Here is a 57,671-nt window from a genome sequence, read left to right as displayed (position 1 = left end):
GAGTTTATGAGCGGAATCCAAATTTTATGATTACTTTTCCAGGTTTATGAGCGAATTCGTTCATTGCTATTCATCACGTCACCTCACATGATTAGCAAATGTAAAAAAAGCAGCCGCGGCTGCTCTTTTTACGTGGTTTCCTTTAAAATTTCATCTACAGTTGCATTCACTTCGTCGCGCTTCATCTTCTCTTCGCCTTTTTCAAGCGCAGACAATGTCTTTTTCGCAAGCGCTAAAGGAATCTTGCAGAAAAGCACGATGTTTTTCGTCTGGATTTGCTTCATGTATTCATCCGCCATCGCTAGATTTTGTCTGGCATAGTCAAACAAATCTTCACGCGTCCAGCCTTCGGGTAGGAAGCGGACCCCTCGCTCAGCATCTTCATCCTGGTTGCGCAACATATTGACCGCTTGCAAGCCTCGACCATATCCGATGGCAAACTCGCGATCTGTGATGGTCCCATCATATTGCTCCCAGATATCTGAAAGCATAACACCGACAAGTCCCGCCACATAGTACGTATATTCGTCCAAGTCTTCTTTTGTTTCGATTTGAAAATCTTTTTCTACCCATTTCGCCATACCATCCGCCATGATTGCCGTGACGTTACGGACATTTTCATATAGATCAGGCGGGCATACTGCGAGCCAATCCGCTAAACGAAGTGTCACTTCAGGCAACTGTCCTTCTACAGGCGATAAGAGATCAGCATAATCCGCTTCATTGAATCCATTGCGAAGAAGTTCTGCGGTAGCACGAAGTAAGGCTGACTTTTTTTGTGGATCGAGTTGTTCATGATCTTCAATTTCATCGATTGCACGCAAACATAGATATGCAGAACCGACTGTTTTACGAAGAGTTGGGTTCAATAATTTAATAGGTATGTAGAACGTACGGCTCGTCGCTTTAAGAACGCGCATCGCATCTTTTTGTAAGGCGGCTTCATTCATGTCTAAATCCTTCTTTCCATAAAACGATGTTGTTGACTCTAGTGTATACATCATACCGCTTACGCACGGTCTTTTCCATTGAAAGCCACTTGAGTGTTTGATGGATATTCAGTCGTTCATCGTTTCCTTACATCGTATTAGTTCAATTCAGTCAAATCCCGCTACCCGTTATTACACGATTGAAATACCGAATGTACAATAAATTCCTCTAAGTCGAAACAAATATAGTGAACTCCAAGCGTTGCTGGTAGCATAGCTGATTCATATTATTTAGGGACAGGTTTCATGTTGTGAGTTTTGGGAGAGTCATCACACGCTAGAGCGTTCCAAATTACGTGGAAGTGTGTCTGAAGTCAACAAGTAAATGATTGTTTGAGGAGCGGATTGCTGCTAAAAGCATCCACTCCTCTTGTTTTAGTTAGTTATCTGAATTATCATTATAATAAGTGTTTATAGTGGAGGAGGATGTTGATGACTAGTCAATTTAATGTTGAAAGACTTATTGATCATGTACAGTCTGTGCGAAGAAATACGTTAGGGGATTTGCTGCTTAGAACAAGTGAGCGATTTCCCAAAAAGCATGCGCTCGTATTTAACAACCAACGCCTTACGTATGAAGAGCTGGATGCCCTAGTGAATCGCACTGCAAATGGACTATTGTCGAATGGGATAAAGAAAGGCGACTTCGTCACGGTCATGTCTAGAAATAGCTTGGATTTCGTTGTTCTTAACTTTGCTTTAGCCCGCATCGGATCGGTCATGGTGCCGATCAATTACATGCTGACCGAAGACGAGATTAGCTACATAATCGAACACGCCCAGATTCATGCAGTATTTGCTTCTATGGAATTCACTGCAATTATGGACAAATCGCTGAATCATCACAAAGTGGCGCAAAAAGTATTCATCGGGCAATTAGATGATTATGCACCAGATCAATGGGTTTCCATCCATAGCATTCGCAAGGAACATTCCTCCTCGCTACCGGATATTGAAGTAGAAGATGACGATGTTGTGCACGTGTTATATACGAGTGGTACTGAATCACGCCCTAAAGGTGTAATGCTCAGTCACAAAAGCCTGATTAGTGAATACGTCAGCTGCATAATCGACGGAAAAATGAGTGCTGATGATGTCGTCATCCATGCGCTTCCTCTATACCATAGCGCGCAGTTGCACGTCTTCCTTGGACCAAGTGTTTACCTAGGTTCGACCGGAATCATTCTGGAAGTTCCAACACCTGAGGCGATTTTAAGAACAATTGAAGAAGAGCGAGCGACGTTACTGTTTTGTCCTCCAACGGTGTGGATAGCTCTTCTCCGCCATGCGGATTTCGATAAAAGGGATTTATCTACTTTGAAAAAATGTTATTATGGCGCTGCTATTATGCCAATGGAAATCCTGAAAGAACTAAAAGAACGATTACCAGGTGCTTCTCTGTGGAATTTTTACGGTCAAACGGAAGTCGCCCCTCTTGCCACGGCACTTCAGCCCGAGGACCAACTTAGAAAACTCGGATCGGCAGGGTTGCCAAGTCTGAATGTGCAAACTAGAATTGTGAACGATCAGGATGAGGAAGTCCCACGGGGGGAACTAGGGGAGATTGTTCATAGAACCCCACATGCTATGAAAGGATACCTGCACGATGCAGAAAAAACAGCCGAAGCTTTCCGTGGAGGATGGTTTCATAGCGGCGACTTAGGAGTCATGGATGAAGAAGGTTACTTAACTATTGTAGATCGAAAAAAAGATATGATCAATACGGGCGGGGTGAACGTTTCCAGCAGGGAAGTTGAGGAAGTCATCTATCAAATGGAGGGCGTGTCGGAAGTGGCGGTCATTAGTATTCCCGATCCATATTGGATTGAAGCCGTGACTGCAATAATTATACCGAAACCAGGAATGGTACTGGAAGAAAAAGAGGTCATCGAGTTTTGTAAGAAGCGGTTATCATCATTTAAAACACCAAAGTTCGTAGAGTTTACAAATGAGCTCCCTAAAAATCCTAGTGGTAAAGTTTTGAAACGGACATTGCGAGCGGAATATTCGGACAGAAGCAGTACATGAATGCCTGTTAGTCAGGCGTTGTGATCAGTTTCAAAGTATAAATGAGCATGCAGGCTGCATCCGGGGTTAAATTGACTTTGACAGTGGGGACAGTTGGATTGACAGGTTAAGTACTGCGCGATGGTCAGTTCGTGTCCACAACTTCCGCAAAGGATGGCTCTTTGATCAAAGCGATCCTTTGGCCAACGCTTTGGCTGCTCGCATCCAAATTGTGCATGACATTCGAAACAAGGGAAATACTGATTACAGCAATAGAATTTGATGGCGATCCGGTCCATTTCTTTATGATAATGTGCACATCTTGTTTCACGATCGACTTGGCTTCCAAAAACATTTTGCCCATGAATGTTCATTTAACTTTCAACTCCTTTTTGTTTATTGTAAGCTAAAAGATGAATATAGACAAAAAGCGTGAATTTAAGCAGGTTCACATCATTATGATGCATACTACAGCACCTTTTGTGGTATACACAAGTAGGAAGGAGGGATTGCTGAATGACATTTGTCCATATTGGCGTGTTTTTACTCGCTGTATCGTTCGCGATATTTGCAATTTATTTATGTATTGTGCTTACACGAATTTCCGGATTGTTGACAACTGTCGGAAGTACGGCGAACCGTATGGCAGACAAAGCTGACGTCTCCATCAAAGAATTGGAACTGACAATTGTTGAGGCGAGAACTTCGGCGACTGACGTACAACTGAAATTAGATGCTTTGAACAGCGTAGCAGAAACTGCTAAAAACCTAGGGGATACGATGTACACTGCAACAGATAGTGTTCATGGAATGGTGAAAACCTATGCCAAACAACCGGATTTACCGGGAACTAAGCCTTTTGTGGGGCTAATACAGTTGGCGGAGTTTGCTTCAAGCCTCTTCTCTACATGGAAGAAAGCTGAAAACATAACGAAATGATGGAGGGATGAAGATGAGTTTAACCGGAATTGGAGTACTCTTAATAGGGGTCGCCTTTCTCATTCTAGCGATATACATAGCGCGGGTGTTGAATGGTGTTGCTGGTACACTCGGCGGAGTGAACAAGACGCTTGAACAATTACCAGACCAACTAGATGGGATAATGGGAGAAACGGGACAGCTGATACGTCATTCCAATGATACCCTGTCTGATGTGAATGAGAAATTGGGGAACTTGACTCCGATGTTTGAAGTTGTCGGAGATGTCGGAAACACGACACGCAATTTAACGGCTTCACTTCATAACGTAACAGACGCTGGAAAACGTAAAGTGGACGGTTTGGACGAAAGCACTCGTAACAAATCGATAGGTGGCCTGTATGGAACAGCAGCTCTCGGTTATTTCGCAGTACGTAAGAGCATCGCTATGAAAAAGTCATCAAGCTACCTACGACCAGGGACCTTACTCGGTGAAGGGGAGAAACGCGCAGTGGACATTCAGCGGATGAAAGCTGAAGCAGCTGTTGCTGCAAAATCCGGTAAGTATGTGAAGAATGATTTATAAGCGTAATAGAAAAAACGCTGGCAGCTGCCAGCGTTTTTGTTTGGAGAAATCGTTCTTTATTGTAAACTGAGTTTAAAACTTATGCGTCAAGAAAGAACCGCTTCAACTTACTTTGATAAGTACTGAGGATAGAAGGAAAGCGTCAGATGAAAGGAGATATTGACATGAAAAAGCCGGTGCTTGTTTGCACCGGCCTGTTACTTACTTTTTCAGGAGTTTTGTTTCTGTCTTCAATTCTTTCTGGTTTTGTTGAAGGTAGAAGAGGAACGAAAGGAAGCCATATAAGCCCTGATACCGCTCACGTCGTGTTAAATTTGCTGCATTTGCGGTATTTTCTTTTAGTGTATTCGTTTTAGTCAAAGCGCTTTGTGTAAGGGAGCGGGCAGCTTCACCAGTATCTCCGACTATCTTGAAAAGAGGAGTGATTTCATGTACTTGCTGATTCACGTTCCCAATCGTCTCATTACTCGTATTCAATACGAGTTGTGCTTGTCCAGTTACGTCATCCACTACATTTGGTAACTTTTCAGTTGTCTGTTTCAAGTTCTCCATTACGTCTCCGAGATTTTTGAGAGGTTTGATCAGAATCACGACTAAAACTGCAAAGGCGATTCCGATGACCAATACACCAATACCCATCCAATCCATCTACATCACCTCTAAGTTAGTTTTTCTGTTTCGGTTCCGGTAATCTTTTCTGAGGAGAGGGGAGTAAATCCTGTCTCTCTCTCTTTTGTTTGTTCGGTTTTGAGGAGTAAGAAGCATTCGTCTGTTTTGCTTTTTCCCGTTTTGTCCGAAAGTAGATGCTAGCGGCAATTCCTGTTATGGTATTCGCTTTTTGCATCAAGTCCTTATACTTCGGATCAGGATTACTGATCTGTTCAGACAGTGATTGAAACGACTTGTTCATATGTACCGTTGAATCGTCCAATTTTTCAGCTGTCTTCGAAACACTGTTCAATGATTGCATTTTACGCTCTACATCTTCTGTAATACGGTTCGTATTTGCGAGTAGCTCGTTTGCTTGATCGGTAATCCCGTTTAACTTGCCCTGCATGTTTGTTAATGTTTCGGACACTTCATTCATCGTCGCTTTAGCACTCTTTAATGTGATAATCACGAATACTGCGATGAGAAGAAGTGATAGTGCGGCAATCGCTGCACTGACATACAAAAGAATCTCCATTCCACAACCACTCCATTCTGACTGACGTCTGCTACTTAACCCACATACCTAGTTGTACCACTATTTCATTGTGCATAAACACTTCATAAGATGCAAGTTCAACTATAGTAGAAACCCATCGCGATGAACATCATCAAAAAAATCGGGATTCCTGCCTGGAAGAATACTTTCGGACTCATGGAAAACACTTCGGAAGGGGAACGCATGGAATCCAAGTCTTCTTTTGTATGCTTCAAAGACAATACCTTTCTCATACTACTATTAAAAAAATCAAATGATCCTGTGCGGAAGATGTAGATAATTCCTCCTACAAAGAGCAGGAGGCCACCAACATAGAAAGAAGTATTAATATACGACAACAATGATATTCCTGCATTTAAAAGAAAAGATAGAATGAAAATGATAAATTGACCAAATAAAAACAACAGCGCGATTTTTTTCAAATTTCTAACCTCTTTTTCTAGATCTTAGTGATATTCACTATGTATAATACAATACTATTACAAGTTTAACAAAGAAAAACCGTTAAGAAACCGCTTACCGGCGCAATTCATTGACAATTCACACTCGTCAATTGGTTATGTCTAGTAAAATTTCTTTTCAAAAACACTTTGACTTAAGAGAATTTAATTGTATAATGAAATAGTGTTAATTCTTCAGACAATTATAAAAAGGGGGGCTATATCTTGAAGAACACGAAATGGTTGTTACTAATGGCGATGACATTAGTACTAAGTATCTTCCTTGCTGCATGTGGCGGTACAGAAGAGAAAAAGGAAGATGCTTCAAAAGAAGATAGTAAAGATGGAAATGCAACTGAAACACCTAAAAAAGAAGACGGTGAGCCAGATGCTGAGCAGATCTTGAACTTAGCTGAATCTGCTGCTATCCCTTCTGTTGACTCTGCAATCGTTGAAGATGCAGTAGGATTCAACGTATTGAACAACGTGAACGAAGGTCTATATCGTCTAGATCAAGAAAACAAAGCGATTCCAGCAATGGCGGCTGAAGAAGCTGAAGAAAGTGAAGATGGACTAACTTACACGTTCAAACTTCGCGACGCAAAGTGGTCTGATGGATCACCAGTAACTGCTGACGATTTCGTATTTGCTTGGCAGCGTGCAATCGATCCTGCAACTGGATCACCTTACGGACCATTCATGATGTCTGGTACTGTGAAAAACGCTACAGCGATCAGTGAAGGTAAAATGGATAAAAAAGAACTTGGAATCGTAGCGAAAGACGAAAAGACTTTGGAAGTGACGCTTGAGCGTCCAGTTCCATATTTCCTTTCATTGATGTCATTCGGAACGTTCTACCCGCAAAAAGAAGCATTCGTTACTGAAAAGGGCGATGCATATGCTACAAACTCGGATAACCTTCTATATAACGGACCATTCACACTTACTGATTGGGACGGCACTGGCGGAAGCTGGGTTTACAAGAAGAATGAAGAGTATTGGGACGCTGAGAATGTAAAACTTACACAAATCAATGTAAACGTAGTACAGGATTCAGCTACTGCAGTAAAACTTTATCAAGACGGTAAGCTAGACCGTGCTGGAGTATCAGGCGATTTGGCAATGCAATACTCTACAGATCCTGAAGCTGTCGTACAACCGGAAACTTCTGTATTCTACATGAAGTTTAACCAGAAGAAACTTAAAGAAGAAGAAACACCACTTGCAAACGTAAACATCCGTAAAGCAATCGCTAAATCATTCCAAAAAGAAGACCTTGCAGATGTTGTACTTGCTAACGGTTCACTTCCTGCAAACTTCCTAGTACCTAAAGACTTCGCATTTGACGAAAGCCAAAAAGATTTCCGCGATATTAGTGGAGATCACTTGACTTATAACGTTGAAGAAGCAAAAGAATTCTGGGAAAAAGGTTTGAAAGAGCTTGGAGTGGATTCACTTGAACTTGAAATCCTAGGTGGAGATACTGATCTTTCGAAAAAAATGGACGAGTACTTCAAATCACAGCTTGAAACGAATCTTGAAGGCTTGACTATCAAATTGAAAGAAGTTCCATTTGCAGTTCGTCTTGAATTGGATGAGAAGCAAGATTACGATATTCAAATCTCTGGTTGGGGCCCTGACTTCCAAGACCCGATTTCATTCCTTGACTTGTTTGTAACAGACGGAACGAACAACTTGATGTCTTACTCAAACCCTGAGTATGACAAATTGATTGCTGATTCTAAAGCGGAACTTGCATTGAAGCCAGCAGAACGTTATGAAGCATTTGCAAAAGCTGAGAAAATTCTTTTAGAAGATGATGCAGCAATTGCTCCAATTTATCAGCGTGGATTGATTTTCCTTGAAAAACCTCACTTCAAAGGCCTTGTAAGTCACCCATTCGGTGCTGACTATAGCTATAAGTGGGCTTACATTTCAGGTAAAGAGTAAGCGTTAGGCAGCTGAATAGTGGGAGTATATGGTGTTAATTCACCATATACTCTCTTTTTAATAATAGGAAGTATTGCGAATGTTTTGTAAGTGCTTTCATTTTGAAAACAAACCATATGACCGGTTTCACATAGAGGGGTACATAGATCAGGAGGTGCACCATGGTTAAATATATTGGAAAACGAATAATTTATATGTTCATCACAATGTTTCTCATTGCGACTGCTACATTTTTCTTGATGCAAACGTTACCGGGTTCACCCATTGCGTCTTACAGTAAATTGAATGATACGCAAAAAGCTGTTGTTGAGAAAAAATATGGAATCGATAAACCAAAGCCTGTTCAATATGCAATCTACATGAAGAACTTGGCAAAAGGTGACTTAGGAACATCATTTGCGTTCAAAGGAAAAAGCGTTAATGACCTTCTTGCTTCCAGGATGAAACCTTCCTTTATTCTCGGAGTCCAAGCAATGATCTTTGGAACGATAGTTGGGATATTACTAGGAATGATTGCGGCACTGAAACAAAATACTTTCTGGGATTATGGAAGCACCTTTTTTGCGATATTAGGAATTTCGATTCCTTCGTTTGTGTTTGCGACTCTTCTTCAGTATTACGTTGCTTCGCAGTGGCACCTTCTTCCGGTCGGACTTTGGAATGACGGTTGGAAATCCAGTATCCTTCCTTCTCTCGCGTTGGCGATGGGTCCTTTAGCATTATCTGCACGTTTTATCCGTACAGAAATGATTGAAGTTATGGGGTCTGATTACATTACGCTTGCGAAAGCAAAAGGGGCAACTGGTTTTGAAATAGCATTTAAGCATGCGTTCAGAAATGCTTTGATTCCTTTAATTACCGTTTTAGGTCCGGTAGCTGCCGGTTTAGTAACAGGTTCACTTGTAGTTGAGCAAATATTTGCGATTCCTGGAATCGGTGAGCAATTTGTTTCCTCAATTATGGTGAATGACTTTGCAACAATTATGGGTACTACATTATTCTTCTCCGCATTCCTAATTGTTGTCATCTTTATAGTGGATATATTATATGGTGTCATTGATCCTCGTATCCGCGTGGCTGGAGGGAAAGCATAATGAAAAAAGATATAGAACAACTGCCACAAGAACAATTCGAGCGGATTCATATCGATAGCTCAAAAGCCGAGCGAATTGAAAAGCCAAGTTTAAGTTTCTGGCAAGATGCTTGGTTGCGCCTTCGTAAAAACAAAGCTGCTATTGTTAGTATGGTTGTGCTTGTTTTGTTAGTAATTATGGCACTAGTCGGACCTCATTTAAACGGTCATGATGGAACTACTCAAAACTTAAGACATGCAAATCTTCCTCCTAAAATGCCTGGTATTGAAAAACTTGGAATTATGGACGGGGTTGGGAACCTGAGTGGTAAAAAAATAGATTTGTATGCTATGAAAAAAGTAGATGAGTACTATTGGTTCGGTACAGACGGTTTAGGTCGTGACTTATTTACACGTCTTTGGGAAGGAACTCAAATCTCACTGCTCATTGCATTCGTTGCTGCCATGATTGACTTGGTTATCGGTGTAATTTACGGAGGGATTTCTGGTTACTTCGGCGGTCGTACAGATGATATCATGCAACGAATTGTTGAGATTCTGATTGGTATTCCAACATTGATTGTTGTTATTCTTATGCTTATGATCATGGAACCGGGTCTCATGGCCATCATCATCGCTATTTCCATTACCGGGTGGATTGGTATGTCACGTATTGTTCGTGCTCAAATACTAAAATTTAAAAACCAGGAATTCGTATTAGCAGCTAGAACGTTAGGCTCGAATGATTCTAAGATAATTTCAAAGCATTTGTTACCTAATGTTCTGGGGATTATTGTAATTAATACGATGTTTACGATTCCAAATGCAATTTTCTTTGAAGCTTTCCTCAGCTTTATCGGGCTAGGTTTACAACCTCCTAATGCTTCACTAGGTACTCTCATCAATGATGGGTTCAAAGTTATGGAATTCCAACCTTATGTATTATTGTTCCCAGCCCTTGTCATTAGTATTTTAATGATTGCATTCAACTTAATCGGTGATGGATTACGTGATGCACTCGATCCGAAAATGAAAGACTGATAGGAGGAAAGCGAAATGAGTAAAATATTACAAGTTAAAGATTTAGAGCTTTCCTTCCATACGTTTGCTGGTGAAGTGAAAGCGATTCGCGGTGTGAATTTCGACTTGAACAAAGGAGAAACACTTGCGATTGTTGGAGAGTCGGGATCTGGTAAGTCAGTTACGACAAAATCCATTATGCGACTGCTACCTGAATCGAGTTCTGAATTCAAAAATGGAGAAATTCTTTTTGACGGCAAAGACTTGACGAAAATACCGGAACGGGAAATGCAGAAAATCCGAGGAAAAGAAATTTCGATGATCTTCCAGGATCCCATGACTTCTTTGAATCCGACGATGACCATTGGTAAACAAATAATGGAACCGATTTTGAAGCACCAAAAAGTCAGCAAAGAGAAAGCACGTAAAGTCGCGATTGAATTGTTGAATATGGTAGGAATCCCGAATGCGGAAAATCGGTACAAAATGTATCCTCACCAGTTTTCAGGGGGGCAGCGGCAACGTATCGTCATTGCGATTGCGCTTGCATGTAATCCGCAAATCCTGATTGCCGATGAGCCGACAACTGCATTGGACGTTACGATTCAAGCTCAAATTCTGGAACTGATGAAAGATATCCAAAAGAAAATTGATACGTCCATTATCTTTATCACCCATGATCTTGGGGTGGTAGCAAACGTAGCAGACCGCGTAGCTGTCATGTACGGCGGAATGATCGTTGAAATCGGGACGGTCGATGAAATCTTCTATAATCCGCAACATCCTTATACATGGGGGCTATTGAGTTCCATGCCTTCGATGGATCTGAATGAAGAGAAGTTGTATGCAATTCCAGGAACACCACCTGATCTGTTGAACCCACCAAAGGGGGATGCATTTGCTCTTCGCAGTGAGTATGCTCTGAAAATCGACATGGAAAAGCCACCGCCATTTTTCCAAGTGAGCGACACGCACTATGCTGCAACTTGGTTATTGCATCCGCAAGCTCCTCAAGTGGAGCCGCCAGCAGGAATCATAGAGCGTATGCGTACTTTTCCAGGCAGCAGATACTATGAAGCGACAGGAGGGCGTGCGTAATGTCTGATGTGCTACTCGAAGTCAAAAATCTTAAACAATATTTTAATGTAGGCAAGCCATCCGAAGTGCGTGCGATTGACGATATCAGTTTCGCCATTAACCGTGGGGAAACGTTCGGTCTGGTCGGAGAATCAGGGTGCGGGAAGTCTACGACGGGCCGCACGATCATCCGGCTTTACGATGCAACTGATGGGGAAGTTCTCTTTAATGGAGTAAATGTACAAGATAAGAAAACCAAAGCTGCGAATAAGGATTTCAACCGGAAGATGCAAATGATCTTCCAAGATCCATATGCTTCTCTGAATCCTCGGATGAAGGTTATGGATATTATTGCAGAAGGTATCGATGTCCATGGACTTGCGAAATCTAAAAAAGAGCGTAGAGACATGGTGATCAATTTACTTGAAACAGTTGGATTGAATCGCGAACACGCAGAACGCTATCCACACGAATTCTCTGGTGGCCAACGTCAGCGGATAGGGATTGCACGTGCACTCGCGGTCGATCCTGAATTCATCATCGCAGATGAGCCGATCTCTGCATTGGATGTATCGATTCAAGCACAGGTCGTCAATCTGTTAAGAGATTTGCAGGAAGAGCGCGGTTTGACGTATTTGTTCATCGCACACGATTTATCGATGGTGAAATACATTTCTGACCGTATTGGCGTCATGTACTTCGGGAAACTCGTTGAAATGGCTCCTGCAGATGAGTTGTATCGTAATCCAATGCATGCGTACACGAAGTCATTGCTTTCTGCAATCCCACTTCCAGATCCAATTTACGAGCGTTCACGGGTCCGTACTCCATACAATCCAAAGGACCACAACTATGGTGCTGGTGACCATGTGGAGTTCCGAGAGATTGCTCCTGAACACTTTGTTCTTTGTTCCGATAAGGAATTTGCAGAGATGAAAAAGAATTACGTTCCAAAAGAATCCTAATCAAAAAGCCGGACACTCCGAGAAATTTCTCGGAGTGTCCGGCTTTTTACCTTTATGAGCGTGTTCCTAATTAATAAATCTTCATATAGCGTTCGAGTTCCCAAGGATGCACGGTGATGCGGTAGCTATCCCATTCACGCTGTTTGGCTTCTTTGTAATTTGCATAAATATGACTGCCTAGCGCTTCCTGGATGATCGTGTCCTCACCAAGCGCCAATAGGGCATGGTCAAGATCCGTGGGGAGGGTGATAATCCCCTCTTTTTCCAGTTCTGCTGCGTTCATCTCATAGATATTGCGATCACATGGTTTACCGGGATCTAGGTCGCGGCGAATACCGTCAAGACCGGACTTAAGAATTGCAGCCAGTGCTAAATAAGGATTGGCGACAGAATCGACAGAGCGAACTTCGATTCGTGTACTCAAGCCGCGAGATGCCGGGATCCGGATAAGTGGGCTGCGGTTTTGTGCGGACCATGCAATGTAGCAAGGTGCTTCATATCCAGGTAAGAGACGTTTATAGGAATTGACCGTTGGGTTCGTAATGGCTGTAAAGCCTTCAACGTGCTCCAATACCCCAGCCATGAACTGATAAGCGGTCTTACTTAACTTCCGTTCTCCGTTTTCATCGAAGAAAGCGTTGACCCCATCTTTGAACAAAGAAATGTTGCAGTGCATTCCAGAACCATTGACTCCGAAAATCGGTTTTGGCATGAATGTGGCATGCAGTCCGTGTTTCCGTGCAATTGTTTTCACAACCAGTTTGAATGTTTGGATGTTGTCACAAGCTGTTAATGCATCTGCATATTTAAAATCGATTTCGTGCTGACCAGGAGCTGCCTCGTGATGAGAAGCCTCCACTTCAAATCCGAGCGCTTCCAATTCAAGGACTATATCCCGTCTGCAATTTTCACCCAGGTCGAGAGGAGCAAAGTCGAAATAATCTCCATGGTCGTTCAGTTCCATTGTCGGTTCGCCGTTACTGTCTAATTTAAATAAGAAGAATTCAGGTTCAGGTCCTAGGTTGAAGTCAGTGAACCCCATCTCTTCCATCTCAGCGAGAATTCGCTTTAAGTTCCCTCTAGGATCTCCTGGGAACGGTTCTCCGTTCGCTAAAGATACATCACAAATGAGGCGAGCTACTTTTCCTGTTCCAGATGGCCATGGGAAGACCATCCATGTATTTAAATCGGGTATTAAGTACATATCGGATTCTTCAATTCTAACAAAACCTTCGATTGATGAACCATCAAACATCATTTTATTGTCGAGTGCTTTGTCAAGCTGGCTGATGGGAATTTCAACGTTCTTAATCATTCCGAGAATATCTGTGAATTGTAGACGAACAAAATTCACATTATCTTCTACCACATATTTTCGAATGTCTTCTTTTGTTGTATTCTTCATCAGGCCACTTCCTTTTTAAAAGTTTGTCATTATCAAAGTTGCATAATAATTTTTTATAATACGCAACATTGCATCCATTTACAAGAATTTTTTTCAAGTTAATTGAAATTTTTCACTGGACGGCGATGTGTGGAGTTTGTCTTTTTAACTAGTGGGGAACTAAATGATAGGTTGAATAACTGTAATTAGAATTGAAAGGGAGGGGATTGCCATGAATCGTATTTTTTCCATCGTAGTTTTCATAGGAGTTCCTGTTGTCGGACTAGGGGCTTTTTTAAATTGGTCAGATCTGGTCATGTTTGGATTGAGTTGTATAACGATTATAGGACTATCTGGATTCATTGGCCGAGCTACGGAAAGTCTTGCAATAGTAAGCGGACCGCGTATTGGCGGATTATTGAATGCGACATTCGGGAATGCGGTTGAACTCATCATTTCCATTTTTACATTGAAAGCTGGTCTTATCGGGATTGTGTTAGCTTCGCTTACGGGATCTGTTCTTGGGAACTTGCTGCTCGTATTGGGGCTATCATTTTTTGCAGGAGGTTTGAAATACAAAAAGCAGAACTTCAGCCTTCATGATTCCCGTTATAACTCCGGTTTACTGATTTTTGCGGTCGTTGTGGCATTCGTTATTCCTGAAGTATTTTCGATGACGATGAACCCTTCCACAACATTCCAACTAAGTATCGGAGTTTCTGTCATCTTGATCGCTATCTATTTGGCAGGTCTTTTTTTCAAATTGGTGACTCATCGAGGTGTATTTGCTTCCGGGGATGAAGCGGTTGAGGAGGAAGAGATTCCAGAGTGGACCAAAGGGAAGTCCATTATGGTATTAATGGTGAGTACAGTAGCTGTTGCATTTGTTTCAGAACGGCTAGTTCATACGTTTGAGACGCTTGGCGAGCAGTTCGGATGGACGGAATTATTCATAGGGGTCATTATAGTGGCCATCGTCGGAAATGCTGCTGAACACGTGTCAGCGATTACAATGGCTATGAAAAACCGAATGAATGTATCGGTTGAAATCGCGGTTGGTTCAACACTGCAAGTCGCAATGTTTGTTGCACCTGCACTTGTGCTCATATCCATTTTCATGCCAGAACAAATGCCGCTCGTGTTCACGATTCCGGAACTGGTCTCCATGGTGACTGCTGCGCTCCTTGTCATCAGTTTATCCAATGATGGGGAATCGAATTGGTTTGAAGGGCTCATCCTATTCGCAGCTTACATCATCATGGGGATTGGATTCTTCTTATTGTAATCGGATAGGTGTCGAAGCTAAAAAAGGAACCCGCACATTAACGCTAAGCGAGTGTGCAAGTTCCTTTTTTTATATGCTTACACAAGAGTGACCTTTTCAATACATTCTTCGATACTGTTCAATTTCCCATGGGTGGACGGTGATCCGATAACTATCCCACTCTTTTTGCTTCACTTCTCTGAAGTTTGTATAGATATGGTTTCCTAACGCTTCTTGCATTACAGGATCATTGTCAAGAGCAATCAACGCATGATCTAGGTCTGTTGGCAACGTTTCGATTCCTAATTCTTCGAGTTCATGTGCTTTCATTTCATAAATATTGCAATCACAAGGTTCTCCTGGATCGAGTCCCAGTTCAATGCCGCTTAATCCGGCTTTTAAAATTGCAGATAATGCCAAGTAAGGATTTGCTACTGAATCGACAGATCGAACTTCGATCCGTGTGCTTAATCCTCTGGAAGCAGGAATTCGGATTGCCGGGCTTCTATTTTGTGCAGACCAGGCAATGTAGCAAGGCGCTTCGAAACCTGGGACCAGTCTTTTGTATGAATTGACTGTCGGATTGGTGATCGATGTAAAGCCTTTAATGTGCTTCAGGACACCCGCCATGAACTGATAGGCAGTCTCACTGAGTTTTCGTTCACTGTGTTCATCGTAAAAGGCATTTTCCCCGTTTTTGAATAGAGAGATATTGCAATGCATCCCCGAACCGTTGACACCGTAAATCGGCTTCGGCATGAAGGTGGCATGAAAACCGTGTTCCCTGGCAATTGTCTTCACTACAAGTTTAAACGTCTGGATATTATCACAAGCTCTTAAGGCATCCGCATATTTGAAATCGATTTCGTGTTGACCGGGTGCTGACTCATGGTGGGAAGCCTCGACTTCGAATCCTAGCTCCTCCAGTTGCAAAACGATATCCCGTCGGCAATTTTCGCCTAAGTCAAGGGGAGCGAAATCGAAATAGTCACCTTGGTCATTCAAGTGCATGGTCGGTTCACCATGGCGATCTAGCTTGAACAAGAAGAATTCAGGTTCAGGTCCTAAATTGAAGTCAGTGAAACCCATGTCTTCCATCTCTTTAAGTATGCGTTTCAAATTTCCACGTGGGTCGCCAGGGAAAGGAGTCCCATCTGCTTGTGCAACATCGCATATGAGACGAGCGACTTTACCAGTCCCGGACGGCCAAGGAAATACCATCCATGTATCCAGATCAGGCACCAAATACATATCCGATTCTTCAATTCTAGTGAACCCTTCGATAGAGGATCCGTCGAACATCATTTTGTTGTCGAGAGCTTTCTCGAGCTGGGTGACGGGGATTTCTACGCTCTTGATCATTCCGAGAATGTCAGTGATTTGGAGTCGGATGAAATTGACATTTTCGTCTTTAGCATATTTCCGAATATCATCTTTTGTCATTTTACTCATCAGGACACGTCCTTTTTGAATATTTTTTATAGTCGAATTTGAATGTTAACTTATAATTATACAGAGTGCGATAAATGTTTTCAAGGAATCCACTTCAATTTTCGACACTTTCTGCTAGTTTGTCATTTGTTCTTTTGTATATTTTCGTGATGACGCGGGAATGGAGTGCAGACCTGCAGCAATGGGTTTTAAAGAAAAAAAAAGAAGACCCCTTTACTTGAGGTCTTCCCAGTTAGCTTGTATGAATTCATCGCGCCCGGATTGTGCCCGATCTGCTTCATAGGCTTCTTTCTCTTTTTTATAGAAGTCTTGGTGATAATCTTCTGCTGCGTAGAATGTTTCAGCTGGGCGGATCACCGTGACGATCGGTTTGGCAAATCTGCCGCTCGCAGCCAGTTCTTGCTTGGAGTGCTCTGCAGCTAGACGTTGCTGTTCGGATGTATAAAAGATTGCGGTAGTATAAGAATGTCCTCGATCCTGGAACTGACCACCGGCATCAGTCGGATCAATTTGTGGCCAATAAAGAGCCAATAAGTCTTCATAAGGATATACCGCTGGGTCGAATGTAATTTCAACTACTTCTAAATGCCCTGAATTGCCTTCTTTCACTTGCTCGTATGTCGGATTTTCTACAGTTCCACCCATATAACCGGAGACGACACTATGGATTCCATCCCATTCCGTAAACGGCTTGACCATACACCAAAAGCAGCCGCCAGCAAAAATAGCTTTTTCAAGTTGTTCCATCATGTCTACCTTCTTTCTATTGTTACCTTTATTATATCTTAGTCGTTCTCACTTTTAGTGTCCAGTGTTCGAGCATGGTATAATAGAGTTTCACTATGCAACCATCGACTCAAGAGAACGTCCTGTTTTGAGACTTCACTATTGGGGGAATACAATAATGTCAGAACACTATGAAGGTCCGGTGCCGAAACGGCGGAGACGACGCAGATTGCGAAAAGGCAGAGTACTCGTCACTATTATCTTAGTCGGTTTTGTCGGAACAGGACTTTTTTCATCATATCAATATATGGCGGGCAAACGCATCGCTTCTAAAAATGCAATAGAGCCGGGTAGCTTTGAAGGTGATCTACTCGATCCTTCGACTTCGAATGTTGAAAACTATTTGTTGCTTGGTGTGGATGATGACGGAAGCGGGAAATCCCGTACAGATACGATGATGGTCCTATCTTGGGATAAACAAGAAAAAGCGATGAAACTTGTGTCCTTTATGCGTGATATTTATGCGGATATTCCCGGATACAAATCCTATAAGCTTAACACTGCTTACTATTTAGGCGGGGTCCAAAGTGCAAAGGATACGATTACAGGTATGTTTAACATACCTATCCACCATTACGCCATCGTCGATTTTGATAATTTTGAAACGATCGCAGATACCGCTTTTCCTGATGGTGTGGAAATGAACGTCAAAAAAGAGATGTCTGAAAAAATCGGTGTGACACTGATGCCAGGCATCCAACAGCTGAATGGTAAGGAATTGCTTGGCTATGCTCGTTTCCGGGCAGATGCTGAAGGTGATTTTGGACGGGTTCACCGCCAGCAAGAAGTTTTGGCTGCTGTTAAGCAGCAAGCGAAGACGCCGGGGATGCTCGTTCGTGCGCCTAAAATTGCAGGTGTGATTTCTCAGACTGTGAAAACGGATTTGACAGCGAAAGAAGAACTTTCCCGTCTGACGAACTTGCTAGTGAAGGGCGGAGCGGATATTGAAACGCTTACTATTCCGGTAAAAGGCTCCTATTCATTTGCCGATTATTCTCACGCTGGATCGGTTATTGAAGTGAACTTGGAACAGAACCGAGAGGCTATCCAAACATTCTTAGCCAACTGATTAGGGATTCAATCGATGAAGGAGTGGTGGTTTTGGCTGATAAAAGGGAAGTGCAAGAGGACGAGACGCAAGAAAACACATATGGAATTCCTCCTAAAAACCGTATTATTCGGTTCTTAGGGGGAAAGACCACACTCTTCATACTAATTGTATTATTACTTGTCGGTTTGAATGTCATGGTCTTCGACAAAGTCTCGTTCATTTTTTATCCGATTCGAGTCCTATTTTCAACTGTCGTGTTACCAATCATCTTAGCTACGATTTTGTACTACTTACTGCGACCTCTTCTACACCTGTTGGAAAAAGTGAAAATCCCTAGAATATGGGGGATTGTCATTATTTTTCTGTCAGCCATTGGTCTGATTACATTACTGGTGTTTCTAGTCTTACCTTTTTTGAAAGCACAGTTTTGGAAGCTTGTAGAAGAATTCCCGACATATTTCAATCAACTCATTCTTACTCTTGACTCATTTTTCAACAATTCTATATTTGCGCCTTACTACAGTCAGTTGGATATTAACGCTTCAGAGCTGCTGGATTCAGGTCTCGAAAATATCGGACAGATGATTGCTGATGCCCTTGGCGGCATTGCCTCCGGTCTGACAACATTCATCTCGACGTTGACAGGAATCATACTTTCCATCGTTACCGTTCCTTTCATCTTGTTTTACCTATTGAAGGACGGAGAGAATCTGCCAAAGTACGTGAAGAAGCTATTACCGCCAAGGATGCGTGAAGACGCACAGTCGATCTTGGGGGATGCGGACCATCAAATCAGTGCATATATCCAAGGTCAGATTCTCGTTGCCATGTGTATCGGGGTGATGGTCACTGTCGGTTTCTTGATCATCGATATGAAATATGCGCTATTACTCGGTGTACTTGCTATGTTTACGAGTGTCGTCCCGTATCTTGGGCCTGTCATTGCCATCACTCCGGCAATCATCATTGCGATTGTGACTTCTCCTTTCATGCTTGTGAAGCTGGCGATTGTGTGGACTGTAGTTCAGTTGGTGGAAGGGAAGTTCATTTCACCTCAAATCATGGGAAAAACGCTTCATATTCATCCGATCACTATAATTTTTGTCTTGTTGACAGCCGGTTCGTTATTTGGCGTGGCAGGCGTGATTTTGGGGATTCCTGGTTATGCACTACTCAAAGTATTCACCACGCATTTGTTCCAGTTACTGAAAGTGCGGTATAACAAATATGAAGTCGATATCCGCATGCATTATGAGCGACCGAGTTATGAGGATAAAGAATAGATGTGGAAACAGTCTTGCTGAAAATGCAGGGCTGTTTTTTTAATGTATATTGGACCATAATAATATTATGTAAAGTTGAAATGTAAAAAACACTCTTTTCAAATAGAAGAGAGTGTTCTATGGCGTGTCGTATAAAATTTGCCCCATTCTGGAAAAGTCATATCCTTTTATGGTGGCAAGCTCTTTCTTGAAAGTCTCCGATTGCAAGATGTTCAGTACTGTCTCGCGTAAAGTGGTGTTATCTTCTTTCTTGAGCATTACCAAGTCATATTGTTCTACAGTCATAGGGATGTAGTCAACGTTCACCAGGTTAGCGATCTTTTCAATGCCGACTCCTATATCCGCTTCGCCTGCAGCAACTTTACTAGCTACAGCCAAGTGCGTCATTTCTATATGCTCATATCCGGAAATCGTCTTTGGCAAAACTCCTTCGAGTCGTAATCGTTCATCCAGTAACACTCGGATTCCAGATCCTAGTTCCCGATTGACGATTTGAATATCGTTGCGATTTAAATCACGCCAACTTGTAATGTTTTTAGGATTTCCTGACTGGACGTAAAAACCGGCTGAACGGGAGAGTAAGTTCACAACCGTATAGTCACGGCCGATTAAAATCCTTCGAATGTATGGAATGTTATAGGATCCTGTATCTCCATCAAATAGGTGAGTACTGACGATATCCGCTTCTCCTTGAACGAGTGCGAACAAATTGTTCAAACTGCCAGTGTGGGAACGAAGTGTTCGATAGTTACTAGAGGCAGCGGTGATTGCGTTTGCCAATAAGTCCAGCGTAACATCCTGCCCGCTGATGATTACGTGTTGCAAGGATCGAGGTTGCGGGAGAGGGGAGATGGCGGAATCTTTCAATACGGGTGGCATGACAGGTTCCGGATCAGTTGCTGCTGGTTCTGCCGATTTCGTACTAGCGCGATCGGACCCACCTTTCATACGATCCTTATATGCTTCAAAATCGGAAGCGTCAATCCGCATTTGTCTTCCGACCCGGTAAGCAATGATTTCTCCTTTTTTTATAAGGTCGTATACGGTCAGCTTGGAGACTTGAAGCAAGTCAGCGAGATCTTCAGTTGTATATGAAACTTTGTCCTGTGAATTCATACAACAAACCTCCATTTCATTCTTCTATCTTCCTCTATTTTTAGAATTATTGCAATAGACATAATAAATTATAACAGATAATAATTAGAATTATTTAATTATATATAGATGGATACAGTTGTATTATGATATAAATAGTTATAAGTATTACTAAATAGATATAACTGGTTATAAATTAATGTAATCAGATAGGGGGAGAGGGAAGTGAGGAAAAAGTTAGTGAGGGGTATGGTTCCTCTCTTGATGATTTTACTAATCGGCTGTACGCCAGCGAAGGAAGATTCTTCATCTGAAAAAGTGGAATTACACATTTCTGCAGCAGCCAGTTTAACAGATGCATTGGATGACTTTAAGAAAGCTTATGAAAAAGAGCATGAAAACGTGGAGTTGACATTCATGTATGGCGGCTCTGGAAAGCTCGCCGCTTCAATTGAAAATGGAGCACCTGCTGATGTGTTTTTATCTGCAAGCAAAAAAGATATGGATTCTCTTGAAGAAAAGAATTTTCTACATGTATCGACGAGAGAAAACTTCGCGAAGAATAGGTTAGTCATGATTGCTAGTGAAGATTCTAAGTCGACTATTACAAGTTTTGAAGAGATAGACCCTGCAACCATCGATCATGTCGTCATAGGTGAACCAGAAACTGTCCCTGTGGGACGCTATACAAAAGAAGTTTTCAATCATCTCAAACTCTGGGAGCCGATGCAGGACAAGTTTGTGTTGACGTCAGATGTGCGGCAAGTACTCACACAAGTTGAACTCGGAAATGCGGATTACGGAGTTGTCTATTCGAGTGATGCGTTTGTTTCTGATAAAGTGAAAGTGATCGCAGAATCAGATCCGAGGTGGCATGAGGAGATTGTCTATCCTGGGGCCGTTTTAAAAGACTCCAAGCACGCAGAAGAAGCCTATCAGTTTTTCAACACATTAATAGGGGAACAAGGCCAAGAAATCCTTGCAAAGTACGGTTTTAAGTGAGAAAAGGAGGCGGAAGTTGTGGATTTAAGCCCTCTATTGCTTTCAGTCAAAGTGGCGGTCATATCCACCACGATTGTGTTTGTACTCGGTGTGCTCTTTGCTCATTTGTTCGCTAAACGGCAATTTTTCGGGAAAACGATTATTGAGTCCTTATTTCTATTACCACTTGTCTTACCGCCGACTGTTGTCGGCTTCGGTCTGCTGATTCTTTTCGGTAAGAAAGGTTGGATCGGCAGCTGGCTTCTTGAGACATTCGATATTCAGATCGTTTTCACTTGGACGGCTGCGGTCATAGCCTCTGTCGTTGTCAGTTTTCCGCTCATGTACCAAAGCGCAGCTGCAGCATTTGATAGGTTGGACAATAGGTTAGAGGATGCAGCGCGGACGATGGGGGCTTCTGAGTGGCGGGTCTTCAGAACGATCACGTTTCCGCTTGCATGGCCTGGATTGTTGGCGGGACTCGTCCTTTCCTTTGCACGGGGACTTGGGGAGTTCGGTGCAACCCTTATGCTGGCTGGGTATATACCGGGGAAGACAGACACGATTCCAATGGCGATCTACTTTGCAGTGGAAGCGGGGAAAATGGAGAAAGCGACATTTTGGGTTGTCATTATTACTGCGCTCGGATTCAGCACAATTTTATGGCTAAACTGGTGGAGTAAACGCAATTTGAGACGGTTTACATCTGAAAAACGATAGGCAGGTGATTCGATGTTAGAAGTATTGATTCAAAAACGGCTCGATCACTTTGAGCTGGATGTCAGTTTCCAAGCACATAACGAAATCATCGTTCTTGCTGGGGCTTCAGGAGCTGGGAAAACATCTATTTTACAAGCGATTGCTGGACTTGCAGTACCCGACAGCGGAACAATCACGTTGAATGGAAAGATTTTTTTTGATGGTAAAAAGAACTTATTACCCGCTCGATTTCGAAATATCGGATACTTATTTCAAGATTATGCGCTGTTTCCACATATGACCGTCGAACGCAATATCCATTATGGTATTCATAAGCAGGCAACTGAGACGACTGGTTCTATTATTGAACAACTACTGAAAGTGCTTGGCATCAGCCATTTGCTGGATAAGTATCCTCATCAGATTTCCGGTGGTGAAAAACAGCGGGTTGCACTTGCACGAGCGCTTGCCACTCAACCGGATTTGCTGTTGTTGGATGAACCCTTATCAGCTTTGGACGAAGAAACCAGATTAGAATGTCAAGAGGAGTTACTCCGACTGCATGAGTTGTGGAAAATTCCATTCATCATTGTGACGCACAGCCGTTCAGAAGCTGAAAAATTAGGCGACCGGGTGCTCCATTTGAAAAAGGGCTTGCTTGTCAATGAGACTCGTGGAACAATGAAGGAAACCCTTGGGAACTAAGCGCCGGGGTTTCGGAGGCGATTCCTATGAATGAAATTGCAATTGTTCCACTGGCATCGGAAGAAGAACTGATTGAAGCTTTTCCAATTATAAATCAGCTCCGCACCCATTTAGATCAGGAAGAGTATCTGGAACTGGTGTATGAGTCCGGAGCAAAAGAACGATATCAGATGCTCGGATTACGGGATAATGGCGAGTTAAAAGCTGTAATTGGCTTTAAACCGATGATCACTCTCTATTACGGGCGTTCGCTTTGGGTATGTGACTTAGTGACAGACAAATCAGCTCGATCTAAAGGGTATGGCGATAAGCTGCTGACACATGTTGAGCAATGGGGTAAGAAACACAATTATGAATCGATTGCGCTCTCTTCAGGGTTGCAACGCACCAGTGCACACCATTTTTATGAAGAGAAAATGGACTACAGCAAAGTGAGCCTTGTCTTTAAGAAGGAGTTCTAACTAATTTCAACAAAAGTGCCGATTTTACGGGTATGCGAACAAAGATGCGAACAGCCGGCGGAGCCTTTAAATCTGCCGGTTTTACTAATGATGAAGGAGTTGTTGTACGTATGTGGGTCAATGAAAATGGAATGCTGAGACAAACGTCAGATGAAACGCGTGTGAAGTTCAGAACGTCGATTAGCCAAGAAATCCTGAATCAGTTGAAACAGCTAGCAGATCAGCACGGAACGTTTGTAAATTATTTACTTGAAGATGGACTGAAGGTCGTTATGCAGCAAGAAACGATACTATTCAATAAAGAGACGCGTCCTAAGGATCGGATTCAATATAAGACGACATACGATAAGCAGTTGCTGGAGAGTGTAAGGGCGCTAGCGAGTGACCATAAGTTGTACATGAATGACGTGATTGAGTATGGTGTGCAGTTTATTGATGTTGAACGGGCAAAAGCAGGGCAACATAGATATCGGATTGAATAATTATTGCTTTCCTTTAACGCCCCCGTCATAATATATATTATAGGAAGTTACGTATCAATTAAAAGTATACTTAGGATAGTGAGATAAAACAGCGAATTTCATTTGTTACGGCGTAATTCATAAAACGCGACTTTTTTGCTAAAGTCGCGTTTACATGTAGTTTCTATATTTTTTTGCTCACTTAGACGCTTTTAACTGGAATGATTGCTTCTGCAGCTACTGGCTCTTCCAATTGAATTTTACGCTGTTTCATTTGTAAGAAGAATATTGTCGTCAAACTGATGCTGATTACGCCAAATACGATAACCATTACATGCAACCCGACAATATCCAGGAACGCCCCAGTTGCTAACAATACCACTTGGAAAACGACCCGCTCCAGCATGTTCCTGAATGAGAAAAATCGTCCGTGGTACGCTTTTGGCATTTGTTTCTGAAAAATCACCATTGCAGTTGGGAAAAAACATCCTAAACTGAATCCTAGCACTGTAAATGCTGCTAAGGTAAATACTTGACTTTGTGCAAAGAATAATAAGAATTCAGCAACGGCCACCATACTTGCAAAGAAAAATAATATAACCGTCGTTCGCCATTTCAACGCAATTTTCTTCACTGCGAATGACCCGATCATGAACGCGATACCTTCAAATGTATAAATGAGTCCTTTAATTGACGCTGAATCTTGAATTTCACTTATATTAATGACGATTAAGTTAAATGAACCTAAAAATAGTAACGGAATCAATGTCATCACAAGAGTCATACCGACTGCAGGATATGCTTTCAGTACAGGAAAGACTTCCATGAAGCCGCCCTTAGCGCCTTCGGTTTTAACAATAGCCTCTTTCCCCTCCCCTTCATCGATCCGCAGCATGAATGTGAAGATGAGTAATAAGCCGTAAGCAACGATTGAAATCCAATAAAGTGATGATAACGACCAGTAGACTAATATGACTCCTGCTAAAGCAGTCCCTGAAACACGTGCAATGGTCGCTACGTTCATGTGCATTCCATTCATCGTTAACAGGTCATCATCCTTCACGACAAGCGGAATCGCTGCTTGTAATGCCGGGAAGTAAAATGTTGCTGCAAGTTGGATGCTGACAACAAATGCAATCATCCACCATACAGAACCCGTTGCAATCGCGATCAGCATGAAGACGACACTGATGAGGCGTCCAGCACCTGCTAGAACCAATATACGCTTCTTAGCTTGCTGATCAATGATCTTACCGGCTAATGGCCCTACCAGAATACCAGCCAATAGCCCGACTGAAAGAATCATTGCTTTTACAAAGTCTGAAGGGATTTTTTCTTGCATAAACTCCAAATTTCCAATGATTCCGGTCCATAGTCCGATTCCAGCGATCAATTCACCAGAAAGAATGATCCAAACATTGCGATTTTTCCACATACACCCTCCCACTTTCTCTATTATATAATAATTCGCTTTCCGAACTATTATACGATAGAAACACAAAAAGCACACGAGAATTTTCTGATTCCCGTGTGCTTTTCATATGATACCTGTTATTTTATTTGGATGTCGGTTTATCTGTTTTAGCGGTTGGTTCGAAATACAAACGACTCGCTGCCCCATTTTTCGCTTCATCCGAGACTGCGCTTCCGTTGGATTGACGATCTGACAATCGTAGGCTGCCTGGTTCGATTTCGGTCTTAACATCTTTTACTGTTGTGAGAATGAGTTTTTCAGTGGATCCCGTGATCTTAGCACCGATCACTCGATAAGGATTCTTCTTCAGCTCTTTTAAAATCATGGATCCTCGTTGAGCTCTTGAACCGACTTCAATCTCTTTCAACGCTGTACGTTTCACAGTCCCACGCTGAGTTGCAACAACTATCGATGCTGAACTGTCTATGATGACTTCCATGGAAACGACATGGTCTTCCGGCTTTAAGTTGATGCCTTTGACGCCCCCCGTTCGAACGCCAGTCGTTCCGACATCGCTGAGTGGGAACCGTAAAATGTATGCTTGATGTGTCACGAGAACGGTGTCTTCACTGCCTTTGACGAGGCGGGCATCTAGTAATCTATCCCCTTTTTTAACATTCATCCCTTTGTACGCACGACCATAGCGCTGAACGTGGAAATCGGCTAGCTTGGATAGTTTCACAAACCCGTTTGCTGTCGTTGTTAAGATGGAGTGAATGTCATCGAATTTCTCCAAACCGATTGCCGCCACAATTGACTCACTCGGCTCTAGCGACACAATACTTGAAATGTGCTGTCCGAGATCCCGCCATTTTATGTCCGGCAACTCATGGATAGGCTGGTAAATGTAATTCCCGAGTGACGTGAACAGCAGTAAATGATGCTGTGTGTTCATCGTTTGCTCGAGTATCGGGTAGTCGGAATCTTTCATAGCCATCCCTGCCCCGTTCGTGGCACCGTATGAACGCAAACTTGTGCGCTTGACGTAGCCCTCTTTTGTGACCGATACGACAACTTCCTCGCTTGGAATCAGAATATCAAGATCGACTTTCAATTCCTCGATTTTCTCTTCGATTACGGAGTTTCGCGGTTCTGCGAATTGTTTACGTACTGCGTGTAACTCTTTTTGTATCACACGTGTCAACTTTGCTGGACTCGTTAGGATGGCGTTGAGTTCTTCAATCAGTTTACGTAAGGCTTCTTCCTCTTGTTTCAGCTCCGTGATATCCGTATTCGTCAGACGATACAATTGCAATGAAACAATCGCTTCCGCTTGGATTTCGGAAAATTCAAACCGATTGATCAAGTTGTTCTTCGCATCACGCTTATCGTTGGAACTGCGGATTGTCTGAATGACTTCATCCAAAATGGACAGAGCTTTCATCAGACCTTCTACGATATGTAGACGATCTTGCGCTTTTCTCACATCGAATTGTGAACGTCGAGTGACTACCTCTTTCTGATGCTCAATATAAGCATCCAACAACATAGGGAGCGACATCAGTTTAGGACGTCTATCCGAAATCGCGACCATGTTGAAGTTATAGGCAACTTGCAAGTCCGTATTTTTCAATAGATAACGTAAAATCGGCTCACCATCGATATCTTTTTTCAGCTCGATAACAATTCGGAGACCTGTACGGTCCGATTCGTCCCGCACTTCGGCGATGCCGTCCAACTTACGATCGACGCGCAGCTCGTCCATCTTTTTCACAAGGTTGGCCTTGTTCACGTCATAGGGGATTTCACTGATGACAATTTGAGATTTGCCGGCTTTCAACTGCTCGATTTCCGTCTTGGAACGGACAATGACGCGGCCTTTTCCTGTTTCGTATGCCGCTTTAATGCCATCTGTACCTTGGATGATTCCCCCAGTTGGGAAATCAGGACCCTTAATAACGGTCATCAGTTCATCCACCGTAGCTTCGGGATGATCCATCCGCATGAGTACCGCATCAATCGCTTCATGGAGTGCATGAGGTGGGATGTCCGTTGCGTACCCAGCAGAAATTCCTGTCGATCCATTGACGAGCAAATTCGGGAAGCGAGCCGGTAAAACGGTCGGTTCGGGTTCTGTATCGTCAAAGTTCGGGATGAAGTCTACGGTCTCTTTGTTGAGGTCCCGGAGCATTTCCCCTGCGATCGAAGAAAGACGCGCTTCTGTATAACGCATTGCAGCGGCGGAATCCCCGTCAACCGAACCGTTATTTCCGTGCATTTCCACCATCAAGTGACGCAGTTTCCATTCCTGACTCATCCGGACCATCGCTTCATACACGGAAGAATCTCCGTGTGGATGATAGTTACCGATTACGTTACCAACCGTTTTTGCGGATTTACGGAACGCTTTTTCATGTGTATTGCCTTCGTTATACATCGCGTACAAGATGCGTCGTTGTACCGGCTTTAAGCCGTCCCGTGCATCGGGTAATGCGCGATCTTGAATAATATATTTACTGTATCGGCCAAAACGATCGCCGATGACTTCCTCTAACGGGAGGTCCTGAAAGCGTTCTGTTGCGGTCATTCCACTTCCTCCTCAACATGCAGGAATTCGTTTTCCAAGATGGTGCTTCCTTCTTCTAGACTGAAGTCGACATTGCTCTCGATCCATCGACGGCGCGGTTCGACTTTGTCGCCCATTAACGTCGTGACTCTTCGCTCGGATTGTGCTCCATCTTCAATCGTGACTCGGATGAGCGTACGTGTTTCAGGGTTCATGGTTGTATCCCATAACTGTCCCGCATTCATCTCTCCTAGGCCTTTGTAGCGCTGGAGCATATAGCCTTTGCCGATTTTGTTCGTCGCCGCACCTAGTTCTCGCTCAGTCCACGCATATTCCACTTTTTCTTTTTTACCGATCCCTTTTGACACTTTATAAAGAGGAGGCAGTGCTATGAAGATTTTCCCTGCTTCAATAAGCGGTTTCATGTAGCGGTAAAAGAATGTCAATAAGAGTACTTGAATGTGCGCCCCGTCTGTATCGGCATCGGTCATGATGATGACTTTATCGTATGCTGCATCTTCAATCGTAAAGTCAGCCCCGACGCCCGCACCGATTGCATGGATGATCGTATTGATCTCTTCGTTCTTCATGATATCTTCGAGTTTCGCTTTTTCTGTATTGATGACTTTACCGCGCAGTGGCAAAATCGCTTGGAATGTCCGATCGCGTCCTTGCTTTGCAGATCCGCCAGCGGAATCACCCTCGACGAGGTACAGTTCATTCTTTTTTGCATTTCTAGATTGGGCAGGCGTCAGCTTACCGGAAAGGAGTGTGTCGCCTTTCTTCCGCTTCTTACCTGAACGCGCGTCTTCCCGCGCTTTACGAGCAGCCTCGCGCGCCTGGTGTGCACGAACTGCCTTGCGGATCAGGTTTGCACTCAATTCCGCGTTTTCTTCCAAGAAATACAGCAAATGCTGTGAAATGACAGCATCGGTTACTGTTCGTGCTTCACTTGTGCCCAGCTTCCCTTTGGTTTGACCTTCAAACTGCAAAATCCCTTCAGGAATCCGCACAGAAACGATAGCTGCGATTCCTTCCCGGATATCAGAGCCATCTAAATTTTTGTCTTTTTCTTTCAACAAACCTGTCTTCCTCGCATATTCATTGAATATACGCGTCATGGCTGTTTTTGCACCGGTTTCGTGCGTCCCGCCATCTTTTGTACGGACGTTATTGACAAACGAAAGTATCGTCTCTGAATAGCCATCGTTGAATTGGAATGCAAACTCCACTTCAATGCCGTCTGTCTCACCTTCTAGATAAGCGACTTCGTGAAGGGTGTCTTTTTCTTCATTCAAATAAGCGACAAACGCTTTAATGCCTGTCTCGTAATGAAATGTCTCAGTCTTTTCCGTACTCTCTTCTGTCAGGACGATTTTGAGCCCTTTTAACAGGAATGCGGATTCTCGCAACCGCTCTGCAAGAATGTCATATTGATATTTAGTAGTAGAAAAAATCGCAGGATCGGGTTTGAAGTGAATGGTAGTACCTGTTTCTTTCGTTTTCCCGATGACTTCAAGACCTGTCGCGGGTTTCCCGCCATGTTCGAAGCGTTGTTTGAAAATCTGACCATCCCGATGAATAATCACATCCAGCCATTCAGAAAGCGCATTCACGACAGAAGCACCGACTCCGTGAAGTCCGCCACTTGTTTTATAGCCGCCTTGGCCGAACTTCCCGCCAGCGTGTAAGACAGTCAAAATGATTTCCGTAGTTGGTCTCCCGGTTTTATGGGTTCCTGTTGGCATTCCTCGACCGTAATCACGTACGCTGATGCTGTTATCTGAGTGGATCGTGACATTTATTTCAGATCCGAAGCCGCTTAATGCTTCATCCACGGCGTTATCTACAATTTCAAATACCAGGTGATGCAATCCTCTTCCATCTGTCGAACCGATATACATCCCCGGTCGTTTGCGTACTGCTTCCAAGCCTTCGAGCACTTGGATTGAATCATCATTATACACATTCAATTCTTTTTGTTTCGTCAAGGTGAAACCTCCATCAAACAAATGTTCTTATTTATCTAATGATACGCCGCCATATTTCCCATGTCAACAAGACACGTCGGCGCTTTGCTTAAATAATTGTATAGAAGAAAGCCTTTTATTGCAATGACTGGCCTTAAAGGATTTATCCACAATTGTCGTTCGGTACTCGTTCTGCTAAAATGAAAGAGATACATAATTTTTCGCGAAGGGGCTTGTTATGGAAATCATTTTATTACTGGTACTCGCATATTTAATAGGCTCTCTCCCATCTGCGCTTTGGATCGGAAAACTGTTTTATAAAACGGATATCCGTGAACACGGCAGCGGAAACATGGGGGCGACCAATACATTCCGCGTTCTCGGCAAAAAAGCGGGAATCGCTGTTACGGTGTTCGATATTCTAAAGGGGACAGCAGCTGTACTTTTAGCGTTCTCACCTTATTTTGCAAATACTCCTATACATCCTTTAGTCGTTGGTGTTGTTGCGGTGATCGGTCATATGTTTCCTGTTTTCGCGAAGTTCAAAGGTGGAAAAGCTGTTGCGACTTCAGGTGGTGTGTTGCTCGGTTACAGCTGGCCGATCTTTGTCCTAGTCGTCCTTACCTTTTTACTTGCTTTGAAGATCACGAAGATGGTGTCACTCACATCGATGGTCGTCGCGGTGATGGGCGCAATCTATGGAATTATTTATTATTTCATTACAGGAGATATCTATTTGGAGCTGGTGATTGTTTTGATGGGCGCGTTCATCTTCTACCGCCACCGTGCGAATATTGCACGGATCAAAGCAGGAACCGAGCCAAAAGTGAAGTGGTTGTAATATAATCAAAGGCATCATAGGAAGGCGGGTTTTCAATGGTGACTATACGCATTTCAGACGAAGCAACTCAGTGGTTTGTTGAAGAAATGGACGTCGAATCTGGGGATTCCATACGATTTTTCGCAAGATATGGCGGCAGCAGCCCGCTGCATGAAGGATTTTCATTAGGCGTGATTCGTGAACAACCGGATGAAGTGGGAGTCGAAACCGTTTTGGATGGGGTTCGTTACTACATCGAAACTCGTGATCTCTGGTACTTTGATGGGCATGATTTGCAAGTCGGTGTGAATGCCGACCTGGGAGAACTGCAGTACGATTATGTGAAGTCGGAGTAAGTGGTAAAGGATGGCTCACTGCTCTCCTTAACTAGACAGACAATTCTTCTTTTGGTATAATAGGCTTGAAAAATGGATAGTGTAAAAAGACCAAGAAGATGTGATGATCCTCTTGGCCTTGTAATAGAATAGCGTTCGCTTCAAAGGCGAATCGCATAGTGCGAAGTAAACCGCTCCATTGCTTGGAGGCTCATGGGCGGTTTACTTTTTTCTTGAAAAAGTATATGACAAAGCAAGAATGGTCACGATCAAACTTCCAAAGCCGATCATGAGACTCAGTGCTTCATATGGTGTCATACGCATCACCTCCTCCCGTCCTGATTAAAGTTTCTTTCAGGAAATTGGGATTGCAGGTCTGCGAACCGCCTATGAGCTCGTGCTATTCTAGTACATGCTTAATTATAACATATTTTAATAGCCCGTACATATGTTCCGGAAGGCTTATAAAGGGCATATTTCACTTAAGAAACACCTCGATTAAGATTGCGAGGTGTTTTTTTGTGGGTAAGAAGTTGATTTGTGTTTGGGTTCGCTCGCGAGGTTATGATCATATTTCGTTATTTATGAGCGGAATGCTGGGGGTTATGATCACATTTTGAGATTTATGAGCGGAGTTCTGGGGTTATGATCACATTTTGAGATTTATGAGCGGAATGCTGAGTTTATGATCACATTCCAGGATATATGAGCGAAATTACAAATTTATGATCACTTTCACATATTTACGAGCGATTTCTGCGCTTCCCATGCCCATCTCTCCATATAAAAGGCTTCCTGAGCATTCCAGGAAGCCTTTTTCTTCAATCAATCGACTCTTTTTGCGATTTCGGCATACTTCGCATCCCATACAGGATCTATTTTACGCAGTGAAATCGGTCGGAATGTGTCTTTTCGTACAACTACGTGTTCGGAAGTCGCGGTTGCCGCCACTGTACCATCTGCATGCAAGATTTCATAGCCATACGTCGTGCGCAACTTTCCGTGGGATTCGATCCATGTCCGCACAGTGGCGGTCTCACCATAGCGCATGGAAGCCTTGTACTTGATGGATAGGTCGGTGACTGGAGATAGATAGCCTTCTGCTTCGAGCCCGGCATACGTGAATCCAAGATCCTCGATGAGCTTCGTTCGTCCGATTTCCATCCAGACCAAATAATTCGCGTGATAGACGACGCCCATCTGATCGGTCTCTGCATATCGAATTTCAATTTCCTTTGCACTGACAAACATACATTTCACCTCTTCTACATAGCCAAGTATACAAAAGTCCATCAAAAAAATCAGCCGCAACGATTAAAAACCCCCTTGCTGAACTGAATCAGCAAGGGGGTGGCATCGCTTATGATTAAGCTTTCATCTTGTCGCGAAGTACCATTTGAAGAATGCCGCCGTGACGGTAGTAGTCGATTTCGACTTCTGAATCGAAACGCGCAAGCGCATCGAATTCCGTTACAGTGCCATCTGCAGCAGTAGCAGTCACTTTCAAGATGTCGCGTGGCTTAACGCCTTCTGCGATGTTGACGCTGATTGCTTCTTCTCCTGTTAAACCAAGAGATGCTGCACTTTGTCCGTTCACGAATTGAAGTGGAAGAACACCCATCATCACTAGGTTTGAACGGTGGATACGCTCGTAGCTTTCGGCGATAACTGTCTTAATGCCGAGAAGAGAAGTCCCTTTCGCAGCCCAGTCACGTGAAGAGCCCATTCCGTAGTCTTTACCAGCAATGACAGCAAGTCCTGTACCATCTTGTTGGTACTTCATGCAAGCGTCATAGATTGGCATGATCTCTTTGTTTGGCCAGTAAGTTGTGTAGCCGCCTTCTGTCCCTTTTGCGATTTGGTTACGGATGCGGATATTCGCAAACGTACCGCGCATCATGACTTCATGGTTACCACGACGAGAACCATATGAGTTGAAGTAACGTGGCTCAACGCCGTTTTCACGCAAGTAGAGACCTGCTGGTGTATCTTTACCGATGGCACCTGCTGGTGAAATGTGGTCCGTCGTAATCGAGTCGCCGAATTTACCGACAACGCGCAAGTCTTTCAATGCACTGATATCTTCAGGCTCTTTTGAAAGACCTTCGAAGAATGGCGGGTTTTGGATATATGTCGACTTGTCATCGAAATCATACAATGCTTCATCTGTTGTTTCAATCGCATTCCATGCTTCGTTTTCAGTGAACACGCGTGCATACTCTTTACGGAAGAGTTCAGGAGTGACCGTTTTCTCGATCATTGCCTTCACTTCTTCTGTCGATGGCCAGATGTCTTTGAAGAATACATCTTTGCCGTCTTTGGATTTACCGATCGGTTCTTTCTTGAAGTCGATATCCACTGTACCTGCAAGTGCATAAGCAACAACTAGTGGCGGTGATGCCAAGTAGTTCGCTTTCACATAAGGGTGGATACGTCCTTCAAAGTTCCGGTTACCCGAGAGGACTGATGAGACAAGTAAGTCGTTTTGAGCGATTGTTTTCTCGATTTCCGGAAGCAATGGACCGGAGTTACCGATACATGTCGTACATCCATATCCAACTGTGTTGAAACCGATTTGGTCAAGGTACTTATCGAGTCCGGATTCTTGTAAGTAACCTGTTACGACTTTTGAACCTGGTGCGAGTGAAGTTTTCACATATGCAGGCGGTGTTAATCCGAGCTCAACCGCTTTTTTAGCGACAAGTCCAGCACCGAGCATAACGTATGGGTTCGATGTATTGGTACATGAAGTGATCGCTGCAATCGCTAGATCGCCTGTTTTCATCTCCATTGTCGTACCGTTTGCGAACTCGATTGTACCGCTCTTCTTCATTTCTTTCGGCGTAAGTCCGAACCCTTGGTTGCCTTCAGGTGCAACAACCGCGTCGTTGAATTCACGCTTCATGTCTGAAAGTGGAATCATATCTTGCGGACGTTTCGGTCCAGCAAGGTTCGCTTCTACTTGAGTCAAATCGATTTCGATACATTCAGTGTAGATTGGATCTTCTTTGTCCGTTGAGAAGAACATGTCGTTTTCTTGTAAGTACTTTTTCACGACTTCGATATGTTCCGCATCGCGGCCAGTTAGTTTCATGTAGTTAAGCGACTCTTCATCTACTGGGAAGAAACCACATGTTGCGCCATACTCTGGAGCCATGTTCGCGATTGTTGCCCGGTCAGCAAGTGGCAATTGTGGAACGCCTGGTCCGAAGAATTCAACGAATTTACCAACTACACCATGTGCACGCAATGTTTGCGTCACTTTTAGTGCAAGGTCTGTTGCAGTAGTTCCGTTTGGAAGCTCACCTGTCAACTTCACACCGATAACTTGTGGAATTGGGAAGTAAGAAGGCTGTCCTAGCATTCCTGCTTCAGCTTCAATTCCGCCAACGCCCCATCCGAGTACACCGATTCCGTTGATCATCGTTGTATGGGAGTCAGTTCCGACTAACGTATCCGGATACGTTTCGAATGTTCCATCTTCGTTTTCAATCGCATGGACAACGCTTGCCAAGTACTCAAGGTTCACTTGGTGAACGATACCAGTTGCTGGCGGAACAGCACGATAGTTGTCGTATGCTTTTTGTGCCCAGCTTAAGAACTGGTAACGCTCAGCATTCCGTTCAAATTCGAGTTCCATGTTTTTCTGTAACGCGTCTGATGTTCCGTAGCTGTCAACTTGAACCGAGTGGTCAATTACGAGGTCTACAGGAATCTCCGGATTGATCTTATCCGGATCTCCACCCATTTCCGCCATTGCAGAACGAAGAGATGCCAAATCGACAACAACTGGAACACCAGTGAAGTCTTGCAGGATTACGCGGGATGGCTTGAATGGTACTTCAGCGTCCGCATCAGCGTCCTTGCCCCATTTTGCCAGGTTGTTTACATGATTGTCTTGGATGACATATCCGTCGTGTTGGCGCAGGACAGATTCTAACAGTACTTTGATCGAGTAAGGTAGTCTTGAGACTTTTGCAATACCCGCTTCTTCAATCGCTCCAATGCGGTAATAGTTATACGTCTTACCGTTCAGATCAAACGAGGAGCGGCTGTTGTGAAAATTGCTCTTTGTCATTGCTGAATTCCTCCTTTACGTACTGAAAAGGCTCTATAAATAAGCGTCTTTTCTCTACTCCATCATATAACAGCAAAGTCTATAAGTAAATTACATTAAATTTATAGTAATCCATAAGGAAACACGATGGATAGTTCGGGAGATGAATAGATGCATATCTTTTGCCGGTCTGTGCATAATGGAATCAGAATAAGGAGAGGGAGTGCTGAAGGTGAAGAAAGCGTTATTGGTTATTGACTACACGGAAGATTTTGTTGCAGAAGACGGAGCGTTGACGTGCGGAGCACCTGGAATTGCGCTGGAAGGATATATCGAGCAGCTGACCAAGGAGTTTGTCACCCGAGGGGAATCGGTTGTATTCGCAGTGGACGTGCATGACGAAAACGATCCCTATCATCCGGAATCACGTCTATTCCCCCCTCATAATTTACGTGGAACTGCTGGAAGAGAGCCATTCGGAACGTTAAAACAATTTTATGAAGATAATCGTAGTTCGATTCATTGGATGGATAAAACCCGGTACAGTGCATTCGCAGGGACAGAGCTGGAAATTTGGCTGCGGGCACGTGGTATTCAAGAACTTCACTTAGTAGGTGTCTGTACGGATATTTGCATTTTGCATACTTCTGTAGACGCTTACAACAAAGGATTTACGACGGTGATCCATGAACGGGGTGTTGCAAGCTTTGACGCTGCTGGACATGATTGGGCAATGCGCCATTTCGAAAACACACTCGGAGCGACCGTAATTCGGTAAGTCTGTGTGAAAAATGATTATTCTATGCAAACAATTTTAGCAAATAGGTTTCAAGTGGGTCATTTACGGTTATTATACTGACTAGAACAGACATATTATATTAACAAAAAGGAGATGTTTTCAAATGAGTTTCATTTGGTTCTTAATCATCGGCGGAATTATCGGTTGGCTAGCCGGACTTATTCTAGGGAAAGATATCCCAGGCGGAATTATTGGTAATATTATTGCAGGTATCGTAGGTGCATGGGTTGGCGGAATGCTGCTCGGATCTTGGGGTCCTAAAGTTTCGGACTTCTATCTCGTACCAGCAATCATCGGGGCTGTCATTCTTGTGTTCATCGTCAGCCTGATTATGAAAGCTATGCGTAAAGCAGCATAACAAAAAGGACTTCGCTAATTCGCGGAGTCCTTTTTATTTTTGTGCTTGTTGGGTTTGTTGTGATTCGTATTCTTCAAAAAACCAGAGCACGTCTTCTACGTATTTATCGCTATGGTTGTAGTGAAAAATGGCTTTCTCGATTTGCCCGTCTGCCGCCCCGCTTTGCGCTAAGTAGTTAGCTGCGCTAAAGATCGCATCTTCCAGATTGTACGGATCAGCAATCCCATCGCCATTTCCATCTACTCCGTATCCCCCATGTTTTGCAATTACATCAAGGTTGGTTTTATCTTCTTCAGGAATATCCCCTTTTCCTAAGTCTTTGCAGCCAGGATAGCTCCATCCGACGAACGTACACGGCATGAATTGCATATGCCCTTCCGCACCTGTTGGAGAAACCATCGTTTTCATAGTGGAAAAACGGGTTTCCACCCGGTGATGTGCAGCAAGTAACGTCCACGGAATGTCATACTCTTTTGCTGCTGCTTTATAAATGGGGATATACTCTTCCGGAATGGTCAGTCCCCCATGTCGATCTGACAACTCCATCAACGTGCTGGCGGATTTTTGAATGACTTCCGGGTGACGGATGCTTGTCCAAATGATCGCAGTCAAAGTGAAAAGGACGACTGAAACAGGAATAAGCAGTGCGATTAGCAATAATTTAGCTTTCGCCGTTAGTCTGCGTTTCTTTTTCTTCACTCGTCCCTCTCCTCTCTGCGCGATTTAGTCTTGTTTACTGAGGGCTTTCATGTCTTTTACGATCGTATCGAATGGAACGTCTTCATTTCCGGAATAGGATTTGACGACTTTTCCTTCTTTGTCGACCAGTCCAAAGCGAGAGCCGTGGATCACTTGGTCTGAATTCGGATCGTCAATCACCGGCATTTTAAAGGACTTCACCGCTAGCTCGCTTATGTCCTCCATCTTGTAACCCGTAAGCATTTCCCATTTCGAAGAGTCCGGAACACTGAAAGCTTCCAAGTACTCAGCTAGTTTTTCGGGAGTATCGACATCAGGGTCCACACTGAAAGAGACGATTTTGTAGTTTTCGATCCCTTTATCGACTAACTTCTGTTGGAGTTCCGCCATATTGGACATCATAGGTGGACAGACAGTCGTACAGGTGGTGAATACAAACTGAGCTAGCCAGATCTCACCTTTCAAATCATCTAATGAGACCTTTTCATTATGGTGGTTCGTGAATTCGAATGGCGCAATGCTGTAATGATGATCTGCTTTAAACCCGCCAGAACATGCACTCACTACAAGTGCCATCAGGATTACGCCAAAAACCAATGCCTTCTTCTTCACTGCACTTCCCCCAAATCTAATGTGTTTACCTTATCATATCGGACACACGAACGCCAAACAACCGTGGATCCATAGGTTGTTTGGCGTTTGTTTGTCGGTTATGTGAAAACTACTTCACTTTTAGAGTTACGAGTGCTCCGTGGATTGCTTCAAGCTTCACTTCCAGGCGGTGGAGCAGATAGAAGGAAACAAAAACCGGAAAGCCCACCTCCTGGATGAATCCCATCATTTGTTCCAACAATTGTTCCATCACATTCGCCTCCTTTTAATTTAGTTACTGCGGCGGGAACACAGATACTCGCTCAGAGTGTTAAAAAGCCGGTCCCTGTCAGCTGACTAGGGACCGGCTCACCTATTATTTGTTGCTGAAAAGATCGTTCACCGATCGATCGATAATGCGAGCGCTTTTCACAGCTATCAGGACGTCCCCATCCCTTTTGAATACACCGGATGCAATAATCTGCTCCATTGCGGTCTGAACTTCAGCCGGTGTGACTCCTGGACGCGGCTCATCGACCGTCAGGACAAAATCCTTGCCATCCGACTTTGTAAATACGAGTTGAAGTGTGAGTGCCATTTGTGAATTCCTCCTCTTTTGTTAGTTAGTCTGTGATTTCGGATGTGACGATTTTTTCATAAGACATGACTGTCATTGCGGACAGTTGGCCGAGTGAAGATAGTGCGAGCTGGAGATTGGCCGGTGTTGCATTTTGTTCGATGAAGCGGTAAGTTTGCGACTTACGGATAAGACGTCCATCGGGTGTTGAGCCTGCATTGTAGAAAATCTTACCGACTGCTGTTTGAAACTCGAGTGCTGCTGCCATGTGCGTTCCCCTCCTTTCACAGTCTAGATAGACGAAACTTGCAGAAAAGGATACAATGTTCGTGAAAGTTTTTTAGTTTACAGGTACAATTGATAGTGTAGAGAGTCATAAAGAGGTGAACGTATTATGCCAGGCTGGTTTATCTGGTTTATTGTATTTTGGTGTATCGTCTTAATCGGATTGTTCGCGATTGGTGGATTTTTCATGTTCCGCAAGTTCCTTAAAGTGTTCCCTAAGGAAGATGGCAAGTCGACATTGGACTGGGAAGAGTACTACGTGGATCGCTCGCTTCATCTATGGAATGACGAAGCGAAGGGGTTGTTGAACGAACTCGTCCAGCCGGTTCCTGAACTGTTCCGCCCGGTGGCGAAACAGAAGATTGCAGGCCGTATCGGTCAAATCGCCCTCGATGAGCATGCAAAAACGATTGAATTCGATCACATTATCCGAGGCTACATCGTGGCGACGCCGAAGCGCGATCACAAATTCTTACGCAAGAAGCTTACAACTATGGATGTTGACATGACTCCGTATGAGCATCTTTTCTGACACACAAAAAGAGAGAGACCTGGTCATTTGACCGTGAGTCTCTCTCTTTTTTTCAGGTTGTTATATTTGATGAGCATACCGATGCGCCACGGGACGATCATCGAGAATGCTAGGATGAAAAACATACCAGCTAGTTCCCCGACGTCGATGGAGCTGCTGAGAATCAGTTTCGCGACCAATCGGAAAATGAGTAAGCCCGCCAAAATGAAGATGAATGCTTTCGATCGCTTGACGAACAATTGACCATTTTTCTGTTCGAAATTTGTCGTTGCAATCAAGATCGTTGAAAACAGCAGTCCTACAGCCGCAGCTTCAATCACCTGACTCCGCGGCACTTGGAATTGTGTAAACAAAAACATAAGCATCCCGGAAGACATAAATAACGGTGGCAGCACAATACGTATCGGAGAAATCGGGCGGTCCGCCGCTTTGGAGCGGACGAGGAATCCTAAGATTCCCATGAAGAAAAATGCGACCGTAGAGCCGACAATTAAATAGACGGACGGGATTTCATTGAAAACCTTATCAATCAGTTCTTGCAGTTGACTCATTCGCACGCCTCCTTCAGCTCGTCCAACCGTTTTCGAAGTTGCTCCATCGGAACAAACCTTGCAAACCGAGTCAGTTCTTTACCTTGTCTGAATAACAAGACAACCGGTGCTGTAAACAGCGAAAGCTGCCCTGCCATTTCCGGCACTTGCGCGACATTTACATAAAAGAACGGAAATGGATACCCGTCTGCAAGCCTCTCCACTTGCGGATACAGCCCATCACAAACTGAACAATGATCTGTTTTCACAAATAGCAGCATCGCTTCTTGCTGTGTTAAAAGTTCTTGCCATGATTCAAAAGACTTCACTTCGTTCACTGTTCAATCCTCCTTGATGGTCAAAAGCCTTGGAAATCTCCAAAAATGGGACTGAGCAAGCTGATTAAGAACGTCATCCCGTCGAAGAATAACACGATACCGAAGACAATCATAAAGGCTCCGCCAATGCGCATAATCTTCTGGTTGTTCTTGCGGATCCATCCAAGACGTGTTACGAAGAATGAGAGCACGAAGAATGGAATCGCGAATCCGAGGACGTAGGTCATCATGTACAACATACTGGAACCGGGATTAGCAGCCGCTAGACCAATAATGGCCCCAATGATCGGCCCCATACATGGTTGCCAGCCTGCTGAAAACGCAAGTCCGATGAGAGCAGAACCTAAGTAACCGGATGGGCGGTTTTTAAACTGTAGCTTGTGTTCTTGCATTAAAAACTTCGGTGTGAAAATGCCAACTACCATTAAACCGAATAACACGATGAAAATTGCACCGATTTGTCGAAGGAGATCCATATACTCGATAAAGAAACGACCGATAAATGAAGAGCCGAACCCGAGAAAAATAAATACAACCGAAAATCCAAGAAGGAAAAATAATGTATGTAACATTCCATTTCGGCTCATCCGTTTCTTATCTGAGCGTAAGTCTTCAATCGACATTCCAGTAATGTAGGAAATGAATGCCGGATATAGCGGCAGTACACACGGAGAAATGAAACTTAAAAAGCCCGCTCCGAATGCCAGGAATACGTTCACATCTGTTGCCAAGGAACTTCCCCCTCCAGATTTTTTTCTTTTTCCTTTCCATCGTATCAGAACGCGCCATCGAATACGTCCATTTTGTCTGTGAACAGTTTATGACACATTATTAAAACCGTATGTGCCACGTGGCACATACGGTTTTGAAAGGAATCTGATCTTAAGCAATTTGACCATTCTGCAACTGATACATCTTATAATAGAGCCCTTTTCTGCTAAGAAGCTGCTGATGGGTCCCTCGTTCAGCAATCTCTCCCTGGTGCAACACTAAAATCAGCTCTGCATCTTGAATCGTACTGAGTCGGTGTGCGATGGCGATTGTTGTCCGTCCTTTCCGCATTTTTTGCAGGCTGGCTTGGATCGCGATTTCCGTTTCCGTATCGATATTGGCGGTCGCTTCATCAAGTACAAGGATTTTCGGTTCCACCGCCATAGTGCGTGCAAATGCTATGAGCTGTCGCTGTCCGCTTGACAACGTAGCTCCACGCTCCATCACTTTGTGTGCATATTCCCCTTCTAATTGCTCAATGAATCGGTTCGCTTGTACAAACTCCGCTGCCGCCCGGACTTCTTCGGATGTCAACGCTTCATTGCGAAGACGGATGTTGCTCTCAACATCTCCGTAAAACATGAATGGATCTTGAAGGACGAGTCCCACTTTGCTGCGCAATTCCTCCATTGGATAGGACTTCAGTGAACGCCCATCAATGGTGATCGAACCATGCTCGTATTCATAGAACCGCATGAGTAAGTTGATGATGGAACTTTTCCCGCTTCCGGTATGCCCGACCAATGCGACGGTTTCCCCTGCATTTGCGGTGAATGAAATATCTTTCAATACATCCGTTTTGCCATCATAACTAAATGTGACGCCATCGAAGGTGATGGTTCCTTCCGTAATCTTTGCATCCCTTTCCGCTTGCTGAACAGGTTCCATGTCCGGTTCGTCAATCAGTATGAAAACGCGTGATGCTGAAACAAGGGCCTGCTGGAAAATGGACATCCGGTTCATCACTTGCTGTACGGGTTGGAACAGGCGGCTAAGCAAGGTTGTAAACGCATAGATGACGCCGACATCCACTGCAGTTGAAAGCGAAGTGAACCCGAAGTATGCAAGTGTACAGACAACCGCTGCTGCATAGAGCAAGTCAATGAACGGTCCAAGTAAAATACTGTCGAACTTGATGTTCCGGATTCCTGCTCGATAGTGCCCGTCATTGATCGATTCGAATTCATCTGCGAGCCGCTTTTCTTGGCGGAATGCTTGGATCATCCCCATTCCAGAGAGGGATTCGGAGATCTTTCCGTTTAGTTGACTTAGCCGCTCGCGGATATCTTGATAGAAGTCTGCGCTGTAATGACGATATACCGATATCAGAATCATGAATAGCGGCAATAACACCATGGAATACAGCGCCAGTTTCGCATCTAGTGAGAACAGCGCAATATAGACACCTACGATTCCGAAGATCGCCTGCAAGAACGTGACGACCACACTCACAAACATTTCTTTTATCGCTTCCGTATCGTTCGTCACACGCGAAACGATTGCACCGGCTGGTGTTTTATCGAAATAGCGCATTCCCAGTCCTTGTACTTTAGTAAATGCATCGATCCGCAATTGCTGGATGATTTTAAGTGCAATTCGTTGAAAGCGGAGTGACTGGAAATAAGAAATCACCACAACCGTCACTTGAATGGCGACATAGGCAACGAGTAACCGGATGATACTCGCACGCTCAAAATTCAACGTTACGAGATGGTTGTCGATGAATGTTTGAATGAGAAGCGGACTCACGATGCTGCCTGTAATCGTGAGTGCTAGGAGTAGCAGCGCAAACGAAATCGACACTTTGTGTGGCTTCAAGTACTTCAGGAGCCGGACGAATACTTGCCATTGTCCACGAGCGGACAGTGTTGCCTGTTTCACTTCTGCCATTACGCCTCACCTCCTTGCTCTACAGATGCTTCAAGTTGCTGCAAGTCGTACATTTCTTTGTATTTTCCGTTCAATGCCATCAATTCAGCATGAGTACCGGCTTCTGCAATTGTCCCTTCATCCATGACAATGATTTGGTGCGCGTGTTGAATGGCACTTAACCGGTGTGATGTGATGATCGTCGTTTCTCCGCTACGTGTCTCTTTCAAGGAACGAAGTATCGCTTCTTCCGTCTTCGCATCCACTGCTGAAAGGGAGTCATCTAAAATGAGTAGTTCGGGCTGCATGAGCAAGGCGCGGGCAATCGAAATCCGTTGTTTTTGTCCTCCGGATAATGACACTCCCCGTTCCCCGACAATCGTACGATATCCTTCAGAAAACCCTTCGATGTCATCATGGATATGAGCGAGCTGGGCAGCGCGGTGAATCTCTTCTGACGGAACGGTCGGATTCGTAAAGGCGATGTTCTCCGCCAAGGTGGTGGAAAATAGGAAATGGTCTTGTGGGACATATCCGATCGATTCACGCAGCCGCTGCTGTTTGTACTGGTGAATGGAATGCCCCCCGTACGAAATGATACCTTCATAGTCGTCAAACTCTCGTAACAGCAGTTTCAGGATAGCGGTTTTTCCGGATCCGGTTTTCCCGACGATCCCGAGTGTTTCTCCTCGTCGCAGCGTAAAGTGGACGTCGAAGAGCGCGGGCTTCGGATCCCCAGGGAACGTAAAGGTGTCAATATCGACTGAAAGATCCCCCTTCGGCCGTTCATCGATTGCACCATGCACATCAACCACTTCAGGATCTACCGACAGCAATTCGTGGATTCGTGTATACGATGCACTGCCGCGCTCGACGATATTGAATAGAAATCCGAACGCAAGCATCGGCCACGTCAACAATCCGAGATATGTGCTGAATGCAACCATATCCCCGACACTCATGTCCCCTGCCAGGATGAAACGGGCACCGAAGACAAACGAAATAATAGAAGAAATCGCAAAGATTCCACCGATTGTAGGGTCGAATAAGGCATCGATACGGGCAACCCGCATGTTTTTCTCCACCACATCATCCGATAGTTGCCTGAAATCTTCAATGTCCTCTTTTTGCTGTCCGAACGTTTTGATGACTTTCATACCTGAGATGCTCTCTTGCGTCTTATCGTTCATGCCGGAGAATGCTTCTTGAGCAGTCCGGAAATGACGGCGCAGCAGTTTTCCATAAAAACTCGTTAACACAATCATGAGCGGGATTGGAATAAGTGCAATAAGCGTCAATTTCCAGTTGATCGTCACTGCCATCGTCAAGATGACAAAACCGCCTGTTAAAATCGAATCGAAGAGGGTTAACACACCCATGCCTGCGGTTTGCTGGACTGCACTCACATCATTGGTGGCGTGTGCCATTAAATTACCCACGCGGCGTTTTTGATAAAAAGCCGGGGACATCTTTAAAAAATGATCGAATAATTGCTTGCGGATCGTCCGTGCAAGCACAATTGACGAACCGAAAATCATGACGCGCCATAGATAGCGGAAAGCGTACATGGCGATCCCTGCAATCGCAAGGATGACCAGCCATTCCATCATCTGCTTGGCAGTTAACGTTCCTTTCGTAATGTCATCGACGATATAGCCGATGATTTTTGGCGGCAGCAGCTGCAAAACGGAAACGAGGACAAGTGCCGCAATTCCAATTGCATACTGTTTTTTACGCTGTTTGAAAAACCAGCCGAGCTGAATGAGTACGTTCAATGGATTCCCCTGCCAATCTATAATAGGACTTTGAATAGTTTAGCAGATTGTTACACATTTCGGATAGTATTTGTTTCGAATTATCCGATTTCATAAATAGTTTCAATATCGAGGAGAGAAAGAATGTGCGCGCCTCCATCAGCAGTTACAACGCGCAACTGCTTCCGCTCGGGTTCGAGACAATGGACATAAAAATCTTCCGTCACAGGCCTATCGTTTTGCCAATGCTTGATGGTGATAGCTTGATGAGTCTCCATGGCAGCAGCAATGATGTAATTCCACTCCTCCAGCTGCTGTTCGTCAGGTTCACTTCTAACCGGCTGCGCATCTTCTGCTTGCCATGCGCGCAACCGCTCGACGTGTTCGGGCAGCATCAGTGCAGTCCATTTAATCTTTCCGCGATCTCGCAGCATCGTGTTCCCTCCTTCCTTCCTTTCCATATCGTCATTTCACATGTCCGCCTATCAGTCCCGCTCGATGGCGCGCTGTTCCTGCATCGGTGTACGATACAGCACGTAAAACGGCAGTCGATCCATATTTACTGCGGAGCTCATCGACCGTTTCCCCCAGTTTGCGTGTCTTCCACTTACGCTGGTCAAACAAGCTCAACTGCATCGAATGCTCCTCGACTAGATTGGATAGGCTCAGCGACAGTTGGCGGACAGGCCGACCATCGTGAAACGTATCGAACAGTTCTGTGCAGATTTTGTAAATCTTCATCGTGTCATTCGTCTCTTCCGGCATTGACTTGGATCGGCTGAAGCCGCCACCTAACGCATTTTTAGAGTAGCCAACTGATAAATGGACCGTCCGACCGGCACGCCTTGCCGACCGAGCACGTCTTGCTACGTCTTCACACATTTCGAGCACCACTGCAAGCACATCCTCACGGCAGCAATAATCCCGGAAAAGAATTTGCCCCTTGCCATAGCTGATTTGCCCCTCAATCAGCGGTGCACCGAGATCAGACAAATCAATCCCATGTGCGTGATGATAGAGCTGATTTCCCATAACACCGAACTTCTCTTCCAGCCGGACAAGAGACGCGTGTGCGAGATCGCCGACGGAGAAAATACCCATTTCATTCAACGTATGTTCCGTTCTTCTCCCAATTCCCCACATTTCACTAAGCGGCTCAATGGGCCATAATTTAGTCGGCACATCATTATAGCCCCAGTATGCAAATCCCGTTTTTTTCGCTTCCAGGTCCAGCGCAAGTTTGGATAGCAGCATGTTAGGACCCATCCCGCATGCAGAGTGCAACTGGAATTGACGCAACAATCCCTCTTGAATACGGGTGACTGTCTCTTCAGGAGGTCCCCAAAGTTTCTCGGTTCCATCCAAATTGATAAAGCTTTCATCGATGCTGTATACGTGAATCGCTTCTTTCGGGACATATTGGTTCAAAAAATGAGTGATTTCCATTGACACTCTTATATAAAATTCCATTTTAGGTTCAATCAGCCGTATGGATGGATCATCCGGGATTTCAAAAAGACGCATCCCGGTCTTAATGCCAAACCGTTTTTTTAGTGGAGGGGATGCTGCCAACACCACCCCCCCTTTACGCTCTTTGTTTCCGATGATCGCGATGGGTGTTTCCATTACATCCAGTCCTTCAAGAGCCGCTGCACAACTTGCATAGAAGCTGCGCATGTCGATGCAAATAATTTTACGTTCAGGCAGTTGGTTCATAACGTCTCCTCCTAAGAACACTTGTTCCCTTATTATAGGATGAACAAACCCGTTATACAACAGCCATTCTCTTCCAATAGTTGTGAGACATTGAGATTTCGCTCTGTAATCCGTAGAAATTTATTTTTGATCACTGGTAAACTGACATGAAATGGCCATCCTTTCATACAAAAAACAGTTGACTCGACATGGTGATAATGATTATCATTGAGAAAAAGCCGGAAAGTAGGAACTGAACTTATGAAATCCCATGCCTTGCTCGCCTCACTACTCGCAACAGGTCTTGTCCTATCAGGTTGCGGTGCCGATAAAACGTCAACTGAGAAAGAATCAGCGGAAGCCGTAGCTCCAATCGATCTCCAACAAGAAACGGATGCGTATAAGCAATTCGCATTGGAGCAAATGGATCAGTTCGTTGTAGAAACCGATAAATTTGTCAGTGCTGTAAAAGAAGGCAGAATCGAAGACGCAAAAGCGATCTACCCTCTCGCTCGCATGTACTTTGAACGGTCAGAGCCGATTGCAGAAAGTTTCGGGGATCTCGATCCTCGAATTGACGCACGTCTCGCTGACTTGGAAGATGAAGGTCAAGGCGAAGAACAATGGTCCGGATACCATAAGATCGAATACGGTCTATGGGTCGATAACACAACAGAAGGCTACGAAGAAATTGCCGATCAGTTGCTGAAAGACGCAAAAGAATTGCGTGCTCGTGTCGAAACGGTCGAGGTTGGCCCGGACTTGATGATTACAGGGGCCGTGGACTTGCTGAACGAAGTGTCGACTTCAAAAATCACGGGTGAAGAAGAAATCTTTTCTCACACGGATCTATATGACTTCAAAGCGAACGTGGAAGGCGCAGAAGAAATCTTCCATATTTTCGAAGCGGTCATCAAACAGAAAGATGCTCAACTTGCAACGGACTTGACGAATAAGTTTTCGACATTGAATGGACTTCTTGCCAAACACGAAGATGGAAATGGCGGTTATATTTCCTACAAGGAATTAACGAAAGAAGATACGAAACAATTAGCTGAAGCGGTCAATCAACTCGGTGAACCATTGAGCATGATGGGCATCGTAATGGAGTGAGAATGTAATGTCAGAAGAAAAGTTGTTTGCGAAGAAAATCTCCCGACGTCAAATGTTGAAGTTAACGGGTGCGGGAGCTGCGGGTGCAGCAATAGGCGTATCTGGACTCGGGGGCCTTCTCAACGTGTTCGGGATGACGACAGAGGAAGATAACCCGAACACCAAAAACAAAGTGAACTTTTACGGTGCGCATCAACCCGGTATCATTACGCCTGTGCAAACCCATGTTTATTTTGCTTCACTCGACGTCCTCGTCAACTCTCAGACTGAACTGAAAGAGTTGTTCCAGCAATGGACACCGATGGCGGTTCGTTTAATGAATGGCGAACCTATCGGTGAGCTTTCTTCTAACGGCTTTATCCCTGCGAAAGATACCGGTGAAGCAGGTGGACTGGATGCGTCCAATCTCACATTGACTTTTGGCGTAGGCCCTTCCCTGTTCGATAAAAAAGAGCTGGGACTCTCATCGAAACGGCCTGCGGAACTCAAAGAGCTTCCCCACTTCCCTAAAGATCAGCTCGATCCCGCCTACACGGGAGGCGATATATGCATTCAGGCATGTGCAGAAGATCCACAAGTAGCGTTTCATGCAGTACGCAACCTGATTCGCGCCGCATCGGGAAAGGTACGCTTGAAATGGTCACAAGCGGGATTCAACTCGTTCCCGGAAAAAAATAAGAAACGTGAAACCCCACGCAACTTATTTGCTTTCAAAGACGGTACATCAGGGCCGGACGTCGCCAGCAAACAAGCCATGAACGACGTTGTTTGGGTACAGCCTGGTGATTCGAAAGGGTGGCTTGCTGGAGGGAGTTATATGGCAGTCCGCCGGATTCAGATGCACTTGGAAACGTGGGATCGGACAGCACTCAATGAGCAGGAGGCGACATTCGGTCGTCACCGCGAAACAGGTGCTCCTATCGGATTAAAAGGCGAACACGATGAAGTGCCGCTTGAGCAGAAAGATGCGTCAGGTGCCCCTGTCATTCCTGTGGATTCGCACGTACGCTTAGCTAAGGAAGCCAAAACCCAAATTCATCGACGCTCTTTTTCCTACTCTTCGGGAACAATGGATGCAACCGGTGCATACGATGCGGGTTTGCTGTTCATCTCCTATCAAAAAGATCCGGAACAATTTGTCGCCATCCAAAAAAGTTTTGGCCGCGTCGATAAGCTGAATGAATACATTACACACCGCGGCAGTGCTTTGTTTGCCTGCTTCCCTGGTGTTCAGAAAGGAAGCTATATCGGTGAATCGTTATTCCGTGTTTTGTAAGCAGGTACTGCTCATCGCAGTCCTGCTTTTGTCTCTTTTACCCGTCTCCCTTGCCCACGCAGAGACGCCTTCTTATAGTGACTTGTATATCGCAATCGGCGATGCAATCATGGCATCCAAACAAGACGATAAGCTGGCCGCGGATATAGCATTGGAGGAATTCAAAGCTGCATGGAAACAAGAAGATCACGTTGCGGAAGAAAGTAAGCAAGTGGTGAGTGCTCTGAAAGAAGCGGAGCAGGCAGAGGGATCTGCACAGCGTCTAGAAGCGTTGACAGTCCTGTCGAAAGCATTGCATGCACTGGAAAAAGCAGAAAACCCTGTGGATGAACAAGTGGAACGTCTCGCGTTTGAAAAGGCTGTTTCACCGGATCTTGAAAAACTGGGAGATGCCATACGTTCAGGTGATATCGAAGCAATCCGAGCTTCCGAAAAGAAGTTTCTAGCCACTTGGACACGGAACGAACGCCCAGTCCGTGAACAAAGTATTGCGGCGTATGGAGCGATTGAAACCCAAATGGCGTTCCTGCGCATTGCGCTAGCAGAGGATTCACCAAATCAGGCAGATCTCGAACAGACGTACACTGCCCTGCAGCAAGCGATCACGTCTTTTGCTGCGGGTGAAACGGCTCAAGCTTCAGTTCCTGTGACAGATGCTTCGCTGGAGACGCTGACTTCGCTTTTGGCGGACAGTCGTGCAGCCCTTGCCGAAGAGGATCCAGACACAGCGGTTGCTAAACTGCGTGAGTTCATCACAAGCTGGCCGAACGTTGAAGGACAGATCCGTACAAGAGATGCAGCACTCTACACGGAAATCGAAAGTCAATTGCCATTACTTGCGGGTCAGCTCACAAGTGAAAATGCGGATCGTAGTAAAATCTCGGGAGAAATCGCTAGTTTGCAACAAAAAATTGAACTCATCCAAGAAAGTACGTCGTATACATTTTGGGATTCTGCACTCATTTTACTGCGTGAAGGCTTGGAAGCTCTGCTCATCATAATCGGTTTGGTTGCATTTCTGAAGAAGGCAGGACAGCCACAGCTTTCTAAATGGATCTATACAGGTTCAGCGGCAGGGATTGGTGCAAGTATCATTGCAGCGATACTGATGACGACACTTCTCAACTCTGTAACTATCGGAAGCAGTCGTGAGATCATGGAAGGCGTTATTGGATTGGCAGCAGCTGCAATGATGATTGGAATTGGTGCGTGGCTTCACCGCAAATCTTCTGTCACCGCGTGGAATGACTACATCGCACGTCAAATGGGTACGGCCATTTCCAGCAGAAGTGCTTGGGCGATCGGACTACTCAGTTTCTTGACGGTATTTCGTGAAGGTGCAGAAACCGTCGTGTTCTATGTAGGAATCGCACCCAACATGGAATTGACCGAATTTCTACTCGGTATAGCGGTAGCACTTGTCATATTGGCAGCAGTTGCTATAGTGCTATTGAAAGCAGGAAGTCGTATTCCGATTCATCGGTTATTCACGGTTGCGACGGTTTTCATCTATGCACTCGCCTTCAAGATTATCGGTGTAAGTATCCATACGCTCCAATTGACGGACGTCTTCCCTTCTTCTATTGTGAATGGGCTGCCTGTCATGTCCGCAATCGGATTTTATCCGACATGGGAAACGATTGCAGGACAGTTTGTATTGGTGTTGACAATCGCTGCCATGTTTATGATGAAAAAACGGTTGCCTGCGCGAAATACCGTTTCCTCTTAAGGAAGCGGTATTTTGACTTTCAACTAAAACGAAGCAAAGAAATTGACCAAAACTTCAACGAGAGGTAAACTTCGCTAAATAAGGAATCATTACATATGAATAGGAGAAAATCGATGTTATCGAAAATATGGAGCGGTTATCGCGACAGTTCATTCGTTTTAAAAATGTCCATCGGATTCATTGCAGGAATTGCGAGCGGTCTCGTATTCGGACAAGAAATGGCTTTATTCCAACCGCTGGGGACATTACTCATCAACTTACTTAGCCTTGTCGCCATCCCCGTAATCTTTTTGACGGTAGTACTTGCTGTCAATCAGATGAGCATGAAACAACTCGGACGCATGGGCTGGAAACTCATACTCTATTATACGGCGACCACTGCAGCTGCAGTGGGAATCGGTGTAGGGCTCGCCCTAATGTTCCAACCAGGTCAGTATTTGACGCTTCCCGATACAAAAGTGGACACACCCGCAGCCCCGAACTTCTCGGATGTTTTGCTGCAAATGGTGCCTGCCAATATGTTTGAAGCCTTTTCAGGCGGTAATGTCATGGGGATTATTTTCTTGGCAGTCATTATTGGACTTGCCATCTCAGCAATGAAGTTCTCAACCGATCAGGAAATGCAAAAACACGGGCTATTATTGGACAAAGTGATCATTGCATTGAAAGAAATGTTTTCAAAACTCCTTACGGGCGTCTTGCTGTATGCACCAATCGGTGTCTTTGCAATCAGTGCCACTGCGTTCGGCAGCCAAGGATGGGAAACCTTCAAGTCGCTGCTCACATTCACGGCCGTATTTTATCTCGGAGTTATTCTTCTATGGGTCTTCGTATACACGGGGTTCATCCGTTTGTCTGGGAATTCCGTCATGAATTTCTTCAAGTCAACGAAAGAAGCGTATACAACAGCATTTTTCACATCGAGTAGTATCGCCTCCCTGCCGATTGCCATTAAAGCAGCACAAAAAGCAGGAGTATCTGAGCGGACAGCAAACTTCGCCCTCCCTCTCGGAGCGGTATTCAATTCGGATGGCGGTGCCCTTCGAATGGGTGTATCCATCGTATTTGCTGCGAATATCACAAATCTCGATCTTTCCGTATCGCACTTTTTCATAATTGTGATTATCGGGACGCTCTTATCGATCGGAACCGCAGGCGTTCCTGCAGCAGGACTAGTGACGCTGGCAGCTGTATTGTCGATGTTTGGCCTTCCCCTTGAAATCGTCGCACTCATCGCGGGTGTCGATGCGCTCATCGGTATGGGCGGAACGGCTTCGAACGTTGTCGGCGATATCGTCGGCGCAGTAGTCGTGGACAGTTCGGAAAAGAAACGCGTGACGACTTGAACAGCAACACACCATCGCACGCACAATAAGAGAACGTGAAAAAGGACTGCCCCAAAGTCATGAATTGACTCTGGAGCAGTTTTTTTTGCAGGTTGCATGGGACACAAGCAGAAAATTGAATCCCACAGTGTTGATTTACAATCCTATATAACGCTGAAAAGTAAATAGGGATAAAATAAAAGCCATTAAATAAGCACTTTTAATACCTTCCCTGCAATTTAATACGAGCAAGTTAAATGGAACCCTGTTTTTTTTATCGTACATTGATTTGCAGAAAAACGAACATACCTGACATAGCGAAATGACAGATTATTGACTATCCTTATGTTCCCCATTCAATTCCTCGATTTTTAGTTCGGCTTCTTTCACATTAGCTACGTAGAATATAGAAATCTTAGAATTCAGTTTCTTTTGGAGTGACTTCACTTCTCGTTTATTCTTAGTTGGCATTAATGCATTGGAGAATCCTGCTTTTTCAATGATTTGCAACTTTTCCTTAATGGATCCTACTTTGGTCACTACTCCATTTTTAGTGATGCCTCCAGTAACAGCAATAGGCACCTCGGTTTTTAGATAACCTTTCTTATAAAGGCCGGACAGGGCCAAACTGAGACCTGCGGAATCTCCACCATTTGTAGAGCGATCCCATTGAGTCAGCCAGCCTTCTTGGGTTCCTAAATAATCTTCTACCGTTTCCACCATCTCTTTTGGAGTATGTTCTTTTCTGAGATGGAGCCATGTTAGTAGCTGTCTGGTTTTTACTCCGTAGATGATCCTGTTATCTATTGCAACTATAGAAAGCACATCTACCCCTTGCTCAGTCAGTAATTGATTAATAGACTTCTTATCCATTTTTTCATCCTCTCCGAACTCAAATTCACCTACGCCGACGGAAAAGATTCCAGAACCCGCTACTGATTCAGTAGGAGGAACATAATTAGACGAGATGTAGGAAGGTGCCGAAAGGTAAAAAAGAAGTGTGAATTCATACGTAAACAATAAACTGAGAACAACGATAGAAGTACCCAAACTTCTTTTTACAACGTGTTTCTTGCGCGCACCCCAAAAAAGAATGCCTAACAGAAGTATGCTGAGAAACAGGATCGCTAAAAAACCAGTTTCTTCAATAAAATCGAATAGATAGAGTGACAAGAAAACGGAATAAAATGCAAAAGAAAGCACAAGGGTGGTAACTGTTGTTTTTTTCATAGGTCATCCGCCTATTCCATAAGATTATCCGTCACACTAATAGAATGATACTGAAAAGAAGCTGTGTGTAATAAAATTTTCTTGCAGTTACAGAAAGAGCACACTCTATCGGTAAAAACGATAGCTGATTAACGTATGTTTTTGTTCAAATCCAGCTCTCCTATAAACGGTATGCGCTTGATTATTAGTATCTTCTACTGTCAATTGAATAATTTCAATTCGTGGATGCGAGAACATCTCAGTCAATGCTTCCTTCAACAATAGAGTGCCCAGCCCCTGATTTCTAGAGGCAACGGAAATCCCGATGTACTCCAACGAAGCCTCCGCTGTTTCTGCATCGACTTCAAAATAAGCATAACCTTGAAGCTCATTTGAATGCCCTCTTAGGATTATTAAAACGTTGGACCGGTTAATCCTTCCAACAATTGTAGATGCATCATAGTATGTGTTAGGAAACAATTCATTGTGCAATTTTTCGAATTCATCAAAATCACTTTGTACAAATGGATTACTACGTCTATCTAATACTGCGGTAAAATTTTCTCTTCTTATTTCCAAGACTAGATGTTCGTCTGATTCCTTTGCTTTTATTTCCTCCATGAAAGATTGTTGCAAGGTGTTTTCCTGATTGATAAAGAATTGAAATTCGCGAACTTCGGGATACTCTATTAATAGTGCGTTCCATAATTCGAGTTGCAAAGGTAAAGAAGAGGATTTGTTGAACGGCCCCCAAACCTCTGCACTGGTTTCATCGATATCCACGCCAATAGCTGCAATGATTTCGCCGGTAGTTGCCCTGGATATGTAAAAATTGAGATCTCCATTTTCAGTGAGGAAATCTTCTTCAAGAGCCTCACAAATTGAAGCTTCACTTTCCCCGCAATACCCGACGTGGGATTCAGGCTGGTTATTCATATGAGCTAAAAATAGAGATAATTCTTTGAGATTTCTTGCCTTTTCAACAGTCTGGTTAATGAGAATCACCCAATTCATGTTATTTCGTCAGTGTAAGAGTAGAATAAATAAAATAGCCTGTTTCCCTGTCTCCCTGTTTCCCATCGAGAACTCGAGAATTCATTCACTCCATGTAGTCAAAAATTTCAAGTCCACTTCATCTATACAACTCAGCGGTTCTCTCAAGTCCCATAACCTAATTTCAGAAGTCTCGCAATTAGTTTGGAAAGGCAAAAGCTTTTCGATAGTAGAAAAATAAACTGGATTATATTTTAGTTCACCAGAGAGCAAGTGCTTTACTTTGAGCAAGCCTTTAAATTCTAGTTCCGCAACAATTTGACCAGTTTCTTCGAAAAGTTCTCTTATTGCACACTCTTTTGGCGTCTCATCCTCCTCCCTTTGGCCAGCAGGTAATTCCCATTGTTTTCTCCACGTGTTATAACAAAGAAGATACTGATCGTCACACTTGATAACGGCGTAAGAACCAGCCAATCTATGATAGTCATCCATCTCAGTTTCAGTTACATACAGAAAGTCGAGAAATTTAAAATTACTCTTACTAGCGATTTCCAATTAGCAACCTCCTAAGCGCAGTATGGAAAGATTTCGAAAGTATCTTTGTAACAAAAGCTCGTGCCTGAAATTGCAACCCTGACAAAGTAGAATTTAGAGCGACTTGACCTATTTAAAAATCGTGTACTATTGTTTTCAGTTCACCTAAATCATCGATTACAAAATCAGCCATAGCCAATTCCTCTTCTTGCGCAAAATCAAAATTGCAACCGATTGACGTTAAGCCGTTATCTCTAGCCGCGTAAAAATCAGAGAGGCGATCTCCTACTACCGCAGCGCTCTGAAAATCGTATTTGTTTAGTATTGTTTTAACCAAATCACCTTTGTCCAACGTTTGTATTTGTTGAATACTAAACGTTTCTGTAACCCAAATATCCAATTCATAATAACTCACAATTGCATTCAAATATTCGGTTAAGCCATTACTCGCTATATAAATTGAGCAATTATTCTTTTTTAAATAACTGAAAATCTCTATCACATTAGGATATAAAGCGCCTTTCCCACGTGTAATGTTTTCAATTAATCTTTCTAGAAAATAAGCATCCGTTTGTTCTCTCTCTGCGAGAGAATGATCAGGCAACAAAGTTTCCCACACTTTTGGTAAAGGTACGCCCATAATTTCGCGAAATTTATTGAGAGGGGTTATTGTATTCCATCTATTTTGATGCCGTAGGTGATTAAACGTATCCTCAAGTGATAATTCTAAAATTTTGTCCGTTTGAAATAGAGTCCCATCCATATCAAAAATCAGTGCTTGTAACATTGGATACTCTCCTTCTTTAACAGTGTTGAATGAATTCGCCAGTACGGTGAATTACCTAATCTGCGTGCGTAAATACAATTTCTTTCCTTGTATAGTTTTTTTAAAATAATCAACATTCTTCTTTATGAAGATACGCCTGCATGTTTATCATCATCTCCATAAAGTCTTCCGGCTTCACTGCATTTTCAGGTTCCACCAAATAAAAACCATCGCCTTTATACCTTGGAATTACATGCATATGATAGTGATTCACATCTTTGAATATTCCGTTTTCTTGTAAAATAGTTATACCATCTGTGAGGAAAATAGTTTCCAATGCTTTCGACATCTTTTGAGCCAAATTAATAACTTCATTCAAACTAGTTTTATCGACGTCGTTGAACTCTTGATAATGCGTTTTAGGAACTATTAACAGATGTCCAAGATTTATTGGGAATTTATCTAAGAAGCAACACACATGCTCATTTTCATAAATGATATAAGCTTCAACTTTTTTATGGACAATCTCACAGAATATGCAGCGTTCCATCCACATTCTCCTCACTCTCATTGCTGGTTAACCTATATATTTAAGAACTGTTTGTAGCCAATCATGAATGGCAGATTCTCTTTCTATTGTTTCTATATCTTTAGGTAACATAAGCCATTGAAGTTTACTTGGAAGTTTGTTGTTTAATTTTCTCAAACTTATATTATGAGTTGCCTCTTCGTCAATAAAGAACAACTCGTGGTCCCCTGCAAGCTCTTGATAGACTCGTGTAGAATATTGATTCCCATTGAGGGTAAGATCATAATGTCCGCGGGCATTTGGCCGGCATCGAATATAGTACCCTTTTAATTTTGAAAGGGAATATTCAAATGCTAGAAGATGTGCTTCACTAATGAAAAATTCATTCAGGTAATATTTATTGTCTATATGCTTGTTCCAATTTATATCAAAAACATCATACATCAAACGAACCGTTAACTGCTTTGAATTTCTTTTGTTCATTTTATTTTCCTGTGTTATTGCGAAAGGCATTAAGCGTTCTTTAACTAGAAAGTCAATATTACTATGATCCAGATCGCATCCGTAACTAAGAAGAAATACCGTCTTCAAGTACTCAGCACCCCATTTTGGTAAGTTATCGTCTTGTAATTTAAAATTTCCATTGTGATCAATTAATTCTTTAAGTCTTCATTTACCTCATAAATAGCTGGGCACTTCCATCCCATATTACTGACAACCATACTACATAACTATGTTTTCCGTATAACAAAGAAACAGACTACGTTTCTTCACTAAATTAAAATTGAAGCTTTGCAAAAAGAAATGAACTTAATTACTCAATAGCAATTTACAACGACTAGAGAGTCTCATCCAACTTTTGAATTTTTGAGTGGGAAATTAAATATACTTTGCCGAAAATGTCGATTATGTCACCTTTAGTACGTATGGCGCAATCCTTATTCGATGCGTAAATATTCAGTTCTTCCGATAAGGGAGCCAGTTCACTTTGAACAAGACTGATGTTATTTTCAAGATCAAAATGAGACAGGACGGAGAAGTTGTCAAGGCCAATCCCATCATAAATAGAGCTTATTTCAACTTCATATCCAAAGTTTTTCGAGCATAACCATTTAGAAGACATGTTGATCGCACCAGCGCTTGCTCCCATCACCACGGCGCGACTTTTCTTAATCAAGTCTGATAATCCATACGCCATCAAAAAATCATTTTGTTTAATGGTATCCCCACCCAATAAAAAAATGACTGAAGCATTTTGAATCAACTTCTGGGCATCTTCCTTCGGTATCCTATGATTAATTAAATGATATTCATCAAACATAATGCCGGAGTGGTCAAGCCATGAACGTTCAGTAGTACCATCTTCTTCATCAAAGAATGGATTCGCGCTAATCATAGCAAGCGATTGTCGATCAGTTATATCCTCCTGTAACACCCTGCCGAGATTCTCCGGAAAAAAAGTGCTAAACCAACCTAAATAATAGTGAGTTTTCATAAGTTCCTCCTTAGCAAAGCGTAAGCACCATTAATCACCTTTTTACTTAATCTGTTTCTTGGCAGTGGCACAATACTCTCAATATTGACCTATCCAAAGCGTTTTTGCGAAGTACATCCACGTATATTTTAAATGAATTAAACCTTATTGAACCGGAGAAAGCTGATATTGTAAAGGTTACACATTTATTTGAAGAAAGTACTGTTACAGAAACGAATAAGCTCTTAGACTTTGATGACAAGGACCAAGTGATTTTAAAACAATATGAAGCAAAGTTAGATTATCAAACAAATACTGCAGAAGTTGTACAGGTTTTGATGCAAAACGATGTTAACGTTATTGTCCAGGAATATGTGAATGGGGAACTTAACATAGAATAAACCGTAGAGGAATTAAAAATTCAGTACACGATAATCAAATGCAAGGACCAAATCAAAAACCAAGATGTACTGCTCATAAAAATTTGCTAAACTGTATGGATGGATTAAAAGGGCCTGGAGATACTACAATCCGTGCCGGGATCAGATATGACGCATTTATGAATGATTGCGGACTTATTTAATAAGCAACTCGCGTAGGAATGGGGAAACATATCCCAAGGCAATAAAAACGATGGCGACGTAAAGAACAGCTCCAGCTAATGGCAGATACCATTTTTTCTTCTTGGATTTGTATTGGAGCCAATAATTAACTGCCCACAAGACGAACATAAAACCAGTAGAAATGTTTCGAGATACTTTATCGATAGGATCATCTATAGGTGCGCTAACACTAAAACTAGCGATTAGCAAAAAAAGACATATAAATCCCAATAGTATAACATTTACGATAGCAACGAGAATATGATAATTAAATTCTTTCATAAAATCTACACCTCCAGTGATTTAGA

General features: G+C 43.6%; 60 protein-coding genes. 25 read left to right on the top strand and 35 right to left on the bottom strand.

From position 1 onward, the window contains the following. Positions 1 to 128: 128 nt before the first annotated feature. Positions 129 to 950, bottom strand: coding sequence for a squalene/phytoene synthase family protein (locus tag H9659_RS14105; protein WP_191691714.1), 822 nt, complete (start codon positions 948 to 950; stop codon positions 129 to 131). Between the two features lie 471 nt (positions 951 to 1,421). On the opposite strand from H9659_RS14105, the gene H9659_RS14100 reads away from it, so the two are divergent. Next, positions 1,422 to 3,017 (top strand): acyl-CoA synthetase, encoded by a 1,596-nt coding sequence (locus H9659_RS14100; protein WP_191691713.1) that lies wholly within the window; start codon positions 1,422 to 1,424, stop codon positions 3,015 to 3,017. A gap of 11 nt (positions 3,018 to 3,028) precedes the next feature. Here the strand turns inward: H9659_RS14100 and H9659_RS14095 are convergent, their stop codons facing one another. Beyond that, on the bottom strand, positions 3,029 to 3,370 hold the full coding sequence (locus tag H9659_RS14095) for a CHY zinc finger protein (RefSeq protein WP_191691711.1): 342 nt from the start codon (positions 3,368 to 3,370) through the stop codon (positions 3,029 to 3,031). Positions 3,371 to 3,512: 142 nt separating this feature from the next. Between H9659_RS14095 and H9659_RS14090 the strand changes: the two genes are divergently transcribed. Next, positions 3,513 to 3,935: a DUF948 domain-containing protein gene (locus H9659_RS14090; RefSeq protein ID WP_191691708.1), complete on the top strand. Its 423-nt coding sequence runs from the start codon at positions 3,513 to 3,515 to the stop codon at positions 3,933 to 3,935. A gap of 13 nt (positions 3,936 to 3,948) precedes the next feature. Beyond that, entirely contained in the window at positions 3,949 to 4,500 is a 552-nt protein-coding gene (locus tag H9659_RS14085) for a DUF948 domain-containing protein (protein ID WP_191691706.1), read from the top strand. 201 nt (positions 4,501 to 4,701) lie between these two features. Here H9659_RS14085 and H9659_RS14080 read toward each other — a convergent pair whose 3' ends face one another. From H9659_RS14080 to H9659_RS14070, 3 genes are all read right to left on the bottom strand, one after another. After that, positions 4,702 to 5,148, bottom strand: coding sequence for a DUF948 domain-containing protein (locus tag H9659_RS14080; protein WP_191691704.1), 447 nt, complete (start codon positions 5,146 to 5,148; stop codon positions 4,702 to 4,704). Between the two features lie 16 nt (positions 5,149 to 5,164). Then, positions 5,165 to 5,686 (bottom strand): DUF948 domain-containing protein, encoded by a 522-nt coding sequence (locus H9659_RS14075; RefSeq protein WP_191691702.1) that lies wholly within the window; start codon positions 5,684 to 5,686, stop codon positions 5,165 to 5,167. A 98-nt stretch (positions 5,687 to 5,784) separates the two neighbouring features. Beyond that, complete coding sequence (locus H9659_RS14070) at positions 5,785 to 6,129, bottom strand: DUF3899 domain-containing protein (protein ID WP_191691700.1); 345 nt, start codon at positions 6,127 to 6,129, stop codon at positions 5,785 to 5,787. A 243-nt stretch (positions 6,130 to 6,372) separates the two neighbouring features. Here H9659_RS14070 and H9659_RS14065 point away from each other — a divergent pair, with 243 nt between their 5' ends. The 5 genes from H9659_RS14065 (at position 6,373) to H9659_RS14045 (ending at position 12,231) form a co-directional block, all read left to right on the top strand. Beyond that, the gene (locus H9659_RS14065; RefSeq protein WP_191691698.1) at positions 6,373 to 8,097 is read left to right on the top strand and encodes a peptide ABC transporter substrate-binding protein; all 1,725 of its coding nucleotides are present in this window, start codon (positions 6,373 to 6,375) and stop codon (positions 8,095 to 8,097) included. A gap of 161 nt (positions 8,098 to 8,258) precedes the next feature. Further along, on the top strand, positions 8,259 to 9,191 hold the full coding sequence (gene opp3b, locus H9659_RS14060; RefSeq protein ID WP_191691696.1) for an oligopeptide ABC transporter permease: 933 nt from the start codon (positions 8,259 to 8,261) through the stop codon (positions 9,189 to 9,191). Continuing rightward, positions 9,191 to 10,210 carry an oligopeptide ABC transporter permease gene (gene opp3C / locus H9659_RS14055; protein WP_191691694.1) on the top strand — a complete coding sequence of 340 codons (1,020 nt, stop codon included), beginning with the start codon at positions 9,191 to 9,193 and terminating at the stop codon, positions 10,208 to 10,210. The genes opp3b and opp3C overlap by 1 nt, the downstream gene beginning before the upstream one ends. Positions 10,211 to 10,225: 15 nt before the next feature. After that, positions 10,226 to 11,287: an ABC transporter ATP-binding protein gene (locus H9659_RS14050; protein ID WP_191691692.1), complete on the top strand. Its 1,062-nt coding sequence runs from the start codon at positions 10,226 to 10,228 to the stop codon at positions 11,285 to 11,287. Next, a complete protein-coding gene (locus H9659_RS14045) occupies positions 11,287 to 12,231 on the top strand; it encodes an ABC transporter ATP-binding protein (RefSeq protein ID WP_191691690.1) in 945 nt (314 codons plus the stop codon). The genes H9659_RS14050 and H9659_RS14045 overlap by 1 nt, the downstream gene beginning before the upstream one ends. A gap of 70 nt (positions 12,232 to 12,301) precedes the next feature. Here the strand turns inward: H9659_RS14045 and glnA (H9659_RS14040) are convergent, their stop codons facing one another. Beyond that, positions 12,302 to 13,636, bottom strand: coding sequence for a type I glutamate--ammonia ligase (glnA, locus tag H9659_RS14040; protein WP_191691688.1), 1,335 nt, complete (start codon positions 13,634 to 13,636; stop codon positions 12,302 to 12,304). 211 nt (positions 13,637 to 13,847) lie between these two features. Between glnA (H9659_RS14040) and cax the strand changes: the two genes are divergently transcribed. Next, positions 13,848 to 14,900 (top strand): calcium/proton exchanger, encoded by a 1,053-nt coding sequence (gene cax / locus H9659_RS14035; protein ID WP_191691686.1) that lies wholly within the window; start codon positions 13,848 to 13,850, stop codon positions 14,898 to 14,900. A gap of 96 nt (positions 14,901 to 14,996) precedes the next feature. On the opposite strand, the gene glnA (H9659_RS14030) is transcribed toward cax, so the two are convergent. Further along, positions 14,997 to 16,331 carry a type I glutamate--ammonia ligase gene (gene glnA, locus H9659_RS14030; RefSeq protein ID WP_191691684.1) on the bottom strand — a complete coding sequence of 445 codons (1,335 nt, stop codon included), beginning with the start codon at positions 16,329 to 16,331 and terminating at the stop codon, positions 14,997 to 14,999. A 213-nt stretch (positions 16,332 to 16,544) separates the two neighbouring features. Beyond that, positions 16,545 to 17,081 (bottom strand): peptide-methionine (S)-S-oxide reductase MsrA, encoded by a 537-nt coding sequence (gene msrA / locus H9659_RS14025; protein ID WP_191691681.1) that lies wholly within the window; start codon positions 17,079 to 17,081, stop codon positions 16,545 to 16,547. A gap of 154 nt (positions 17,082 to 17,235) precedes the next feature. Here msrA and H9659_RS14020 point away from each other — a divergent pair, with 154 nt between their 5' ends. Together H9659_RS14020 and H9659_RS14015 are read left to right on the top strand one after the other, a co-directional pair. Further along, a complete protein-coding gene (locus H9659_RS14020) occupies positions 17,236 to 18,186 on the top strand; it encodes an LCP family protein (RefSeq protein WP_191691679.1) in 951 nt (316 codons plus the stop codon). An 86-nt stretch (positions 18,187 to 18,272) separates the two neighbouring features. Continuing rightward, complete coding sequence (locus H9659_RS14015; RefSeq protein ID WP_318240740.1) at positions 18,273 to 19,451, top strand: AI-2E family transporter; 1,179 nt, start codon at positions 18,273 to 18,275, stop codon at positions 19,449 to 19,451. A 117-nt stretch (positions 19,452 to 19,568) separates the two neighbouring features. On the opposite strand, the gene H9659_RS14010 is transcribed toward H9659_RS14015, so the two are convergent. After that, positions 19,569 to 20,567, bottom strand: a complete 999-nt coding sequence (locus H9659_RS14010) for a helix-turn-helix transcriptional regulator (protein ID WP_225217863.1) — start codon at positions 20,565 to 20,567, stop codon at positions 19,569 to 19,571. Positions 20,568 to 20,771: 204 nt separating this feature from the next. Between H9659_RS14010 and modA the strand changes: the two genes are divergently transcribed. The 5 genes from modA (at position 20,772) to H9659_RS13985 (ending at position 23,874) form a co-directional block, all read left to right on the top strand. After that, positions 20,772 to 21,548 (top strand): molybdate ABC transporter substrate-binding protein, encoded by a 777-nt coding sequence (modA, locus tag H9659_RS14005; RefSeq protein ID WP_318240738.1) that lies wholly within the window; start codon positions 20,772 to 20,774, stop codon positions 21,546 to 21,548. A gap of 18 nt (positions 21,549 to 21,566) precedes the next feature. Next, positions 21,567 to 22,247, top strand: a complete 681-nt coding sequence (modB, locus tag H9659_RS14000; RefSeq protein WP_191691675.1) for a molybdate ABC transporter permease subunit — start codon at positions 21,567 to 21,569, stop codon at positions 22,245 to 22,247. Positions 22,248 to 22,259: 12 nt separating this feature from the next. After that, on the top strand, positions 22,260 to 22,931 hold the full coding sequence (locus H9659_RS13995) for an ATP-binding cassette domain-containing protein (RefSeq protein ID WP_191691670.1): 672 nt from the start codon (positions 22,260 to 22,262) through the stop codon (positions 22,929 to 22,931). Positions 22,932 to 22,957: 26 nt separating this feature from the next. Beyond that, entirely contained in the window at positions 22,958 to 23,392 is a 435-nt protein-coding gene (locus H9659_RS13990) for a GNAT family N-acetyltransferase (RefSeq protein ID WP_191691663.1), read from the top strand. Between the two features lie 110 nt (positions 23,393 to 23,502). Further along, positions 23,503 to 23,874: an rRNA methyltransferase gene (locus H9659_RS13985; RefSeq protein WP_191691661.1), complete on the top strand. Its 372-nt coding sequence runs from the start codon at positions 23,503 to 23,505 to the stop codon at positions 23,872 to 23,874. 181 nt (positions 23,875 to 24,055) lie between these two features. Here H9659_RS13985 and H9659_RS13980 read toward each other — a convergent pair whose 3' ends face one another. The 3 genes from H9659_RS13980 to parE form a co-directional block, all read right to left on the bottom strand. Continuing rightward, positions 24,056 to 25,288: an MFS transporter gene (locus H9659_RS13980; protein ID WP_191691659.1), complete on the bottom strand. Its 1,233-nt coding sequence runs from the start codon at positions 25,286 to 25,288 to the stop codon at positions 24,056 to 24,058. A gap of 121 nt (positions 25,289 to 25,409) precedes the next feature. Further along, positions 25,410 to 27,854: a DNA topoisomerase IV subunit A gene (gene parC / locus H9659_RS13975; protein ID WP_191691657.1), complete on the bottom strand. Its 2,445-nt coding sequence runs from the start codon at positions 27,852 to 27,854 to the stop codon at positions 25,410 to 25,412. Continuing rightward, positions 27,851 to 29,824 (bottom strand): DNA topoisomerase IV subunit B, encoded by a 1,974-nt coding sequence (gene parE, locus H9659_RS13970; protein WP_191691655.1) that lies wholly within the window; start codon positions 29,822 to 29,824, stop codon positions 27,851 to 27,853. Before parE ends, parC begins: the two co-directional genes overlap by 4 nt. Before the next feature lie 217 nt (positions 29,825 to 30,041). On the opposite strand from parE, the gene plsY reads away from it, so the two are divergent. Both plsY and H9659_RS13960 read left to right on the top strand, forming a co-directional pair. Continuing rightward, positions 30,042 to 30,644, top strand: a complete 603-nt coding sequence (plsY, locus tag H9659_RS13965) for a glycerol-3-phosphate 1-O-acyltransferase PlsY (protein WP_191691653.1) — start codon at positions 30,042 to 30,044, stop codon at positions 30,642 to 30,644. Positions 30,645 to 30,679: 35 nt separating this feature from the next. Continuing rightward, entirely contained in the window at positions 30,680 to 30,979 is a 300-nt protein-coding gene (locus tag H9659_RS13960) for a HesB/YadR/YfhF family protein (RefSeq protein ID WP_225217862.1), read from the top strand. Between the two features lie 201 nt (positions 30,980 to 31,180). Here the strand turns inward: H9659_RS13960 and H9659_RS15530 are convergent, their stop codons facing one another. The 3 genes from H9659_RS15530 to acnA all read right to left on the bottom strand — a co-directional run bounded on the left by H9659_RS15530 (position 31,181) and on the right by acnA (position 35,036). After that, the gene (locus H9659_RS15530) at positions 31,181 to 31,276 is read right to left on the bottom strand and encodes a putative holin-like toxin (protein ID WP_225217861.1); all 96 of its coding nucleotides are present in this window, start codon (positions 31,274 to 31,276) and stop codon (positions 31,181 to 31,183) included. 507 nt (positions 31,277 to 31,783) lie between these two features. Continuing rightward, positions 31,784 to 32,209, bottom strand: a complete 426-nt coding sequence (locus H9659_RS13955) for an acyl-CoA thioesterase (protein WP_191691651.1) — start codon at positions 32,207 to 32,209, stop codon at positions 31,784 to 31,786. Between the two features lie 115 nt (positions 32,210 to 32,324). Continuing rightward, positions 32,325 to 35,036: an aconitate hydratase AcnA gene (acnA, locus tag H9659_RS13950; RefSeq protein WP_191691649.1), complete on the bottom strand. Its 2,712-nt coding sequence runs from the start codon at positions 35,034 to 35,036 to the stop codon at positions 32,325 to 32,327. A 211-nt stretch (positions 35,037 to 35,247) separates the two neighbouring features. Here acnA and H9659_RS13945 point away from each other — a divergent pair, with 211 nt between their 5' ends. Both H9659_RS13945 and H9659_RS13940 read left to right on the top strand, forming a co-directional pair. Further along, positions 35,248 to 35,793 carry a cysteine hydrolase family protein gene (locus H9659_RS13945; RefSeq protein WP_191691647.1) on the top strand — a complete coding sequence of 182 codons (546 nt, stop codon included), beginning with the start codon at positions 35,248 to 35,250 and terminating at the stop codon, positions 35,791 to 35,793. A gap of 124 nt (positions 35,794 to 35,917) precedes the next feature. After that, positions 35,918 to 36,172, top strand: a complete 255-nt coding sequence (locus H9659_RS13940; RefSeq protein ID WP_025784505.1) for a GlsB/YeaQ/YmgE family stress response membrane protein — start codon at positions 35,918 to 35,920, stop codon at positions 36,170 to 36,172. A 33-nt stretch (positions 36,173 to 36,205) separates the two neighbouring features. Here H9659_RS13940 and H9659_RS13935 read toward each other — a convergent pair whose 3' ends face one another. The 5 genes from H9659_RS13935 to H9659_RS13915 form a co-directional block, all read right to left on the bottom strand. Continuing rightward, positions 36,206 to 36,871: a lytic transglycosylase domain-containing protein gene (locus H9659_RS13935; protein WP_191691644.1), complete on the bottom strand. Its 666-nt coding sequence runs from the start codon at positions 36,869 to 36,871 to the stop codon at positions 36,206 to 36,208. 24 nt (positions 36,872 to 36,895) lie between these two features. Beyond that, entirely contained in the window at positions 36,896 to 37,447 is a 552-nt protein-coding gene (locus H9659_RS13930; RefSeq protein ID WP_191691753.1) for an SCO family protein, read from the bottom strand. Between the two features lie 145 nt (positions 37,448 to 37,592). After that, a complete protein-coding gene (locus tag H9659_RS13925) occupies positions 37,593 to 37,733 on the bottom strand; it encodes a YvrJ family protein (protein WP_404828991.1) in 141 nt (46 codons plus the stop codon). A gap of 105 nt (positions 37,734 to 37,838) precedes the next feature. Continuing rightward, the gene (locus H9659_RS13920) at positions 37,839 to 38,060 is read right to left on the bottom strand and encodes a DUF2922 domain-containing protein (RefSeq protein ID WP_191691642.1); all 222 of its coding nucleotides are present in this window, start codon (positions 38,058 to 38,060) and stop codon (positions 37,839 to 37,841) included. Positions 38,061 to 38,085: 25 nt separating this feature from the next. Then, positions 38,086 to 38,307 (bottom strand): DUF1659 domain-containing protein, encoded by a 222-nt coding sequence (locus H9659_RS13915; protein WP_191691640.1) that lies wholly within the window; start codon positions 38,305 to 38,307, stop codon positions 38,086 to 38,088. Positions 38,308 to 38,433: 126 nt separating this feature from the next. Between H9659_RS13915 and H9659_RS13910 the strand changes: the two genes are divergently transcribed. Next, positions 38,434 to 38,856: a DUF2621 domain-containing protein gene (locus tag H9659_RS13910; RefSeq protein ID WP_191691638.1), complete on the top strand. Its 423-nt coding sequence runs from the start codon at positions 38,434 to 38,436 to the stop codon at positions 38,854 to 38,856. 23 nt (positions 38,857 to 38,879) lie between these two features. On the opposite strand, the gene H9659_RS13905 is transcribed toward H9659_RS13910, so the two are convergent. The 7 genes from H9659_RS13905 to H9659_RS13875 all read right to left on the bottom strand — a co-directional run bounded on the left by H9659_RS13905 (position 38,880) and on the right by H9659_RS13875 (position 45,834). Then, positions 38,880 to 39,407 (bottom strand): CcdC family protein, encoded by a 528-nt coding sequence (locus H9659_RS13905; RefSeq protein WP_191691636.1) that lies wholly within the window; start codon positions 39,405 to 39,407, stop codon positions 38,880 to 38,882. Then, positions 39,404 to 39,724, bottom strand: a complete 321-nt coding sequence (locus H9659_RS13900) for a thioredoxin family protein (RefSeq protein WP_191691634.1) — start codon at positions 39,722 to 39,724, stop codon at positions 39,404 to 39,406. The genes H9659_RS13905 and H9659_RS13900 overlap by 4 nt, the downstream gene beginning before the upstream one ends. Before the next feature lie 20 nt (positions 39,725 to 39,744). After that, positions 39,745 to 40,455, bottom strand: coding sequence for a cytochrome c biogenesis CcdA family protein (locus tag H9659_RS13895; RefSeq protein WP_191691632.1), 711 nt, complete (start codon positions 40,453 to 40,455; stop codon positions 39,745 to 39,747). 151 nt (positions 40,456 to 40,606) lie between these two features. Further along, the gene (locus H9659_RS13890; protein ID WP_191691630.1) at positions 40,607 to 42,385 is read right to left on the bottom strand and encodes an ABC transporter ATP-binding protein; all 1,779 of its coding nucleotides are present in this window, start codon (positions 42,383 to 42,385) and stop codon (positions 40,607 to 40,609) included. Continuing rightward, positions 42,385 to 44,139, bottom strand: coding sequence for an ABC transporter ATP-binding protein (locus tag H9659_RS13885; RefSeq protein ID WP_191691629.1), 1,755 nt, complete (start codon positions 44,137 to 44,139; stop codon positions 42,385 to 42,387). The genes H9659_RS13890 and H9659_RS13885 overlap by 1 nt, the downstream gene beginning before the upstream one ends. 80 nt (positions 44,140 to 44,219) lie before the next feature. Continuing rightward, the gene (locus H9659_RS13880) at positions 44,220 to 44,552 is read right to left on the bottom strand and encodes a YolD-like family protein (protein ID WP_191691620.1); all 333 of its coding nucleotides are present in this window, start codon (positions 44,550 to 44,552) and stop codon (positions 44,220 to 44,222) included. 31 nt (positions 44,553 to 44,583) lie between these two features. Next, entirely contained in the window at positions 44,584 to 45,834 is a 1,251-nt protein-coding gene (locus H9659_RS13875; protein ID WP_191691618.1) for a Y-family DNA polymerase, read from the bottom strand. 240 nt (positions 45,835 to 46,074) lie between these two features. On the opposite strand from H9659_RS13875, the gene efeO reads away from it, so the two are divergent. From efeO to H9659_RS13855, 4 genes are all read left to right on the top strand, one after another. Further along, positions 46,075 to 46,926, top strand: coding sequence for an iron uptake system protein EfeO (gene efeO, locus H9659_RS13870; protein WP_191691616.1), 852 nt, complete (start codon positions 46,075 to 46,077; stop codon positions 46,924 to 46,926). A gap of 7 nt (positions 46,927 to 46,933) precedes the next feature. After that, positions 46,934 to 48,202, top strand: coding sequence for an iron uptake transporter deferrochelatase/peroxidase subunit (efeB, locus tag H9659_RS13865; protein ID WP_191691614.1), 1,269 nt, complete (start codon positions 46,934 to 46,936; stop codon positions 48,200 to 48,202). After that, positions 48,177 to 49,931 carry an FTR1 family protein gene (locus H9659_RS13860; RefSeq protein ID WP_318240736.1) on the top strand — a complete coding sequence of 585 codons (1,755 nt, stop codon included), beginning with the start codon at positions 48,177 to 48,179 and terminating at the stop codon, positions 49,929 to 49,931. Before efeB ends, H9659_RS13860 begins: the two co-directional genes overlap by 26 nt. A gap of 113 nt (positions 49,932 to 50,044) precedes the next feature. Further along, positions 50,045 to 51,277, top strand: a complete 1,233-nt coding sequence (locus tag H9659_RS13855) for a dicarboxylate/amino acid:cation symporter (RefSeq protein WP_191691610.1) — start codon at positions 50,045 to 50,047, stop codon at positions 51,275 to 51,277. Between the two features lie 309 nt (positions 51,278 to 51,586). Here the strand turns inward: H9659_RS13855 and H9659_RS13850 are convergent, their stop codons facing one another. The 8 genes from H9659_RS13850 to H9659_RS13815 form a co-directional block, all read right to left on the bottom strand. Continuing rightward, a complete protein-coding gene (locus H9659_RS13850) occupies positions 51,587 to 52,486 on the bottom strand; it encodes a S16 family serine protease (protein WP_191691607.1) in 900 nt (299 codons plus the stop codon). Positions 52,487 to 52,591: 105 nt separating this feature from the next. Then, positions 52,592 to 53,479 (bottom strand): GNAT family N-acetyltransferase, encoded by an 888-nt coding sequence (locus tag H9659_RS13845; RefSeq protein WP_191691605.1) that lies wholly within the window; start codon positions 53,477 to 53,479, stop codon positions 52,592 to 52,594. 81 nt (positions 53,480 to 53,560) lie between these two features. Continuing rightward, entirely contained in the window at positions 53,561 to 54,013 is a 453-nt protein-coding gene (locus tag H9659_RS13840) for an NUDIX domain-containing protein (protein ID WP_225217860.1), read from the bottom strand. 112 nt (positions 54,014 to 54,125) lie between these two features. Continuing rightward, positions 54,126 to 54,779, bottom strand: a complete 654-nt coding sequence (locus H9659_RS13835; RefSeq protein ID WP_191691603.1) for an HAD family hydrolase — start codon at positions 54,777 to 54,779, stop codon at positions 54,126 to 54,128. Positions 54,780 to 54,888: 109 nt separating this feature from the next. Continuing rightward, the gene (locus H9659_RS13830; RefSeq protein WP_191691601.1) at positions 54,889 to 55,308 is read right to left on the bottom strand and encodes an HIT family protein; all 420 of its coding nucleotides are present in this window, start codon (positions 55,306 to 55,308) and stop codon (positions 54,889 to 54,891) included. 27 nt (positions 55,309 to 55,335) lie between these two features. Continuing rightward, on the bottom strand, positions 55,336 to 55,878 hold the full coding sequence (locus tag H9659_RS13825; RefSeq protein ID WP_191691599.1) for a hypothetical protein: 543 nt from the start codon (positions 55,876 to 55,878) through the stop codon (positions 55,336 to 55,338). A gap of 247 nt (positions 55,879 to 56,125) precedes the next feature. After that, the gene (locus tag H9659_RS13820; RefSeq protein ID WP_191691597.1) at positions 56,126 to 56,782 is read right to left on the bottom strand and encodes a Type 1 glutamine amidotransferase-like domain-containing protein; all 657 of its coding nucleotides are present in this window, start codon (positions 56,780 to 56,782) and stop codon (positions 56,126 to 56,128) included. Positions 56,783 to 57,336: 554 nt separating this feature from the next. Next, complete coding sequence (locus tag H9659_RS13815) at positions 57,337 to 57,645, bottom strand: hypothetical protein (protein ID WP_191691591.1); 309 nt, start codon at positions 57,643 to 57,645, stop codon at positions 57,337 to 57,339. Positions 57,646 to 57,671: the final 26 nt, after the last annotated feature.

Origin of the sequence: Sporosarcina gallistercoris (assembly GCF_014836415.1) — a bacterium.
Classification (GTDB): domain Bacteria; phylum Bacillota; class Bacilli; order Bacillales_A; family Planococcaceae; genus Sporosarcina; species Sporosarcina gallistercoris.
This window is presented reverse-complemented; position numbering and strand designations above follow the sequence as displayed.

Excerpts from the sequence above, each read along its gene's own strand:
- H9659_RS15530 (WP_225217861.1), bottom strand. The coding sequence starts at position 31,276 with ATGACACCATATGAAGCACTGAGTCTCATGATCGGCTTTGGAAGTTTG.
- H9659_RS14105 (WP_191691714.1), bottom strand. The coding sequence starts at position 950 with ATGAATGAAGCCGCCTTACAAAAAGATGCGATGCGCGTTCTTAAAGCG.
- H9659_RS14085 (WP_191691706.1), top strand. The coding sequence starts at position 3,949 with ATGAGTTTAACCGGAATTGGAGTACTCTTAATAGGGGTCGCCTTTCTC.
- H9659_RS14010 (WP_225217863.1), bottom strand. The coding sequence starts at position 20,567 with ATGAATTCACAGGACAAAGTTTCATATACAACTGAAGATCTCGCTGAC.
- H9659_RS13835 (WP_191691603.1), bottom strand. The coding sequence starts at position 54,779 with ATGTTACAAGCACTGATTTTTGATATGGATGGGACTCTATTTCAAACG.
- H9659_RS14080 (WP_191691704.1), bottom strand. The coding sequence starts at position 5,148 with ATGGATTGGATGGGTATTGGTGTATTGGTCATCGGAATCGCCTTTGCA.
- H9659_RS13940 (WP_025784505.1), top strand. The coding sequence starts at position 35,918 with ATGAGTTTCATTTGGTTCTTAATCATCGGCGGAATTATCGGTTGGCTA.
- H9659_RS13955 (WP_191691651.1), bottom strand. The coding sequence starts at position 32,209 with ATGTTTGTCAGTGCAAAGGAAATTGAAATTCGATATGCAGAGACCGAT.
- H9659_RS14100 (WP_191691713.1), top strand. The coding sequence starts at position 1,422 with ATGACTAGTCAATTTAATGTTGAAAGACTTATTGATCATGTACAGTCT.
- H9659_RS14075 (WP_191691702.1), bottom strand. The coding sequence starts at position 5,686 with ATGGAGATTCTTTTGTATGTCAGTGCAGCGATTGCCGCACTATCACTT.
- H9659_RS13845 (WP_191691605.1), bottom strand. The coding sequence starts at position 53,479 with ATGAATTGGGTGATTCTCATTAACCAGACTGTTGAAAAGGCAAGAAAT.
- glnA (WP_191691688.1), bottom strand. The coding sequence starts at position 13,636 with ATGAAGAATACAACAAAAGAAGACATTCGAAAATATGTGGTAGAAGAT.
- acnA (WP_191691649.1), bottom strand. The coding sequence starts at position 35,036 with ATGACAAAGAGCAATTTTCACAACAGCCGCTCCTCGTTTGATCTGAAC.
- H9659_RS14050 (WP_191691692.1), top strand. The coding sequence starts at position 10,226 with ATGAGTAAAATATTACAAGTTAAAGATTTAGAGCTTTCCTTCCATACG.
- glnA (WP_191691684.1), bottom strand. The coding sequence starts at position 16,331 with ATGAGTAAAATGACAAAAGATGATATTCGGAAATATGCTAAAGACGAA.
- H9659_RS13980 (WP_191691659.1), bottom strand. The coding sequence starts at position 25,288 with ATGTGGAAAAATCGCAATGTTTGGATCATTCTTTCTGGTGAATTGATC.
- H9659_RS13925 (WP_404828991.1), bottom strand. The coding sequence starts at position 37,733 with ATGGAACAATTGTTGGAACAAATGATGGGATTCATCCAGGAGGTGGGC.
- H9659_RS13915 (WP_191691640.1), bottom strand. The coding sequence starts at position 38,307 with ATGGCAGCAGCACTCGAGTTTCAAACAGCAGTCGGTAAGATTTTCTAC.
- H9659_RS13920 (WP_191691642.1), bottom strand. The coding sequence starts at position 38,060 with ATGGCACTCACACTTCAACTCGTATTTACAAAGTCGGATGGCAAGGAT.
- H9659_RS13990 (WP_191691663.1), top strand. The coding sequence starts at position 22,958 with ATGAATGAAATTGCAATTGTTCCACTGGCATCGGAAGAAGAACTGATT.
- efeB (WP_191691614.1), top strand. The coding sequence starts at position 46,934 with ATGTCAGAAGAAAAGTTGTTTGCGAAGAAAATCTCCCGACGTCAAATG.
- msrA (WP_191691681.1), bottom strand. The coding sequence starts at position 17,081 with ATGATGGAACAACTTGAAAAAGCTATTTTTGCTGGCGGCTGCTTTTGG.
- efeO (WP_191691616.1), top strand. The coding sequence starts at position 46,075 with ATGAAATCCCATGCCTTGCTCGCCTCACTACTCGCAACAGGTCTTGTC.
- opp3C (WP_191691694.1), top strand. The coding sequence starts at position 9,191 with ATGAAAAAAGATATAGAACAACTGCCACAAGAACAATTCGAGCGGATT.
- cax (WP_191691686.1), top strand. The coding sequence starts at position 13,848 with ATGAATCGTATTTTTTCCATCGTAGTTTTCATAGGAGTTCCTGTTGTC.
- H9659_RS13850 (WP_191691607.1), bottom strand. The coding sequence starts at position 52,486 with ATGAAAAAAACAACAGTTACCACCCTTGTGCTTTCTTTTGCATTTTAT.
- H9659_RS13960 (WP_225217862.1), top strand. The coding sequence starts at position 30,680 with ATGGTGACTATACGCATTTCAGACGAAGCAACTCAGTGGTTTGTTGAA.
- H9659_RS14095 (WP_191691711.1), bottom strand. The coding sequence starts at position 3,370 with ATGAACATTCATGGGCAAAATGTTTTTGGAAGCCAAGTCGATCGTGAA.
- H9659_RS13830 (WP_191691601.1), bottom strand. The coding sequence starts at position 55,308 with ATGGAACGCTGCATATTCTGTGAGATTGTCCATAAAAAAGTTGAAGCT.
- H9659_RS14090 (WP_191691708.1), top strand. The coding sequence starts at position 3,513 with ATGACATTTGTCCATATTGGCGTGTTTTTACTCGCTGTATCGTTCGCG.
- H9659_RS13995 (WP_191691670.1), top strand. The coding sequence starts at position 22,260 with ATGTTAGAAGTATTGATTCAAAAACGGCTCGATCACTTTGAGCTGGAT.
- H9659_RS13855 (WP_191691610.1), top strand. The coding sequence starts at position 50,045 with ATGTTATCGAAAATATGGAGCGGTTATCGCGACAGTTCATTCGTTTTA.
- plsY (WP_191691653.1), top strand. The coding sequence starts at position 30,042 with ATGGAAATCATTTTATTACTGGTACTCGCATATTTAATAGGCTCTCTC.
- H9659_RS13820 (WP_191691597.1), bottom strand. The coding sequence starts at position 56,782 with ATGAAAACTCACTATTATTTAGGTTGGTTTAGCACTTTTTTTCCGGAG.
- H9659_RS13905 (WP_191691636.1), bottom strand. The coding sequence starts at position 39,407 with ATGAGTCAACTGCAAGAACTGATTGATAAGGTTTTCAATGAAATCCCG.
- H9659_RS13890 (WP_191691630.1), bottom strand. The coding sequence starts at position 42,385 with ATGGCAGAAGTGAAACAGGCAACACTGTCCGCTCGTGGACAATGGCAA.
- H9659_RS13815 (WP_191691591.1), bottom strand. The coding sequence starts at position 57,645 with ATGAAAGAATTTAATTATCATATTCTCGTTGCTATCGTAAATGTTATA.
- H9659_RS13880 (WP_191691620.1), bottom strand. The coding sequence starts at position 44,552 with ATGCTGCGAGATCGCGGAAAGATTAAATGGACTGCACTGATGCTGCCC.
- H9659_RS13985 (WP_191691661.1), top strand. The coding sequence starts at position 23,503 with ATGTGGGTCAATGAAAATGGAATGCTGAGACAAACGTCAGATGAAACG.
- H9659_RS14045 (WP_191691690.1), top strand. The coding sequence starts at position 11,287 with ATGTCTGATGTGCTACTCGAAGTCAAAAATCTTAAACAATATTTTAAT.
- H9659_RS13910 (WP_191691638.1), top strand. The coding sequence starts at position 38,434 with ATGCCAGGCTGGTTTATCTGGTTTATTGTATTTTGGTGTATCGTCTTA.
- H9659_RS13930 (WP_191691753.1), bottom strand. The coding sequence starts at position 37,447 with ATGGCACTTGTAGTGAGTGCATGTTCTGGCGGGTTTAAAGCAGATCAT.
- parC (WP_191691657.1), bottom strand. The coding sequence starts at position 27,854 with ATGACCGCAACAGAACGCTTTCAGGACCTCCCGTTAGAGGAAGTCATC.
- H9659_RS14020 (WP_191691679.1), top strand. The coding sequence starts at position 17,236 with ATGTCAGAACACTATGAAGGTCCGGTGCCGAAACGGCGGAGACGACGC.
- H9659_RS13875 (WP_191691618.1), bottom strand. The coding sequence starts at position 45,834 with ATGAACCAACTGCCTGAACGTAAAATTATTTGCATCGACATGCGCAGC.
- opp3b (WP_191691696.1), top strand. The coding sequence starts at position 8,259 with ATGGTTAAATATATTGGAAAACGAATAATTTATATGTTCATCACAATG.